At 61.1% G+C, this 54831-nt stretch carries 60 protein-coding genes, 1 tRNA gene and 1 other RNA gene (1 of these 62 only partly in view); 31 read left to right on the plus strand and 31 right to left on the minus strand.

Features of this window, described 5'->3' with window-relative positions; genetic code table 11:
- From recA to Q7S58_RS07340, 4 genes are all read right to left on the minus strand, one after another.
- Positions 1-843, minus strand: an 843-nt coding sequence (recA, locus tag Q7S58_RS07325; protein WP_304822771.1) for a recombinase RecA, incomplete at its 3' end; no start/stop codon positions are given.
- 143 nt (positions 844-986) lie between these two features.
- Positions 987-1631 carry an RNA 2',3'-cyclic phosphodiesterase gene (gene thpR / locus Q7S58_RS07330; RefSeq protein ID WP_304822775.1) on the minus strand — a complete coding sequence of 215 codons (645 nt, stop codon included), beginning with the start codon at positions 1629-1631 and terminating at the stop codon, positions 987-989.
- 5 nt (positions 1632-1636) lie between these two features.
- A complete protein-coding gene (locus Q7S58_RS07335) occupies positions 1637-2233 on the minus strand; it encodes a 2-hydroxychromene-2-carboxylate isomerase (protein ID WP_304822778.1) in 597 nt (198 codons plus the stop codon).
- Between the two features lie 91 nt (positions 2234-2324).
- Positions 2325-3305: a DUF3108 domain-containing protein gene (locus tag Q7S58_RS07340; protein ID WP_304822781.1), complete on the minus strand. Its 981-nt coding sequence runs from the start codon at positions 3303-3305 to the stop codon at positions 2325-2327.
- Positions 3306-3344: 39 nt separating this feature from the next.
- Here Q7S58_RS07340 and Q7S58_RS07345 point away from each other — a divergent pair, with 39 nt between their 5' ends.
- Positions 3345-4133, plus strand: a complete 789-nt coding sequence (locus Q7S58_RS07345) for a HEAT repeat domain-containing protein (RefSeq protein ID WP_304822783.1) — start codon at positions 3345-3347, stop codon at positions 4131-4133.
- A 67-nt stretch (positions 4134-4200) separates the two neighbouring features.
- Here Q7S58_RS07345 and fabG read toward each other — a convergent pair whose 3' ends face one another.
- The 3 genes from fabG to Q7S58_RS07360 all read right to left on the minus strand — a co-directional run bounded on the left by fabG (position 4201) and on the right by Q7S58_RS07360 (position 6037).
- Positions 4201-4947: a 3-oxoacyl-[acyl-carrier-protein] reductase gene (gene fabG / locus Q7S58_RS07350; protein ID WP_304822786.1), complete on the minus strand. Its 747-nt coding sequence runs from the start codon at positions 4945-4947 to the stop codon at positions 4201-4203.
- Between the two features lie 28 nt (positions 4948-4975).
- Positions 4976-5542 carry a hypothetical protein gene (locus Q7S58_RS07355; RefSeq protein WP_304822789.1) on the minus strand — a complete coding sequence of 189 codons (567 nt, stop codon included), beginning with the start codon at positions 5540-5542 and terminating at the stop codon, positions 4976-4978.
- Positions 5543-5644: 102 nt separating this feature from the next.
- Entirely contained in the window at positions 5645-6037 is a 393-nt protein-coding gene (locus tag Q7S58_RS07360; protein ID WP_304822792.1) for an iron-sulfur cluster assembly accessory protein, read from the minus strand.
- 174 nt (positions 6038-6211) lie between these two features.
- Between Q7S58_RS07360 and queG the strand changes: the two genes are divergently transcribed.
- The 5 genes from queG to Q7S58_RS07385 are packed head-to-tail and all read left to right on the plus strand — an operon-like array spanning position 6212 to position 11077.
- Positions 6212-7312, plus strand: a complete 1101-nt coding sequence (gene queG / locus Q7S58_RS07365; protein WP_304822795.1) for a tRNA epoxyqueuosine(34) reductase QueG — start codon at positions 6212-6214, stop codon at positions 7310-7312.
- Between the two features lie 42 nt (positions 7313-7354).
- Positions 7355-8197 carry a SirB1 family protein gene (locus tag Q7S58_RS07370; protein ID WP_304822798.1) on the plus strand — a complete coding sequence of 281 codons (843 nt, stop codon included), beginning with the start codon at positions 7355-7357 and terminating at the stop codon, positions 8195-8197.
- A gap of 18 nt (positions 8198-8215) precedes the next feature.
- On the plus strand, positions 8216-9643 hold the full coding sequence (locus tag Q7S58_RS07375; protein WP_304822801.1) for a LutB/LldF family L-lactate oxidation iron-sulfur protein: 1428 nt from the start codon (positions 8216-8218) through the stop codon (positions 9641-9643).
- Positions 9644-9645: 2 nt separating this feature from the next.
- Positions 9646-10362, plus strand: a complete 717-nt coding sequence (locus Q7S58_RS07380; protein WP_304822804.1) for a lactate utilization protein — start codon at positions 9646-9648, stop codon at positions 10360-10362.
- Positions 10355-11077: a (Fe-S)-binding protein gene (locus tag Q7S58_RS07385; protein WP_304822807.1), complete on the plus strand. Its 723-nt coding sequence runs from the start codon at positions 10355-10357 to the stop codon at positions 11075-11077. The genes Q7S58_RS07380 and Q7S58_RS07385 overlap by 8 nt, the downstream gene beginning before the upstream one ends.
- On the opposite strand, the gene Q7S58_RS07390 is transcribed toward Q7S58_RS07385, so the two are convergent.
- On the minus strand, positions 11074-11235 hold the full coding sequence (locus Q7S58_RS07390; protein WP_304822811.1) for a hypothetical protein: 162 nt from the start codon (positions 11233-11235) through the stop codon (positions 11074-11076). The two genes, Q7S58_RS07385 and Q7S58_RS07390, sit on opposite strands and share 4 nt — an antisense overlap.
- 290 nt (positions 11236-11525) lie before the next feature.
- On the opposite strand from Q7S58_RS07390, the gene Q7S58_RS07395 reads away from it, so the two are divergent.
- The gene (locus Q7S58_RS07395) at positions 11526-11900 is read left to right on the plus strand and encodes a DUF952 domain-containing protein (RefSeq protein ID WP_304822814.1); all 375 of its coding nucleotides are present in this window, start codon (positions 11526-11528) and stop codon (positions 11898-11900) included.
- 5 nt (positions 11901-11905) lie between these two features.
- Here the strand turns inward: Q7S58_RS07395 and Q7S58_RS07400 are convergent, their stop codons facing one another.
- Positions 11906-12508 carry a carboxymuconolactone decarboxylase family protein gene (locus Q7S58_RS07400; protein ID WP_304822817.1) on the minus strand — a complete coding sequence of 201 codons (603 nt, stop codon included), beginning with the start codon at positions 12506-12508 and terminating at the stop codon, positions 11906-11908.
- A 212-nt stretch (positions 12509-12720) separates the two neighbouring features.
- On the opposite strand from Q7S58_RS07400, the gene Q7S58_RS07405 reads away from it, so the two are divergent.
- A tRNA-Val gene (locus Q7S58_RS07405) sits at positions 12721-12798 on the plus strand.
- Positions 12799-13202: 404 nt separating this feature from the next.
- Complete coding sequence (locus Q7S58_RS07410; protein ID WP_304823025.1) at positions 13203-13562, plus strand: nuclear transport factor 2 family protein; 360 nt, start codon at positions 13203-13205, stop codon at positions 13560-13562.
- A 281-nt stretch (positions 13563-13843) separates the two neighbouring features.
- On the opposite strand, the gene Q7S58_RS07415 is transcribed toward Q7S58_RS07410, so the two are convergent.
- The 4 genes from Q7S58_RS07415 to Q7S58_RS07430 are packed head-to-tail and all read right to left on the minus strand — an operon-like array spanning position 13844 to position 17914.
- Positions 13844-14110: a MoaD/ThiS family protein gene (locus tag Q7S58_RS07415; RefSeq protein WP_304822820.1), complete on the minus strand. Its 267-nt coding sequence runs from the start codon at positions 14108-14110 to the stop codon at positions 13844-13846.
- Between the two features lie 55 nt (positions 14111-14165).
- On the minus strand, positions 14166-16454 hold the full coding sequence (locus tag Q7S58_RS07420; protein ID WP_304822823.1) for a xanthine dehydrogenase family protein molybdopterin-binding subunit: 2289 nt from the start codon (positions 16452-16454) through the stop codon (positions 14166-14168).
- A gap of 54 nt (positions 16455-16508) precedes the next feature.
- Positions 16509-17015 carry a (2Fe-2S)-binding protein gene (locus Q7S58_RS07425; protein ID WP_304822826.1) on the minus strand — a complete coding sequence of 169 codons (507 nt, stop codon included), beginning with the start codon at positions 17013-17015 and terminating at the stop codon, positions 16509-16511.
- Positions 17016-17044: 29 nt separating this feature from the next.
- Positions 17045-17914, minus strand: coding sequence for a xanthine dehydrogenase family protein subunit M (locus tag Q7S58_RS07430; RefSeq protein WP_304822830.1), 870 nt, complete (start codon positions 17912-17914; stop codon positions 17045-17047).
- Between the two features lie 151 nt (positions 17915-18065).
- On the opposite strand from Q7S58_RS07430, the gene Q7S58_RS07435 reads away from it, so the two are divergent.
- Complete coding sequence (locus Q7S58_RS07435) at positions 18066-18749, plus strand: HAD family hydrolase (RefSeq protein ID WP_304822832.1); 684 nt, start codon at positions 18066-18068, stop codon at positions 18747-18749.
- A 117-nt stretch (positions 18750-18866) separates the two neighbouring features.
- Here Q7S58_RS07435 and Q7S58_RS07440 read toward each other — a convergent pair whose 3' ends face one another.
- From Q7S58_RS07440 to Q7S58_RS07485, 10 genes are all read right to left on the minus strand, one after another.
- Complete coding sequence (locus Q7S58_RS07440; RefSeq protein ID WP_304822834.1) at positions 18867-19301, minus strand: cytochrome c; 435 nt, start codon at positions 19299-19301, stop codon at positions 18867-18869.
- Entirely contained in the window at positions 19298-19792 is a 495-nt protein-coding gene (locus Q7S58_RS07445) for a cytochrome c (RefSeq protein WP_304822836.1), read from the minus strand. The genes Q7S58_RS07440 and Q7S58_RS07445 overlap by 4 nt, the downstream gene beginning before the upstream one ends.
- Before the next feature lie 4 nt (positions 19793-19796).
- Complete coding sequence (locus Q7S58_RS07450) at positions 19797-20300, minus strand: methylamine dehydrogenase light chain (protein WP_304822839.1); 504 nt, start codon at positions 20298-20300, stop codon at positions 19797-19799.
- Positions 20293-20955, minus strand: coding sequence for a methylamine dehydrogenase accessory protein MauD (gene mauD, locus Q7S58_RS07455; RefSeq protein WP_304822842.1), 663 nt, complete (start codon positions 20953-20955; stop codon positions 20293-20295). The genes Q7S58_RS07450 and mauD overlap by 8 nt, the downstream gene beginning before the upstream one ends.
- On the minus strand, positions 20948-21496 hold the full coding sequence (locus tag Q7S58_RS07460) for a MauE/DoxX family redox-associated membrane protein (protein WP_304822845.1): 549 nt from the start codon (positions 21494-21496) through the stop codon (positions 20948-20950). The genes mauD and Q7S58_RS07460 overlap by 8 nt, the downstream gene beginning before the upstream one ends.
- 25 nt (positions 21497-21521) lie before the next feature.
- On the minus strand, positions 21522-22655 hold the full coding sequence (locus tag Q7S58_RS07465) for an amine dehydrogenase large subunit (protein ID WP_304822848.1): 1134 nt from the start codon (positions 22653-22655) through the stop codon (positions 21522-21524).
- Positions 22656-22785: 130 nt separating this feature from the next.
- On the minus strand, positions 22786-24486 hold the full coding sequence (locus Q7S58_RS07470) for a hypothetical protein (protein ID WP_304822851.1): 1701 nt from the start codon (positions 24484-24486) through the stop codon (positions 22786-22788).
- 29 nt (positions 24487-24515) lie between these two features.
- Positions 24516-24914 carry a DUF2089 domain-containing protein gene (locus Q7S58_RS07475; RefSeq protein ID WP_304822854.1) on the minus strand — a complete coding sequence of 133 codons (399 nt, stop codon included), beginning with the start codon at positions 24912-24914 and terminating at the stop codon, positions 24516-24518.
- A gap of 167 nt (positions 24915-25081) precedes the next feature.
- Entirely contained in the window at positions 25082-26182 is a 1101-nt protein-coding gene (locus Q7S58_RS07480) for an agmatine/peptidylarginine deiminase (protein WP_304822857.1), read from the minus strand.
- An 18-nt stretch (positions 26183-26200) separates the two neighbouring features.
- Positions 26201-27076, minus strand: a complete 876-nt coding sequence (locus Q7S58_RS07485; RefSeq protein ID WP_370655479.1) for a carbon-nitrogen hydrolase — start codon at positions 27074-27076, stop codon at positions 26201-26203.
- A gap of 174 nt (positions 27077-27250) precedes the next feature.
- Between Q7S58_RS07485 and ffs the strand changes: the two genes are divergently transcribed.
- From ffs to Q7S58_RS07515, 7 genes are all read left to right on the plus strand, one after another.
- Positions 27251-27349, plus strand: an RNA gene (gene ffs / locus Q7S58_RS07490) — signal recognition particle sRNA small type.
- Positions 27350-27382: 33 nt separating this feature from the next.
- The gene (gene dnaX, locus Q7S58_RS07495) at positions 27383-29314 is read left to right on the plus strand and encodes a DNA polymerase III subunit gamma/tau (protein ID WP_304822863.1); all 1932 of its coding nucleotides are present in this window, start codon (positions 27383-27385) and stop codon (positions 29312-29314) included.
- A gap of 55 nt (positions 29315-29369) precedes the next feature.
- Positions 29370-29690, plus strand: coding sequence for a YbaB/EbfC family nucleoid-associated protein (locus Q7S58_RS07500; protein ID WP_304823028.1), 321 nt, complete (start codon positions 29370-29372; stop codon positions 29688-29690).
- A gap of 43 nt (positions 29691-29733) precedes the next feature.
- Positions 29734-30357 carry a recombination mediator RecR gene (recR, locus tag Q7S58_RS07505; protein WP_304822866.1) on the plus strand — a complete coding sequence of 208 codons (624 nt, stop codon included), beginning with the start codon at positions 29734-29736 and terminating at the stop codon, positions 30355-30357.
- A 41-nt stretch (positions 30358-30398) separates the two neighbouring features.
- On the plus strand, positions 30399-30614 hold the full coding sequence (locus Q7S58_RS07510; RefSeq protein ID WP_304822870.1) for a type II toxin-antitoxin system HicB family antitoxin: 216 nt from the start codon (positions 30399-30401) through the stop codon (positions 30612-30614).
- Positions 30615-30617: 3 nt separating this feature from the next.
- On the plus strand, positions 30618-30845 hold the full coding sequence (locus Q7S58_RS22115) for a type II toxin-antitoxin system HicA family toxin (RefSeq protein WP_370655478.1): 228 nt from the start codon (positions 30618-30620) through the stop codon (positions 30843-30845).
- A gap of 41 nt (positions 30846-30886) precedes the next feature.
- Positions 30887-31246 (plus strand): cytochrome c, encoded by a 360-nt coding sequence (locus tag Q7S58_RS07515; RefSeq protein ID WP_304822874.1) that lies wholly within the window; start codon positions 30887-30889, stop codon positions 31244-31246.
- Between the two features lie 77 nt (positions 31247-31323).
- Here the strand turns inward: Q7S58_RS07515 and Q7S58_RS07520 are convergent, their stop codons facing one another.
- Complete coding sequence (locus Q7S58_RS07520) at positions 31324-32019, minus strand: urate hydroxylase PuuD (RefSeq protein WP_304822877.1); 696 nt, start codon at positions 32017-32019, stop codon at positions 31324-31326.
- Between the two features lie 372 nt (positions 32020-32391).
- Here Q7S58_RS07520 and Q7S58_RS07525 point away from each other — a divergent pair, with 372 nt between their 5' ends.
- Positions 32392-32973 (plus strand): superoxide dismutase, encoded by a 582-nt coding sequence (locus Q7S58_RS07525; RefSeq protein WP_304822880.1) that lies wholly within the window; start codon positions 32392-32394, stop codon positions 32971-32973.
- A 96-nt stretch (positions 32974-33069) separates the two neighbouring features.
- Entirely contained in the window at positions 33070-33792 is a 723-nt protein-coding gene (locus Q7S58_RS07530) for an SDR family NAD(P)-dependent oxidoreductase (RefSeq protein ID WP_304822881.1), read from the plus strand.
- 18 nt (positions 33793-33810) lie between these two features.
- Here the strand turns inward: Q7S58_RS07530 and Q7S58_RS07535 are convergent, their stop codons facing one another.
- The gene (locus Q7S58_RS07535; protein ID WP_304822884.1) at positions 33811-34623 is read right to left on the minus strand and encodes a triacylglycerol lipase; all 813 of its coding nucleotides are present in this window, start codon (positions 34621-34623) and stop codon (positions 33811-33813) included.
- Positions 34624-34895: 272 nt separating this feature from the next.
- On the opposite strand from Q7S58_RS07535, the gene Q7S58_RS07540 reads away from it, so the two are divergent.
- Positions 34896-35855, plus strand: a complete 960-nt coding sequence (locus tag Q7S58_RS07540) for an LLM class flavin-dependent oxidoreductase (protein ID WP_304822887.1) — start codon at positions 34896-34898, stop codon at positions 35853-35855.
- Positions 35856-36288: 433 nt separating this feature from the next.
- Here Q7S58_RS07540 and Q7S58_RS07545 read toward each other — a convergent pair whose 3' ends face one another.
- The gene (locus tag Q7S58_RS07545) at positions 36289-36723 is read right to left on the minus strand and encodes an Rrf2 family transcriptional regulator (protein WP_304822890.1); all 435 of its coding nucleotides are present in this window, start codon (positions 36721-36723) and stop codon (positions 36289-36291) included.
- A gap of 159 nt (positions 36724-36882) precedes the next feature.
- Here Q7S58_RS07545 and Q7S58_RS07550 point away from each other — a divergent pair, with 159 nt between their 5' ends.
- The 3 genes from Q7S58_RS07550 to Q7S58_RS07560 are packed head-to-tail and all read left to right on the plus strand — an operon-like array spanning position 36883 to position 39862.
- Positions 36883-38502 carry a nitrite/sulfite reductase gene (locus tag Q7S58_RS07550; RefSeq protein WP_304822895.1) on the plus strand — a complete coding sequence of 540 codons (1620 nt, stop codon included), beginning with the start codon at positions 36883-36885 and terminating at the stop codon, positions 38500-38502.
- Positions 38503-38523: 21 nt separating this feature from the next.
- Entirely contained in the window at positions 38524-39366 is an 843-nt protein-coding gene (locus Q7S58_RS07555) for a phosphoadenylyl-sulfate reductase (protein ID WP_304822897.1), read from the plus strand.
- Positions 39367-39370: 4 nt separating this feature from the next.
- The gene (locus Q7S58_RS07560) at positions 39371-39862 is read left to right on the plus strand and encodes a hypothetical protein (protein WP_304822899.1); all 492 of its coding nucleotides are present in this window, start codon (positions 39371-39373) and stop codon (positions 39860-39862) included.
- Between the two features lie 13 nt (positions 39863-39875).
- Here the strand turns inward: Q7S58_RS07560 and asnS are convergent, their stop codons facing one another.
- Entirely contained in the window at positions 39876-41189 is a 1314-nt protein-coding gene (asnS, locus tag Q7S58_RS07565; RefSeq protein WP_370655480.1) for an asparagine--tRNA ligase, read from the minus strand.
- A 142-nt stretch (positions 41190-41331) separates the two neighbouring features.
- Here asnS and Q7S58_RS07570 point away from each other — a divergent pair, with 142 nt between their 5' ends.
- The gene (locus Q7S58_RS07570; protein ID WP_304822903.1) at positions 41332-41919 is read left to right on the plus strand and encodes a CvpA family protein; all 588 of its coding nucleotides are present in this window, start codon (positions 41332-41334) and stop codon (positions 41917-41919) included.
- A gap of 20 nt (positions 41920-41939) precedes the next feature.
- On the opposite strand, the gene trxA is transcribed toward Q7S58_RS07570, so the two are convergent.
- Positions 41940-42275 carry a thioredoxin gene (gene trxA, locus Q7S58_RS07575; RefSeq protein ID WP_304822906.1) on the minus strand — a complete coding sequence of 112 codons (336 nt, stop codon included), beginning with the start codon at positions 42273-42275 and terminating at the stop codon, positions 41940-41942.
- A 208-nt stretch (positions 42276-42483) separates the two neighbouring features.
- Here trxA and Q7S58_RS07580 point away from each other — a divergent pair, with 208 nt between their 5' ends.
- Positions 42484-42660 carry a hypothetical protein gene (locus Q7S58_RS07580; protein WP_304822909.1) on the plus strand — a complete coding sequence of 59 codons (177 nt, stop codon included), beginning with the start codon at positions 42484-42486 and terminating at the stop codon, positions 42658-42660.
- Here the strand turns inward: Q7S58_RS07580 and Q7S58_RS07585 are convergent.
- Positions 42655-44526, minus strand: a complete 1872-nt coding sequence (locus Q7S58_RS07585; protein WP_304822912.1) for an FAD-dependent oxidoreductase — start codon at positions 44524-44526, stop codon at positions 42655-42657. The genes Q7S58_RS07580 and Q7S58_RS07585 overlap by 6 nt on opposite strands.
- Positions 44527-44685: 159 nt before the next feature.
- Here Q7S58_RS07585 and Q7S58_RS07590 point away from each other — a divergent pair, with 159 nt between their 5' ends.
- Entirely contained in the window at positions 44686-45102 is a 417-nt protein-coding gene (locus tag Q7S58_RS07590; RefSeq protein ID WP_304822915.1) for a hypothetical protein, read from the plus strand.
- Here the strand turns inward: Q7S58_RS07590 and Q7S58_RS07595 are convergent.
- Together Q7S58_RS07595 and Q7S58_RS07600 are read right to left on the minus strand one after the other, a co-directional pair.
- Positions 45099-45929, minus strand: coding sequence for a carboxylesterase (locus Q7S58_RS07595; RefSeq protein WP_304822918.1), 831 nt, complete (start codon positions 45927-45929; stop codon positions 45099-45101). The two genes, Q7S58_RS07590 and Q7S58_RS07595, sit on opposite strands and share 4 nt — an antisense overlap.
- A gap of 31 nt (positions 45930-45960) precedes the next feature.
- Entirely contained in the window at positions 45961-47874 is a 1914-nt protein-coding gene (locus tag Q7S58_RS07600) for a peptidylprolyl isomerase (protein ID WP_304822921.1), read from the minus strand.
- Between the two features lie 1510 nt (positions 47875-49384).
- On the opposite strand from Q7S58_RS07600, the gene Q7S58_RS07605 reads away from it, so the two are divergent.
- The 5 genes in view from Q7S58_RS07605 to rodA are tightly spaced (at most 55 nt apart) and all read left to right on the plus strand, a layout consistent with a single transcriptional unit that may run on beyond the window.
- Positions 49385-50425: a rod shape-determining protein gene (locus tag Q7S58_RS07605; protein WP_304822924.1), complete on the plus strand. Its 1041-nt coding sequence runs from the start codon at positions 49385-49387 to the stop codon at positions 50423-50425.
- 55 nt (positions 50426-50480) lie between these two features.
- Positions 50481-51329 carry a rod shape-determining protein MreC gene (mreC, locus tag Q7S58_RS07610; RefSeq protein WP_304822928.1) on the plus strand — a complete coding sequence of 283 codons (849 nt, stop codon included), beginning with the start codon at positions 50481-50483 and terminating at the stop codon, positions 51327-51329.
- Between the two features lie 6 nt (positions 51330-51335).
- Entirely contained in the window at positions 51336-51842 is a 507-nt protein-coding gene (gene mreD / locus Q7S58_RS07615; protein WP_304822931.1) for a rod shape-determining protein MreD, read from the plus strand.
- A 20-nt stretch (positions 51843-51862) separates the two neighbouring features.
- Entirely contained in the window at positions 51863-53752 is a 1890-nt protein-coding gene (gene mrdA / locus Q7S58_RS07620) for a penicillin-binding protein 2 (RefSeq protein WP_304822934.1), read from the plus strand.
- Between the two features lie 14 nt (positions 53753-53766).
- Positions 53767-54831: the 5' portion of a rod shape-determining protein RodA gene (gene rodA / locus Q7S58_RS07625; RefSeq protein WP_304822936.1), read on the plus strand. The gene runs 42 nt beyond the window's last position; the window shows 1065 of its 1107 coding nt (coding positions 1-1065); it begins with the start codon at positions 53767-53769; its stop codon lies off the right edge, out of view.

Here is a 54831-nt window from a genome sequence, read left to right on the forward strand (position 1 = left end):
TTCCAGCCCGACGTCCAGAATGCTCCCCTCTTTGTTGATGCCGTGATTAAAGTAGATGTCGAATTCGGCTTCGGCAAACGGCGGCGCCACCTTGTTCTTCACGACCTTCACCTTGGTGCGCGAGCCGATCACTTCCTGCGCGTTCTTGATGGTGCCGATGCGCCGAATGTCGATGCGGACCGACGCGTAGAACTTGAGCGCGTTGCCGCCGCTGGTGGTTTCCGGATTGCCGAACATCACGCCAATCTTCATGCGGATCTGATTGATGAAGATCACGATGGTGCGCGAGCGCGAAATGACCGAGGTCAGCTTGCGCAGCGCCTGCGACATCAGGCGCGCCTGCAGACCCATCTGCGGCTCGCCCATCTCGCCTTCGATCTCGGCGCGCGGCACCAGCGCCGCGACGGAATCGATCACCAGCACGTCGATCGCGCCCGATTGCACCAGCGTCTCGGTAATCTCGAGCGCCTGCTCGCCGTTATCCGGCTGCGAGATCAGCAGGTCTTCGACCTTGACGCCGAGCTTGCGCGCGTAGGCTGCGTCGAGCGCGTGTTCGGCGTCGATGAAGGCGCAGGTGCCGCCGAGTTTTTGCGCCTCCGCGATGACCTCGAGGGCGAGCGTGGTCTTGCCCGACGATTCCGGGCCGTAGATTTCCACGACGCGTCCACGCGGTAATCCGCCGACTCCGAGCGCTATGTCCAATCCGAGCGAGCCGGTCGATACGACCGCGATGTCGGCCTGAATCGCCTGCTCGCCGAGCTTCATGATCGAGCCCTTGCCGAACTGTTTCTCGATCGTGCTTAGCGCCAGGTCGAGAGCCTTGCTTTTGATCTCTTGAGCCATCGAATCAGCCTTGACAAATTGAGGAATGCTGCACGAATCTTGCCACAAACGCGCGACGATAGCGCTAGGGGCGCCGCGCGGGTGTCCACAGAAAATCGAACTGAACGGTCGCAGCGGTAACGAAAACGACTGGCGGATGCGCGCTAGTCGGTGGACCCATGCTTGCCAAAGAGGTAGGTGGCGAGCGCCTCGTGGCGCGCGGCTTCCTTGCCAGGATGGCTCCGGTAAAGCGTCAGCGACTCGATTCTCGAACTGCCGAATTCGCGATCTTTCATTTCGAGAATTGCCTGGCGCGTTTTTGAAAATCCGCGCAGATTCCGCACCCGTCCGATCGTCAGATGCCCGGTCCAGCGCCGGCTGTCGCGCTCGAATCCGCATTCGACGCTGAGCGCCTCGACGCGCGATGCGAGCGCGCCCAGTTCGGCGCTGTGCAATCCGACCCAAATCGTGCGCGGGCGCTGGAGATTCGGAAACGCACCCACGCCTTCTGCGGCCAGCTCGAACGGATCGGTCTCGAGCGCGAAGTCATGCAGCGCCGCGGTGAGATGCTCGAGGCGATGCGCATCGACCGACGGTCCGAGGAATTTCAGCGTTACGTGCAGGTTTTCGCGCCGGACCCATCGGACGCCGTCGCGCGGGCGGCTTAGCTCCGCGATCGTGGCAGCGACGGAATCCTCGACCTGCGCGCCCATCCGAATCGCGACGAACGCGCGCACCCCGGGATGTCCATGCGACGGAAAGTCGTCGCGAGCGTGTTCGCGCGCATGCCCTTCCGCCCAGTGAACCATCGCCCTTAGCTCGAGAGCGCGTGCTCGACCAGCGGCAATCGATCGTTGCCGAAGAACATCGAGCCCTCGACGAACATCGTGGGCGAGCCGAAGCCGCCGCGCTCGATCAATTCCTCGGTGTTGGCGCGCAGCTTGGCCTTGTATTCCTCGGACCCGATCTTGGCGAAATATTCCTTTTCGTCGAGGCCGACCTGGCGCACGATATCGCGCAGCACGTCGTCCTGGCTGATGTCGCGATTGTCGCCCCAGTAGCTTTCGAACACGCGCCGCGAGTATCTCGAAATGAGATTGTGCTCGTGCGCGACGAACGCGCCGCGCATCGCCTTGACCGAGTTGACCGGGAACACGGTCGGGTTGCCGATCTTGATGCCGTAGAAATTCGCCCAATCGCGAAGATCCTTGGTGTAGTACTTCGCCTTCACCGGCACCGGCTTGGCGCGGCTTTCATAGACCGACGGATTGACGGTGTTAAAGAGACCGCCGACCAGAATCGGCTTCCAGACCAGGTCGGCGCGATGACGATGCGCCACTTCCTCGATCTTGGTGAACGCGAGATAAGTCCAGGGACTGGAGCAATCGTAGAAAAACTCGAGCTTCGCCATCGCGGTTAAACTCCGTCGAGATTCGATGCGTACAGAATTACAGCGCGATGCGGCGCTTGGCCAGCATCGCGCGCTCGAGCACGCGCCGCGATCAGCGTTCGGCGACGGTATTGCGCCCGTCGATCTCGATCAGATCCGCGCGCACGACGCCGATGAACGCCTGCGATTCGATCCTGAGCGGCAGTCGGCGCTTGTCCGCCGAGATCCAGAGCACGGTGCCGTGCGCCTGACTGCGCAGATTGCCGTCGCTCAGATACAGCACGTCGGGCACGATTCGCCACGCGTCGAAGTCGCCGAGCGAGGTGCGAATCCGCTCGCGCTTCTCGACCTCGAAAGAGAAAACGTAGCGTTGGCTGCCGCTGAAAACGTCGAAGGCGTAGCGCTTGCCGACCGCGAATTCCTGCGTCAGAGCCATCATCGCGCCGGACAGCGGACCGTACGGATTCGATGCAATGAATTCCCTGGTCTGTTTGCCCTTGTGATTTTCCTTGAGCAGCGTGACCTTCTGCGCGGGGCGGTCGAAGGTCACGGTGTAGTAATTGAGCCTGCTGTTCTCGTGCTGAACGAGGTACAGCTCAGCGCTTTGCAGTGAATCGACCGCGATATTTTCGCGCATGTAATCGCGCATCCGGTAGAACACGTCGGCAAAGGCGTTGGTCTGAACCCAGATCTCGGGCACCCAGCGCGTCGGGTCCTTTTTCTTTTTGTGGAAGATGATTTTCGCTTGCGCGGCCGGCACCCCGATCCACGACGCCTGATAGACGAGTTGCTCGCCGTCGTGGAAGGGCAGCGGACCGAGCTTGTAGGCAGGCACCTGCGTCTTGATGTCGTCGGGCAGCGCCATCGGCGTCGGCGATGGCTTCGGACTGCGGCGGGCCCGTCGTTGAGCCTTCGCCGCTGGCTCTGCCGCAGGATCGGCAAACAACTGCATCGGAATTGCGATGCCGATCAGCAGGTACAGTGTCGCAATTACCGATAGTCTGAGAATTCGGGCAGTTGCTCGAGGCCGGAGGAAGTGGGTGTTGGATCGAGATGTATCGTGATCGATGCGCTTGCTTGCAATGGATCCCATAATCACCAATAATTTTGGCCGATCGTGGAGGTCGCGTATATGTTGAAGCCAGGATATTTGTTCGCAGTCCTCGCGCTTGGTGGAGCGATTGCCGTGCCACGACTGGCGCTCGCGCAATACGGCGGCCAGGGCATGGGCAGCGCGCTCAGCAACAACGCGATGGTGCATCAAGGCACGATGCGCGCCGGTGTCGATGACATGGCGAGGCGCGCCTCGAAGGAAACGCCCTTCAAAATAATCAAGGACGTCAAGCTCGGCCTCAAGGACGCCGACCCGAATGTGCGCGTCGGCGAGTTGAACAAACTGCGCTGGCTGAAAGACGCCGAAGTGAATGAAATCCTGTTGACGGCGATGTCGGACCCCGATCTCCGGGTGAAGATCAAGGCGATCGATCTGCTCGGCGCGCGCGAAGCCAACGTCGCCGTCCCCGCGATGGACTCGATGCTGTTTCTGCGCTCGACGGAGCCGATCGTAAAGCTGCATCTGATCGCGGCGCTCGGCCGGATCGGCGATGCGCAAGCGACTCTGCCGGTCATGCAGTTTCTGAGCGTCGAGCAGGACGAGCGCGGCCGTGGGACCGCGGTGTTCGCACTCGGCGAGATCGGCAGCGATCAGGCGACGCCGGTACTGACCAAGGTGATCGCGGAAGACAACAGCCCGATGGTGCGGCGGCTCGCGCAGGAAGCGACGCAAAAGATCAGCGGGGAGTTGCCGACCGAGCACAAGAAGGAACTCGCCTCGCAGACCAACAAGGAAATCCAGCCAACCGATCAGAAGCTCGCCAAGATTCGCGAGATGGACAAGAAACTGCAGGATATGGAACGCTAGGCGACTCGCGATAACGTCGCGGCAAAGCCGTGCGGAATCGATCCGCGCGGCTTTTTCTTTGGATGCGCTACATCGCGAGGCCGCCGTCGATCTGGATAACCGCGCCCGTAATGTATGAAGCGGCGTCGCTCAGCAGAAAAGCCGCGAGCGGCGCGACATCCTCGACTTTGCCGAAGCGGCCGAGCGGGATCATCGCGAGCGCCTGATTGCGATTCTCTTCCGGCAGCGCCGCAGTCATGTCGGTCTCGATAAAGCCCAGCGCGAGCGCGTTGACGCGGACATTCAGGCGCCCGACTTCCTTCGCGATCGATTTGGTCAGCCCGATCAGGCCCGCCTTCGAGGCCGAGTAGTTCGCCTGCCCCGGCAGCCCGATAAGTCCGCTGACCGACGTGATATTCAGGATCGATCCGCGCTTCGCCTTCATCATCATGAACACCGTGGCGCGCGCGAAGTTGAACGCCCCCGTCAGATTGACGCGGATTACCTCGTTCCAGTCGTCCTCGGACATCATCACGAAAACCTTATCGCGCGTGAGGCCCGCGTTGTTGACGAGTCCATCGATTTGTCCTAACTCTTTCTTGGTCGCATTGACCATCTCGCGCACGCTCTTCAGATCGCCGACATCTACTTTGTAGGCGAGCGCCTTGACGCCGAGCCCCTCGATTTCGGCCTTCAACTGATCGGCCTGTTGTTCGCTCTTCACGTAGTTGAACGATACGTTGGCGCCCCGCCGCGCAACTTCGATCGCGAGCGCGCGTCCGATTCCGCGCGTCGCACCGGTAATTATGATGCCCTTGCCTTCGAGGTCTTTCACGATGCTCTCCATTGCGCGCCGTTGCCGCTCAAGCCTTCTCGACCGAATCAGCTTCAGCCATTTCGCGCTCCAGTATTGGGCGATATTGATCGATGTAAGACAGGTAATTGTAGCCGAAGTTGCGCTCGAGTTCGGCGTCATACTTGGGCGGCTCTGCGCCCAGGTCCTTCGCGAGCCACGTCACCAGCAACCATTCTTCCGAGCGAGGCGCCTTGCGAAACGCATCGCGCCGAACCATTACTTGCGTCGTGCTCGAGGCGGTAAGCCGCGCGAGCAACGGAATCAATTCGCTTTCGTTGCGAGTCATCTCGTCGCGCGCAAAAAGATTCACCGAATACAGCAGCATCGTGCGGAGACAGGCCGCGACCGTCTCGGGCGTCGCGCGCTCGCGATACGCGGCGAGCGGTCCGCGCGGCGAAAGTGCGTAGGCTATGAAATCGGCGTTGGCGTCGAGCAGCGAGGATATGAACTGGATCGCGCGCGGCGATCCGGATTCAGCGAGATGCGCGCGGATATGCTCGAGTCCCGGCCGCGCGAGCCGCCGCATGAAACGCCGCCGCGCCGGTGAAAGCCAGTAGAGCAATCCGGAAAGCATCGCGGGATCGATTTAACACGTGCGCGCGCGAAAATTGAAATCAGCCAAAAAAGAAAGGGCCACCCCGTTTGGAGCGGCCCGACGATTCGATTTACTGCGCGGCTAGGCGCTGAATGACGACCCGCATCCGCAGGTGCGGCTCGCCCGGGGATTGTCGAAGCGGAAGCCCGCGCCGTGCAAGCCCTCGACGTAGTCGAGCGTCGTGCCGGCGATGTACGGCAGCGAAATCTCATCGACGTAGATGCGCACGCCGTCGAATTCCGCGACGCGGTCGCCTTCCTTCTCGATGTCGAAATTGAGCGAGTATTGAAAGCCCGAGCATCCGCCGCCGGTCACGCCGATCCGCAGTCCGTGCAGCGCGTCTAGCTTCTCGTTCTCGCGCATCTTGCGGACCATGCCGATCGCTTTCGGCGTAAGCTGCACGTTGGGCAGCGAACTGATGTCGATTCGCTCGACCGGCGCGGTTTCGGTGTGTTCGTGTGATTCGTGGGACATGTCGTATCTCTCCATGCGTCCGTGAGGGGCGCTTACCTGCTCAATCTAACCATCGTCGAGCAGCTAAGCTTAGCGCAAAAGTGGAGTCAATGCATCCGCTATTGCCAACTCGATAATACCGCTAAAATGCTAGTGTTTGTCTCGACCGGGCCAATGAATCGTGCAAATCAAACCGTGGTTGAGGCTGCCCATCGGCAGGGTTTCGCGCTGGTCGGATTCGCGCTGCTTCGGCGGCTTGATGAACGAGACGATTTCTACCGTCGATGGCTCCAGGATGGCCGCCACGGTGCGATGGAATACCTCGCGCTCGGCCCCGAGCGCAGGATCGATCCGCGCACACTCGACGCGCGATTCAAATCGATCGTGAGCCTCGCCTATCCGTACGCGCCGCCGCAAACCGCGGCCGCAACCTCGATCGATTGGCGCGCTCAGATGCGCGGGCGAATCGCAGCGTACGCGCTCGGACGCGACTATCACGACTACGTGCTCAACGCGGCGTGCGCCGTCGCGGAAGCGATCGCGGATGCGCGGCCCGGTGCAATCACGCGCGCCTACGTCGATACCGGTCCGGTGTTCGAGCGCGAATGGGCCGCCGCCGCGCGCCTCGGATGGTTCGGCAAGAACACGATGCTGCTGAATCGCGATCAGGGCTCATACTTTTTTCTGGCCGAGATTTTCACCGACGCGGAGTTCGAGCCGTCGCGAGAGCCGTATCGCGAGCATTGCGGGACATGCCGGCGATGCCTCGATCTCTGCCCGACTGGCGCGCTCGCGGACGGCTACGTGATGGAATCGCGGCTCTGCATCTCGTATCAGACGATCGAGAATCGCGGCGCAATCCCGGTTGCTCTGCGGCCCAAGCTCGCTAACTGGATCTTCGGCTGCGACGTCTGCAACGAAGTCTGTCCCTGGAACGGGGATGCGAGTTCAGAGGTTAATTCGAAAGATCTCATTCCGTTTTTGCCCGACTTGCTGGCGCTCGACGAAGGCAGTTTCAGCCGGCGGTTCACCGGCAGCGCGGTCAAACGCGCAAAGCGGCGCGGATTGCTGCGCAACGTCGCAGTCGCGCTCGGCAACACGCGAAATCCCGATGCAGTGTCGGCGCTTGCACGATCGCTCGATTCAGAGAAAGAGCCTCTGGTGCGCGCGCATGCGGCGTGGGCGCTCGGACAAATCGGCGGCGTCGATGCTCGCCGCGTCCTCGAAGCGGCGCGAGCGCGGGAATCCGACGATTCGGTTCTCGCGGAAATCCGGGCGGCGCGCAAAATAATCTGAAGTAACCCGCTTGTCAAAACGGGCGCGCATTGGAAGACTGGAGTGATTGGTGCCAATCCGATGAATGACGCGCGGCGCGAATTCGCGATGCTTGCGGCCCGGGAGCCAGTGCCATTGGCGCGGGGCGCGCTGCTGATCGCGAAGGAGGAATATCCGGACCTCGATGTCGAAGCGTGGCTCGATCAGCTTGCGGCGCTCGCGCGCGAGGCGGAGCCGATCGTGCGCGCGGGCTCGGACACCGTCGAGAAAATCCATCTGCTCTCACACTTCCTGTTCGAGCTGAAGGGATTCGAGGGCAACGCGGAAAATTTCGGCGACCCGCGCAATTCATTTCTCAATAAAGTGATCAAGCGCCGCCTTGGCATTCCGATCACCTTGTCGATCATCTACCTCGAAGTCGGACGCCGCCTCGGAATCAATCTGTACGGCGTGTCGTTCCCGACTCATTTCCTGGTCAAGGCGGTGGACGAACGCGGCGAACTGATTATCGATCCGTTTGCGGGCGGCAAAATTCTCGCGCTCGACGAAATCCGCGCGCGCCTGACGCAGATTTATGGACAACCGGTCGACCTGCATCCCACGATGCTGAAAGCCGTGGGCGCGCGGCATATTCTCACGCGGGTTTTGCGCAATCTCAAAAATATCTACGCCAACGCGTCGGACTGGAATCGCACGCTGGCGGCGCTCGATCGCATCCTGCTGCTCGATCCGCGCGCGCTCGAGGAATTGGTCGAACGCGGTGGTATCTACGAGCGCCTCGAATGCTTCAAGCCGGCGCTCGACGACTACCAGAGTTTTCTTTCGCAGGCGCCGGAGCATCCTGCCGCCGAAACGGCGCGGGAAGCGGTGCTGCGGCTGGTGCGCCAGGTCGCGCTGATCAACTAATCGCATCGACATTCTTTAATGGCCGCATCACCGAAAGGCGACTTCTTCGATTCGAGCAGAGCCGCCGTTCAGGATCGCGAACTGCAGCGCAAGCTCGAGAGCGCCAGCACGCGTCATCTCGATCACTTCGCAATCGTCAAGGCCGAATTCCCGCTGTACGAAGCCGAGAAAGACGCGGCGCATCGAATCAAGACCGACGCGATTGCGCATCTCGACGAGTTGCTGATTCAGCTCACCGACAAGCTGCACGCCAACGGATGCAAGGTGTTCTTCGCCGAGAACGCGGAGCAGGCGCGCAAGTACATCGTCGATCTGGCGAAAGCGAAAGGCGCGACCCGCGTCGTCAAGGGAAAATCGATGACGACCGAAGAGATCGAGCTGAATCCCGCATTCAAGGCGGCGGGAATCGATCCGGTCGAGACTGATCTCGGCGAGTATATCGTGCAGCTTCGCGGCGAAGGTCCGTCGCACATCATCACGCCGGCGATTCATCTGTCGAAAGAAGACATCGGGCATTTATTCACCGAGCAGTTCGGAATTGAATATACCTCCGAGCCCGAAAAACTCACGGCTGAAGCGCGCCAGCGGCTGCGCGCGATTTTTCTCACCGCCGATTTCGGCATCACCGGCGTCAATTTCGCGATCGCGGAGACGGGCACGCTGATCGTCGTCGAGAACGAGGGCAACGGACGTTTGTCGAGTTCGATGCCGGATACGTTCGTCGCGATAATGGGAATCGAAAAAGTGATTCCGCGGCTCGCGGACTTGAGCCACTTTCTGGAAATTCTCGCGCGCACCGCGACCGGACAGAAACTGACCACCTACACCAGTTTCATCTCCGGGCCGCGGCGGGAAGGCGAACTCGATGGTCCGCGCGAGATGCATGTCGTGATTCTCGACAACGGGCGCAGCGCGATGCTCGCCGATCCGGTGTTGCGGGAAGCGCTCAACTGCATCCGCTGCGGCGCGTGTCTGAACGTCTGTCCGATCTATCGCAGAATCGGCGGTCACGCATACAAGTCAGTATATCCGGGACCGATTGGGTCAATAGTCAGTCCAAATCTATTTGGCAGTGCGGCTGGCTATCTGCCGTTCGCCTCGACTCTGTGCGGTGCGTGCAAGGATATTTGTCCTGTGAAGATCAATATTCCGCGCATCCTGCTGCATCTGCGATGGAAGGAAACCGAGGGCGAGCGTCCGCTCAAATGGCCGGCGGCGCTGGAAGGCGCACGGGCGGGGGCGCGGCGATTCGCCGGCATCGCGCGGCATCCGCGGACCATCCGGATGCTCGGGCGGCTGGCCGCGCAGATGCTGAAGCCATTCGCGCACAACGGTTATCTCCGCCGGATGCCATCACCGTTCAGCAACTGGACGAAATACCGAAACTTCCCGCGACCGCATCCGCATAAGCGCCGGCCGGCATCGTCCGAAGTTCGGGAGCCTTGACGTTGGCCGAGGCTCACAAAATACTCGCGACGATCAAGACCGCGCTCGAAGCAGGCGAGAGGCAGCAATATCTCGACCTCGCGAACAATCATGCACCGGTTGTCCCGCCCACGCGGAGGGTGCCGATCGCCGGACCGGAGCATCGCGCGGAATTAGCTACTTCGCTGGCGCGCGAGCTTGAACTCGTCGGCGGCAAATTTGCCGGAATAGTCAGTCCAGCCGAACTGAGTAATCGAATCGTGACGCTGGCGCGCGAGATCGGCGCCAAAGTGATTGCGATTGGCGAGGGCGCCTCGCTCGACATGGACGCGATCGGCGAAGCGCTCGAGCGCGCGGACATCAAGGTAGTGAAAGCAGTTCCCGTCGCCGACTCCGAACGGTTGACAATGCGCGAACAAATAGCGAATGCGGACTTGGGAATCGCCGAGGCCGAGTACGGGATCGCGTCCACGGGCACGCTCGCCGTGATTTCGACCGAAACGCGGCCCGGTTCGCTGACGCTGTTGCCCACGGCGAGCCTGATAATCGTGCAAATCGATCGTGTCGTGCACGATCTTGCTGCGATGCTCGCCGCGCATGGTCCCGCGCGTCTGATCGAGCATCGCCTGACATTGATCACGGGGCCGAGCCGCACGGCTGACATCGAAAAGCGAATCGTGCTGGGAGTCCACGGCCCGAAAGCGCTGCACGTGATCGTGGTGTGGCCGCGCGATGAATGAAGTCCAGTTGTTTTCGACCTGCCTTGCCGAGGAATTTTTTCCGCAGGTCAACGACGCCGCCGCGACCGTGCTCGAACGGCTGCGCGTCAAGGTCATCCCGGTGCGCCGCGCGTTTTGCTGCGGCCAGGTCGCATTCAACGAGGGACTCCGCCAAGAGGCGGTGGGCCTCGCGCGCCGCTTTCTCAAATCTGTCAAGCCGGGCATTCCAATCGTGGCGCCGTCGGGCTCGTGCACCAGTATGCTCAAAATTTTCTATGGCGACTTGCTGGCGAATGAGCCGGCGCTCGCCGAAAAGGCCGCCGCGATTCGTCCGTGGATCTTCGAGTTCTCGCAATTCCTGGTCAACGTACTCAAGGTCAAATACGTCGGCGCGCGATACGAGCGCGCGGTCGCATACCATCCGTCGTGTCATCTGATGCGCGAGCTGAACGTGCGCAGCGAGCCGATGACGCTGCTCAGCGCGGTCAGCGGAATCAAGCTATGCGAGGTGCGCGATCGCGAGGAGTGTTGCGGTTTCGGCGGGATGTTCTCGGTCAAGTTCGCGCATATCTCGGCCGCGATGCTCGGCGACAAGATGGCGCGCATCAAGGACAGCGGCGCGGAAGTCGTGGTGTCGAACGATTGCGGCTGCCTGATGCAAATCGGCGGCGGACTGAATCGCGCGGGCGCCGCGATCGAAACGCGGCATCTCGCGGAGATTTTAGCGGCACGCTAGGACCGCAGCGGAATCGTGGCCAGCGAGTTCGCGATCTTCATCACGCGCTCGTCGAGCCTGGTGAGTTGCTCGGCGACTTCAGAAAGCTTGCGTTCGAGTTCCGTGATGCGCGCGTCGAGGTCCTTGGTGAGAATCCGTTTTGCTCCGCCTGCCGCCATTTCCATCCCCTCCGATACGTCGTGTAGCCCCCAGTTTGATTTCGCGCGGATAGCTCCCGCGATTAGATTAGTACCCCGATAACTCCAGATTGCCAACTATGCCGTCCGGGAGTAGGGCGAGAAAAAATCCGGGATTCTTCGGCCGCGCAGCCTTCGCATCAGAATGACAAACGTCGTGAGGTCCACTCGCCTTACAAAGACTCACAGACGCTCGGGATGACAAGTGGGGAGCATCGTTCGATTGATGCAGTGGGAGCAAATAGATCAGGCGGCGGATTAAACAGGCGGGGATGATTTTTCATATCGTAAAGAGATCGGAGTGGGAAGCGGCGGCGCGAATCGGATCCTATCGCCCGGCGAGCGTCGATGCGGAAGGCTTCATTCATTGCTCGACGCTCGCGCAATTGATCGGCACTGCGAATCGATTTTATCGTGGAGAGAAAGATTTGGTCGTGCTCTGTATCGACGAGAATAGGCTGGCGATGCCGCTGAAGTTCGAAGGTCCATCGATGCCCGATCATGACAAGCTGGATCGTGAAAACGCAGACGAATTGTTCCCGCACATTTATGGAGCGCTGAATCTCGAGGCGGTGACGAGGGTCATCGAGTTGCGGTGTGCCGCCGATGGACGGTTCGCGATGCCCGACGAATTGCGCGAAGCCTAGGCGACCTACTTCGCCGCCGGCGCGGGCACCTCGACCATCCGGGCGGTGGTGTCGTGGTCGTACTCGAGATGCAACGCGCGCACGATCATCCCGTGCATCCGCCAGAGCCCGATCACGTAGAACAATTCCATGATTTGCTCGTCGGGCAGATGGGCCTTGAGCGCGGCGAAGGTGTCGTCTTCGACCAGGTTGCGGCCAACCAGTTCGTCGGTGGCTTGCATCACGGCGCGTTCGACCGGCGTGAACTTGTCGCTGACCGCCCATCCCTTGATGGCGGCGAGTTTTTCCTCGGGCAGCCCGACCATCCGGGCGACCTTCATGTGTTGAGAGTATTCGAACTTCGAGTCGCCGACGATCCCGGTGCGGACGATCGCGAGTTCCCGCAGTCGGGCCGGTAGTTTCCGGCCGGGCTGCATCAGGGCCATCAGCGAGTTACGCGCCTGGAACAGCAAATCGGGCACCAGCGCGAAGGTGGTCCAGTAGTCGCCGGGCGTGCCGGTCGCGGTGCCGGGCTGCGCCACCGGATCGCGATCGCCGAAAAATTGCTTGTAGAGTTCCCTGATTTCGGGCGTCGCTTCCGCGGCTGATACCTGACGTAGTCGTCCCATCGAGCAATCTCCTAAAGTGAATGACGCGCGTTGCGCGAGCATCCGGTTCGAGTCGATGGAACTTTCCCGCAAGTGATCGGCGCGCGTCAAATGAAATCAGGCGGCTGAATTATTCGCGGCGAAAATGACGCCGCCGCGATGCGCGGCTCTCATCTCGCACTCTTGCCAGTGCGGCGCGACGGCGCGATAATTCGAGGCTCGGCTCGATACGTGGACGCATAGCTCAGCCCGGTTAGAGCACTTGCCTCACATGCAAGGGGTCGCAGGTTCAAGTCCTGCTGCGTCCACCACTTTCTCCAACATTCTCAAAGACTCTCCTCAGAATAAGTGACCGGTGCGGTCATCTGCTGTGTCAGTTCTGTGTCAGATCGGCGGGTAGCTGCTTTGCCGAAGAATTTCTGGTTTTAGAATCGAGCAGAACGGCGAAGGCTCAGGGCGCGTTCAAGACTCATCTGCGTATTGATTTTCGAACATTGGGACGCTGCATCGGGTCGCTCACGAGTCGCTTTGCGTCGGCGTGGGGTGGGTGGAGTCTGATGGCTGATGATGGAGCGGTGCGGATGATGGAAAGGACTTTTAGTGATCGAATCGTAGAACTGCGGCGATTGCCCGCGCGCGAGCACGTGCAAGCACTAACCCAACGGAGATCAACTGAGATGAGCATCGAGCAAAACAAAGAGACTGCACTCACTTCCTGAAGAACTTCGAGCATCCCGACGCGAAAGCATACGAGGGCATCCTGACCGACGATTTCGAATTCGAGATGATGGGCCGCTTGCCCGGGATCGAGCCGATGCGGGGCAAAGCCGTCTTCCTGAAATCGATGCCGAATACGCTGAAAGCGATGTTCCCCAAGGGCCTCAACATGACGTTCCAGACCGTGGTCGGAGAAGGGCCGCACGTCGCGATCCAGGCGGCGTCGGACACGGTCTCATCCAACGGCAAGAAGTACGCGAATCGGTATCACTTCTATTTTATGTTCAAGGGCGACAAGCTCGCGCAGGTCCGCGAGTACAACGACGTGAACGACGTCCGCGAAGTTTTCACGAGCTGAAAAAGTCGCTTCCGGCCGCTCCGGAAGCCACTGACCGCTGACTATGTGACGGGCGGCAGTCAGAAAATCGGCTTCGCAGCACGACCGATTGTGCCCAATCAAGCGGCAAAAAGTTCGGGCCGAACAGATTGCTCTGTCCGGCCCTAGCCAACCGGGAAAAGGGGGGCAAACCCCGGCCAGCAACCGTATTCTACGCGACTCGCGTCGAGTTGCAACCAAAATAGAGTAAAAAAAGCTTTAGATCGCTACGAAAATCACTACCGTCACACTGTCGATTATCTTTAGCGCCCGCCGCCTATCGCCGGAATGAAATGAATCTCGCTCGTCGCGCCGACGCTCTCGAGCACCCCGCCGGTCGCCATCTCGCCATCGATTGAAACCGCCACCGACGGCTTGAGCTCGTCGTGTTCCAGCAGATGCTCCACGATCGCCGGGAAGCGCTGACCGAGGTTGCGGATAACCTCGCGAATAGTTCTCCCAGGCACATCGACGCGATCGAGGCCGTCGGTGAACTTGCGCAGCAGGGCGGGAATGATCACTGTCGCCATAGTTTGAAAAAGAAGGGCCGGGCGCGAGGCCCGGCCCGTTCCGAATCGACGTCGCTTAGTCGGCCGCCGCCGAATGATGCGCGCTCGATTGATGCTTCAGGATTGCCTTCAGCACCTTCGGCGGCGACATCGGCGTCTCGAGCATCCGGACGCCCACTGCTCGATAGATCGCGTTGGCCAGCGCCGCAGGCGGCGGTATGATCGACGCTTCGCCCACGCCGCGAACGCCCAGCGGGTGCCCTGGGTTGGCTTCCTCGACGATGCAGGTTTCGATCATCGGCAGGTCGAGGCAGGTCGGCATCCGGTAGTCGAGCAATCCACTGTTACGCAGGATGCCCTTGTCGTCGTAGAAGTACTCTTCGTTGAGGCCCCATCCGAGTCCCTGCGCGGTACCGCCTTGCATCTGGCCTTCGACGTAGCTCGGATGAATTGCCTTGCCCGCATCCTGCGCGATCGTGGCTCGGAGGATCTGCACCTTGCCGGTTTCGGGATCGACTTCGACGTCCACGCAGGTGGTCGCAAAGCCAGGTCCGACGCCGCGTCCGTTGACGCTCGCGCGGCCAGTGATTGGTCCGCCGGTGCGGCTTAAGCGCGGCGCCAGGTCCTTGATCGTCATCGGCGGCACGCCGTTGCCCTTCGCGAAGAACTTGCCATCGCGGAATTCGACTTCCTCGGGCTTCTTCTCCCACACCTTGGATGCGCGATTGATCATTTGTTTGACCGCATCCTGCGCCGCCTCGTAAACGGCCATGCCGGTGGCGAACGTGACGCGGCTGCCGCCGGTTACATCGGTATGCCCGATCGAGTCGGTATCCGCGGTTACTGGACGCACCTCGTTGACTGAAAGTCCGAGCACCTCGGCCGTGATCATCGCCATCGAGGCGCGCGAACCGCCGATATCCGGTGAACCAGTCACGACGCTGGCGGTGCCGTCGGCGTGGATATTCACGGTGGCCGATGAGTTCATCCCGGCGTTGAACCAGAAGCCAGACGCGACGCCGCGGCCGCGATTCTTGCCGGTCAGCTTCGACTTGTAGTGATCGCTATTCTTGATCGCTTCGCAGGTCTGGATAAATCCGATGCGCTTGAACGGAGGTCCGACCGTCTGCAGGTCGCCTTCTTTGACGCCGTTCTGGATGCGGAAATCGATCGGATCGATTCCGCACTTTTCGGCCAGCTCGTCGATCACCGTCTCCGACGCGAACGCGGCGTTGGTCGCGCCCGGCGCGCGATAGGCCGCGGTCTTGGGCCGATTGCAGACTACGTCGTACGCATCGATGAGGAAATTCTCGACCTTGTACGGCGTGATGATACACATCGCGCCCGCGCCGACCGGCGAACCGGGGAACGCGCCCGCCTCGTACGCCATCCAGATTTCAGCCGCAACCAGCTTGCCAGCCTTGGTCGCGCCCATCTTCACCTTGATTTTCGATCCTGAGGTCGGTCCGCTCGCGCGCAGAACCTCGGCCCGCGTCATCACCATCTTCACCGGCGCGCCGGTCTTCTTCGAGAGCAAGACCGACAGCGGCTCGAGATAGACCGTGGTCTTGCCGCCGAAGCCGCCGCCGATTTCAGCGGGCACCACGCGAATCTTGCCGACCGGCATTCCGAGCACCTGGGCGCTCAAGGATCGGACCTCGAAGGGGCCCTGGGTCGAGCAGTAGATCGTCGCGGTGCCGTCCGAACTGTAGATACCGACCGCGTTGTGCGGCTCGATATATCCCTGGTGCACCATCGCGGTCTTGAACTCGCGCTCGACGATGTAATCCGCGCCCTTGAAGGCCTCGGCCACGTCGCCTCGCTTGAACTGGTAGTGCTGCGCGACGTTGGTTTGCTTGTCGCCTTCTTCCTGGTTGCGCAAGCCCTTGTGCAGAATCGTAGCACCCGGCTTCATCGCGTCGTCCACCGTCATCACCGGCGGCAACACTTCGTACTCGACTTCGATCATCCGCACCGCTTCTTCGGCGATGTGGCCGTTGATCGCCGCCACCGCTGCGATCGCATGGCCGTCATACAGCGCGCGGTCGTGCGCCAGGATGTTCAACGAAAGGTGATGCGGATTGATTGCCATCTCGCCGGCTTGCTCGAGCTTGTCGGCGACCGACGGCAAATCCTTGTGCGTCACGATCGCCTTCACGCCAGGCAGCTTGAGCGCCTTGTCGAAATTGATCGACTTGATGATCGCGTGCGCGTGCGGGCTGCGCAGCACCTTGCCGTGCAGCATCCCGGGAAAGGTGTAGTCAGCGCCGTACTTCGCGCGCCCGGTCACTTTGTCTGCGCCGTCGTGCCGAATCGGACGGGTGCCGATTACTTTGTATTTGCCGGTGGTAGTTGATTCCGCCATGGTCAGACCTCTTGTTCGCGTGGTCGTATCTTATGATCGCTCGGAGCGCTGATTCTAGCGCGCCGCCGCAGCTTTGCCGTCGCCGTGAGAACGCAAGTCGGCTGCCGCATCCAATACCGCTTTTACAATCTTGTCGTAACCGGTGCATCGGCAGAGATTCCCCGCCAGCGCATACCGCACGTCCGCCTCGTTGGGCTCCGGATTGCGATCGAGTAGGCCCTTCGCCGCCATCAGAAAGCCCGGCGTGCAGATCCCGCATTGCAGGCTGGCGTGCTCGAGGAACTTACGCTGCAGAGAGTGCAGGGTGCCGGTGGTCGCGAGCCCCTCGACGGTGGTGATGCTGCAGCCTTGCGCCTCGACGCCGAGCATCAGGCACGAATCCACCACGCGCCCGTCGACCATCACGCTGCAGGCGCCGCAATCGCCCGTGAGGCATCCTTCTTTCGCGCCGGTCAGCTCGAGGATATCGCGCAGGCTCTCGAGCAGACTTTGGCGCGGCTCGCAGAGGAACTCGACAGTTTCGCCATTAACCTTAGCTTCTACCAGTGTCTTTTTGGACATTTATCTTGTCGCCGTATTTGATTTTCGAGTTAGTTCTTTTTCGCGCGTTCGGCCGCAATCGCAAGCACCCGCCGCGTCAGCACGCCGGTGATGTGGCGTCGATATTCCGCGGTGCCGCGCATGTCGTCGATCGGCGACGTGCACTCACTCGCCAGCCGGCCGGCTTCCGCGAGGGACGCATCGTCGAGCTTCTTGCCCGCCAGCGATTCCGCCGCTTTGGTCGCGACCAGCGGAGTCGCCGCGACCGCCGCGAGTCCTATGCGCGCCGACTTGATCTTCTCGCCGTCGAACGTCACCGCCGCGCCGACTCCGACCACCGCGATATCCATCTCGTTGCGCGGGATGAAGCGCAGATACGCGTCACTCGAATGCGGCGCGGGCGGGGGAATCAGCAGTTCGACCAGCAATTCGCCGGGCTCGAGCACGGTCCGTCCCGGCGATACCACGAACGACTCGACCGGCACCTCGCGCTCGCCCTTCGCGCCGACGATCCGCGCCTTCGCGCCGAGCGCGATCAGCGACGGCGTCGTATCAGCCGCGGGCGATCCATTGCACAGATTGCCGCCGACCGATGCGCGGTTCTGAATCTGCAAGGATCCGATCAGATGCGCCGCCTCGGTCAATCCGGGGTAGTAGCGATGCATCATCTCGCTCTCGTGAATCTCGATACATTGAACGGCCGCGCCGAGGCGAAGTCCCTTCTTCGGATCGAAGGAGAGACTCCGCAGTTCCTTGATTTTTTTTACATCGACCAGATGCTCGGTGCGGCGAACTCCGGCGCGGAGCTGGATAATGATATCCGTGCCGCCGCAGAACGGGCGCGCTTTCTCGCCGTGCGCCTTCAGGATGCTGACTGCCTGCTCGAGCGTGCTTGGGGCTTCGTAATTTATCGCGTGCAAGGGTGGGAAACCTCCGGGGATCGGGCTTACGTTATACCCGACTTTATTCCTTAGCTAGCCTGTTTAAGGCCTTTCGCGGAAAAGGGCAAGCGCGCGCCGTTGGCATCCGCGGCGTTTAGCGTAATCATCAACCGCGGAGGCGCTCCCCACGATGGCTGATCACGTCGTTTTTCTCTTCGATGTCGACAACACGCTGATCGATAACGATCGCATCATCGCCGACATGATGCGTCATCTCGAGCAGGATATCGGCGCCGCGCCGGCCAAAAAATACTGGGAGTACTTCGAGGAAATCCGCGGCGAGCTCGGCTACGCCGATTACCTCGGCGCGCTGCAGCGCTACCGGATCAATAATCCCCGCGACTTTCACATCGTCTCGGTGTCGCGCTTCCTGATGAATTATCACTTCGCCAACCGGCTCATCCCCGGTTCGCTCGACGTACTCGAACGTTCCCAGCAATTCGGCGAAATCGCGATCCTGTCGGACGGCGACATGGTTTTTCAGCCGCTCAAGGTCGAGCGCTCGGGGCTGGACGACGCCGTCGATGGCAAGGTGATGATCTACATTCATAAGGAGCAGGAACTCGACGACGTCGCGGCGCGGTACCCGGCCGACCACTACGTTCTGATCGACGACAAGATTCGAATTTTGGCGGCGGTGAAGAAAGTCTGGGGCGATCGCGTGACGACCGTGTTCCCGCGCCAGGGACATTACGCGACCGATCTGAAGGAAGTCGCCAAGTATCCAGCCGCCGACGTGATGATCGATCGAATCGATCAGATGCTCGAGTACGATCTCGCCCGCCTGCGCGCCTCCACCGGCAAAGCGCTGTGAGTAGATGGCAGCCGTCGCCTGAGAATGACAACGTGGTGAGCGATCACCCGAGAAAATCTTCACAAACTCTGAGAGCACGCGCGCGCCGACGGATCGCAAGCTCTCGCGCGCGCCGGTCTATTTTTCGGGCGGGCGAATTTTTTGCTCGACCATTTCGCCGACTAGTTCCGCGCGCGCTTTCTTGATGTCCATCAGATGATGCGTGCGAGCCTGCGCGATCTCATCGGCTGTGTACGGCTTGAAATCAGCGGGCAGACGGTCCGTGCTGAACGATTTCAGGATCCAGTTCATCACTGCGGCGGTGTCGGCGTTATTCAGCGCCGACTGCGATACGCCTGGCACCGAGATCAAATACTCGCGGCCACCTTTCACCCGCAGAAAATCGGCCGCGTCGCGCAGCGGCGGCGCGGTGCCGGGAATTCCCTCGCCGTGCGGACGATGGCATCCCCAGCAATTCAGCATATAGAGCTGCTCGGGAGGTTCCGCGAGTGCGAACGTCGGCGCGAGCGCGAGCATCACGACGACGACGATCATCGCGCGCCGGCGCGTCATGGCGCGGCCCCATCGACAGGATGCGCCTTTTTCAGCTCATTCATCAGCGACTCGCGGAGGCGCGGAAGCTCGGTGGACGAATCCGGCGTGGCGCGCGCCTGTTTAACTTCTTCCGCAGCGATCGGCGTGAAGTCCTTCGGCAATTTATCCGCGTTGAATTTGGTCAGCACGTAGTTCAACACGTCGGCGATCTCGGCGTCGGGCAACTGCGCGAACGGCGGCATCAGGCCATTGTAAACGATTCCATCCACATCGACCGGTCCGGTCATGCCGCTGAGCGCAACCTGGATCAGGTACCGGCGTCCTTGCTTGAGCTTCAGGTCGGCGCCGATCGAGTTTGCCAGCGGCGGATACATCCCCGGCACGCCCTCCGCGTTCAGCTGATGACAGATCACGCATCGCGCAATGTAAACGTCGGACTCGGCCGCACGACAGGTTGGCGCGAAGAGAATCAGGATCGCGGGAATCGAAAGTACTGCTCCGAGCCTCAACGCCTCATTTGACTCCGACAATTTCCGCGGTCGAGCAATGATAGACCATCGTCGGCGCGCCGAAGCACCAGATCAGATCGCTGTCGAGTTGCGGACGATAGAGCGGCATCTCGCTGATCGTGTTGGCGCAGAGGCATCGCCCGCACGACGTTTTCCCGCAGCAGTCGCGATAGCTGACGATGTAATCGCGGCCGTCGGACGGATGGCGGCAGGTGCCGACCCACGAAGTTGGCGAGGGAGTCGCGCCGGGCGGGCAATCATGCGAGCCGCCGCCGCAGCAAGTGCATAGAAATCCATCGATGGCGCAATATTTCCAATAGTCACACGTCGTGTCGTCCTCGGGGTTGCCTTTGGTATCTTCGGCGCGCGCGGTGGCGGCGACGCGATCGATTGGCAGCAGCGGCAGCATCGACGCGCCGAGCAGCATCCGGCCGAGGTAACTCAGAAAACTGCGGCGCGAACTGCGCTGCGCGACGGCGCGAGCCAGGTTCTCGAAAATCTTATCCATGATGCTGGTTGCCCTTCTCTCCGTTGGCGATCGCGGCCGCTGGCTCCATAGAATCATGCGGATGCAGATTCTTCAGATACTCCTGAATCGAGCCGATTCCCATCTGCTTCGCCGCCACGATGCTCTCGAGATGCTCGCGCGTATTGACTAATCCTTTGGCCCGCACGATTCCCTCGTGATCGATCAACACTGCATACGGAAGTTTACTCACTCGGTAGGTCATTCCAAGCTCAGACGATAGTACAAATGAGTATTGCCCAAGTTGGTATTTGCGGATGAATCCTTCCTGCTCAGACGGTTCGCCGTCGCTGGTGAAAATCAGATCGAGCCATTGCGATTCGGCGGCGACAACCGACTTGACGATCGGCAGAAGTTTTTTGCAAACCGGGCAGGTCGGCGAGACGAACATCAGGAGGCTGCTCCGCAGGTCGTCGCGCGGCGCGCCGAGAGTGAGCGGTTGATGCGCAAGATCGGTCAACTCGAAGACCGGCGAGCGGTCGCCAACTTTGGGGCCTTTGTCCATCGTGAGCGCGCCCATCGGCGCGATTCGTTCGTGCAGCACGCCGATTTGCCGAATCAACGCGAGCACGACCGCTGACAGCGCCAGCACTGCGATCCACAACACGACATGCGAGATGACGAGCGCGTCATGCATCGGCGATCTCCAGGGCGCGCAGATGCGGCGCGTTGGCAACCAGATAATTCGCCGCCGAGTACAACACCGCGAGAGTCGCTGCGGCAAAAGCAATCGTTGCGATATCGAGCGGCGCGAGCGGTCGCTCCGTAGCAGGCAGCATCACGATCGCGAGCATCGCGATCATTGCGGCATTGCGCGCGGGCAGCCACCAACTCAGTTGTTGCCGAAGCGCCGGCCCGAAGCATCCGCAATCGATATTGCGGCGGCCGCGCAGCAGGTTGATCGCGATCGACGCGGTGAAAACGATCAGCAGCATCGAGAGCAGCATCGCGGCGCTACGATGCGTCGCCGGCAGCATCAAGCCGATTGCGCCGGCGATTTCCGCGATCGGCACTGCGCCTGCGACCAGTCCTGAAATCTGCTCTGGGACGATTCGATAGTTCTCGACTGCGCCGTGAAATTCATTCAAGTCGATCAATTTCATTACGGCCGACGCCACGAAGATCAGCGCGAGCGCCACGGAAATCGTCCAGTCGATTGTCGGATCGATCGCGATCATTGCGATGCCACCATGTCGCGCGAGACTACGGCCCGTACGCGAGGAACGGCGTGCCGAGCTGATTCACGACGCCCAAAAATTTGCCATCCGACGCCGTGTATTCCTCCATCTGCGCTTCTTTTAACGCCAGCGCGTAAACGATCGGGTCTTCGTCCTGGCTTGCGTAGATCGAGTAGGCCGGAGTTTTCAGCGCGATCCGGCTGACACGAGTTTTTTTGGCCGCGTCGAAAACCCAGACTTCGTTCCCCGACTGTTTATGCGTCCATTCACCGCCCTGATGCATCAGCACGAAAATGAGTCCTTTCTTTTCGTTCGCCGCGATCGTCTGCCATCCGCCGGGCCGCCATCCGCTGTCTGTCTCGCCCAGCACCGACCATTCAGGCTCCGCGACCGCCTCCGCGCCCGACAGATCGAGCACGTGAATCGCGCCGTGATACGAATCGAAATACGCTTTGGTTCCGATCACCGCCGGCTGATCGAACACTGGATCCTTATTCGGATCGAAGTAGGGCTTGCCCTGCTTTTTTTCCTTGGCGGCGCCGTTGTCGTCGAGCGTAACGATCATGATCGATCCGTCGGCACACATCGAAGAGAACTGGCGATTGGAGGGCGCGAGCACCTGCACGCATCCGGGCGTATCGATCTCGCCGACGAATTTGCGCGCCTTCAAATCGACCACGCTCACCGACGTGGCGGGCGTCATGTTCGCGACCAGGAGAAAGCGGCCGTCCGGCGTGACGGCGGTAGTGTCGCGCTTCGGCACGATCAGAATTCGCTTGGGCGGAATCTCAACCTCGGCCTGGAAATTGAGCGTTTTCGCATCGAAGATCGTGACGACGTCGGTGCGCGTGCCGCGCCATGCGCGCGAGTAGTAGGTATCGATCATGTACATCTCGCGATGGTCCGGCGAAATTTCGAAGTTGCTCAGGTAGCCGCCGCTCAACTGGCCGAGCATCTTGCGCGTGCTGCCGTCGATGATGTCAAGTTTCGCGACGGTCGTGGTCGGAAAGCCGGCGTCGAGCACGAACACCCATTTCGGCTCCGGCTCGGGCAGAACTTTGGTCGTCATCTCGTCGGGCGGCAATTGCGCGCGCGCGGGCGCGATGAAAGTTGGAATCGCGAGAAACAGCGCCAGCACGATGCTCGATGCTTTAATCATAAGAAGTCGGCCCTTCGGTTGAACCTGCATAATATGCGCGGTCGCGCACGGTCAAGGCAAAGTCCTCGCCGGAAAAAATTGAGGCAGGCGAAATGCTTGCCTCGTGCGAATTGTCCGGCGATCGCGCGGCTCAGCGATGCGCGTCGGTACCGCGCGACACTTCCATCCAGGCCTTGATCAGATCGTCGGCTTCGTCGGGCTCGAGTCGGCCTTCCTTGACCGCGGCGAGGATGTCCATGATCGCGTCTTCGCTCTTTAGTTTCTCAGTCGCGCCGGGCCTCGCCGACGCCGATGCGGATTTTTCTTCGGCCGCTTTGGACGCAGCGGGCGATTTCGGCGATTCGTCCTCGCCGCTCGACCATCGCTCGCGCGCCGCGGTGCGGATCGTATCGCGCATCTCGCGCGCCGCCGCACGGACCCGATCGCGCATCTCGCCCCGCGCCTCGCGCGTACCGCCTCGGACGGCTTGCGAAACCAGTTCGCCGATTTCCTTGCCGAGCCGCGACAATTTTTCGCCTGCGTCGGCGGGTACGGATTTCTCGATCTCGCCGAATGCGCGCTCGACTTCGCGCAGTCCCTGCGACACGCTGCGTTTGACGTCGCGAATGATTCCAGTCGGCAGCGGGCCGGTGTCCGCGACGAATTTGCCCGCCGCGTCCATCACGGTGCGCACGAAAGCGGGAACGTCCTCGCCGATTTCGCGCGCCAACTCTTCGAACGGCGCGCCGAAAGCGCGGCCGAAGCCGCGATCGCCGCGGCCGTGGAAATCACGCTCGCGCGATCCGGCCATCGCGACGATGATGTCGGCGACCTTGGTTTCGATTGTGAGTTTCAAGCGGCCACCCTCGGCGTTTTCAGCACTCGCGATTTCGGGTCCGATCGTCCCGTGCACGTGATTGCGGCCGCGCCATTTGAATTGCGCGTCGTCGATTCCATAGGTGCGGATGCGCCCCCATCCGGACGCCGCGTCGAATTCGATCGACGACTTGTCATCCACATCGACGCTGACTCGCCCGCGGCTTCTGATGCTCCACGATTTGCCCGCGGGATACGGACCGCTCAGATCGATCGCGCCGCCAACTTCTTCGAGCGTGAGTGCGCCGCCGACTTTTCCGATTCGCACATTGCCGCCGACGAATCCGACGCCGACTTCCCCGCCGACGCCATCGACTGCGAGCTTGCCGCCGATTTTGCCGGCCCGGAGCGCGCCGCTCAGACTCTGCGCGCGGAGTTTTCCGCCGACGACGCCGGCTTCGACCTCGGTCGCGGTTTCGACTTCGAGATTTCCACCGACCAGCCGCGAGATGAACGGTCCGCGGAGTTCATTCAGGCGCACGGCGCCGGAGATTTTTTCGATTGCGATTTCGCCCTCGACGCCGCGGCAGTAAAAATCGCCGGCGACGCCCCTCAGACTGATCGAGCGCGAGGATTCCACGTTCAGCGAGCCGCTGATTTTGCGGCCCTCGACGCTGCCGGATTCCTTGAGCGAGAAATTGCCGGCCACCGAGTCGCGAATCGTGACAGCGCCGATTCGCCGCGCGTGAAAATTGCCGCGCACGCGGGTGAGAAACAGCGGCGCCGCGAAATCCGACGCGTCCAGATTGCCCGCGACATCCTCGACGTCGATCGCGACGCCGGGCGGAATCGATATGGTCGCGTTTGAGCGCGTCGAGATCTCGACGACGTTCGCATTGCGGATGATCTCGGGCGCATCACTGGAATCGACTATAACTTTGCCCGATTCGGACGACTCCGCGCCGCGCAGTTTCAAATTTCCATCGACGCGAACCACGCGGATCGATTCGACGCCTTCAAGAATCGTTTCTGCCATGGCTGTTCCTCCCTCAGTGGCGCGCGCAGCTAGTCCTTATCAATGGTGCTTTCGTTCAGCGCGGCCAGCGCTTCCTCGGGCGTGAGTTTGCCCGCCTTCAAATCGGCCAGCACGGTCCGCCGGCGTGGCGCGGCTTGATCGGGGACATCGTCGCTCGCCGCCTTGCCGGGGTAGCCGAGCGAGCGGATCACGTCGTCGAGGCGCGCGCGAACCGTGGGATACGAGATGCCGAGTTCGCGTTCGACTTCGCGGATGATGCCGCGGTTCTTGACGAAGACCTCGACGAAATCGATTTGCGCAGGCGTGAGCTTCAGAAGCGCGGGCATCGCAAAGTCGCCGTCGAGGGTGATCGAGCAGGCGGGGCATCTGAGGCGATTTACCGTGAGGTCGCCGTCGCAAGATGGACATTTAAGGATGATTGGCCGCATTGGTGATATATTGAATCCAGAAATTAAGATTGTCAAGTATTAAATTGATAATCTTAAGTTTTAGGCTTGCGGGGAGCTTTTCCCGTTGAGATCCATCGACTCCGGCAGCCTACGCTCGGGATGACGGAGGATAGCAGCCTCCGCTGGGGAAAATACGTTTGTCTTGCTTAGCTTTTTGGGGGAGCCGGATGCTGCTGGCTCAGGCAATGCACCGAGCCGAGGCCCCATACGAGGTCAGTCGAAGGCACGCCGACGACGCGGCGGCCGGGAAACAATCGCGCGAGCGTCGCGGCGGCGACGCTGTCCTGCTGGCAGTCGAAAGTCGGCATCACGATGCCGCCATTCGCGATGTAGAAATTCGCGTACGAGGCGGGCAGGCGAGTGCCGTCGTAGATGATCGCGGGGGGCATCGGCATCGTCTCGATTTGAAACGGGCGCCCATCCTGATCGGTCATCTGCTTCAGCCGATCGAAGTGTTCGCGCAGCACGCCGTAATTCTCGTCGGCGGGATCATCCTCGAGCACGGTGACGATCGTGTCGGGCGCGACGAAGCGCGCGAGGTCGTCGATATGCCCGTCGGTGTCGTCGCCGGCAATCCCGTCGCCGAGCCACAGCACCTTTGCGACACCGAGATAGGTCTTCAGGAAATCTTCGATCTCGGCGCGGGTCAGTTCCGGATTCCGATTCGGATTGAGCAGGCACGATTCGGTAGTAAGCAACGTGCCCTCGCCGTTGACGTCGATCGAACCGCCTTCGAGGACCATCGGCGCCTCGATCATCTCGAAATTGAAACGCGCTCCGAGCTTTTGCGGCACGACGTCGTCGAGATCGAACGCGCCGTATTTCTGGCCCCATGAATTGAATCGCCAGTCGAGCGCGATTTGATTCGGTCCGGCGCCCGCGTCGTCGACGCGATTTACAAAGATCGGACCGTGATCGCGCGCCCACGAATCATTGGTCGGTATCGCGAAGATTTCGATGCGCCGCAAAATCGCATCACCATTCCGATCGATGCGCCGCGCCGCGTCCGCAATCATCGCGCGCACGCCGCCGATTTCCGACTCATCCTGTACCATCAAACGAATCGCTTCGAAGCTCGCGATCGCGGCGACCATGTGCGCGTAGAGCGGCGGAATCGCGTCGAACTTGCCCGGCCAGGTCTCGACGTTGTGCGGCCAGACGAGGTAGCAGGCAAGATGCGGCGCCCATTCGGGGGGCATCCGGTACGCGCCAAGCGCGCGGCGATGCTCGGCGGGAATTCGATTCACGGCTTCACGGCTGGCGATTCACGAGCGGAATCGGCGCGTGAGATCGTGGTAGGCGTCGATTCGGCGATCGCGCAGGAACGGCCAACTGCGCCGCGTTTCTTCGATTTTTTTAAGATCGCATTCGACCACTAGCGTCTCTTCGTCGCTGCCGCCGGCGCGCGCGATCACCTGTCCGAACGGATCGGCGACGAACGAATCGCCCCAGAATTCGAGCTCGCCCTCGATTCCGACCCGGTTGACCGCCGCGACGAATACGCCGTTGGCGATTGCGTGGCTGCGCTGAATCGTCTCCCATGCATCGCGCTGAACGGGACGGACGCCGGCGGGCTCGCCGTGCCACCATCCGATCGCGGTGGGATAGAAAATAATCTGCGCACCCGCCATCGCGGTCAAACGCGCCGCCTCGGGAAACCACTGATCCCAGCATACGAGCACGCCGACCGAGGCGTGCGCGGTGGGATGCGCGCCAAAATCGAGGTCGCCGGGCGTGAAATAGTATTTTTCGTAGAAGCGCGGATCGTCGGGGATATGCATCTTGCGATAGCGCCCCGCGATCTCGCCGGTCTCGTCGATGACGACCGAAGTGTTGTGATAAACGCCCGCGGCGCGGCGCTCGAACAGCGACGCTATGATCGAAATCTTGCGCGACTTGGCGATTTTGCCGAGCGCTTCGGTCGAGGGTCCGGGAATCGGCTCGGCGAGTTCGAATGCGGCCTGGTCCTCGGTCTGACACGGGTAGTGCGAGCGAAAAAGTTCCTGCGTGCAGACGATTTGAGCGCCGCGCGCGGCGGCTTCCTCGATTTTGGCGATCGCTTTATCGAGATTGAGGTGCGGCTCGGGCGCGCAGCTCATCTGGATTAGCCCGATCGCGACCGTGTCGATCTCCGTCGCCATGTCCAAGTTGATAGCAACCACCGCCGCTTCATGCCACCGCGGGCACGAATCGCGATGAATCGACGCCGATCGCTCGTCCACGCGGGGTTGCATAACTCGCGTCTGTGATATTGTAATGATGCGCGCAAAATCGATCGCGCATGGAGCAACTTTTCGAAGCTGCCTGCCGCTGATAGCCGGGTCCTGCGCAAGGGAAGGCCGCGAACCCCGCCAGGTCCGGAAGGAAGCAACGGCACCGGCTGCAACCCTGTGCCGCAGGGGTGCCTGGCTATCATCCGACGGGCAGCTTCGATCTGATATTTCGCGATGGCCGAGACCCCGACACATCTGGTACTCCCGCGCAAATGGCGGCCCGAGCAATTCTCCGAACTGGTCGGCCAATCGCACGTGACGCGCACGCTCAGCGAGGCGCTTAGGCGTGGGCGAATCGCGCACGCGTTCCTCTTCACCGGGATTCGCGGCGTCGGCAAGACGACTGCGGCGCGCATCCTCGCGCGATGCCTCAACTGCGAGAAGGGTCCGACGCCCGAGCCGTGCGGCGAATGCGCGGCGTGCGTCGAGATTCGCGCGGGCCGCGCGCTCGACGTGAGCGAGATCGACGGCGCCACCTATCGCAAGATCGACGACGCGCGCGCGATCATCGAGAATCTCAGCTACCGGCCCGCGCGCGATCGATTCAAGATTTATATTATCGACGAAGCGCATCAACTGACCGACCAGGCCTTCAACGCGCTGCTGAAAACGCTCGAGGAGCCGCCGCCGCACGTCAAGTTTATTTTGGCGACGACTGAGCCGCAGAAGATGCCCGAGACGATTCTCTCGCGGCTGCAGCGCTACGATTTTCGCCGCATCCCATACGCGACGATTCTCGAGCGGCTGAAGGATCTAGCGCATCGCGAGGAGATCGAGATCGAGGAGTCGGCGCTGAGATTGGTCGCGCGAGAAGCTGGTGGCAGCATGCGCGACGGCGAGCGGATGCTCGAGACAGCGATCGCGACTTCGGCCGGCAAAGTGACGGAGACGGAAGTCGCATCGTCGCTCGGCGTCGCGAGCCGCACCGCGGTGCTCAAGATCACCGACGCGATTCTCGATAAGAACGCCGCCGAAGCGCTGCGCGGTGTGCGCGAACTCGCAAATCGCGGCGCCAACCTCGAATCGCTCGGCCGCGATTTGCTCGAGACGCTCCGAAATCTCGCGATCGCGAAGCTGCCGGCAACTGACTCGCAGAGCGCGCTCGACGACATCCCGGATCACGAAGTCGCGGAATTGAAGCGGCTCGCGGGCCGCGCCAGCGCGCGCGATATCATGCGCCTCTTTCATCTGATGGCCGAATCGCAGGAGCAGCTTATCCGCTCGCCGTATCCGGACCTGCTGCTCGAGATGGCCGTGGTGCGGATGGCGTCGCTGGCGGCGGTGATCGATGCGGATGAGTTGCTGCGCGCGATCGGATCGAGCGGCGCGGCACCGCAGTCGTCGTCGGGCGGAGGCAGCAGCGGAGGATCGCGCGGCGGCGCGCCTCCAGAGCCGCCGGCGAAGGAGCCCGCCTCGGGCACGCGCCGGCTCCGCGTCGAGGGCGAAGTCAAAGCCGACGCGCCGCTCAGAAAGCCGCTGGCGCCTGATAGCGGCGCTCGCGATCTGCCCGAACTGCGCGATTTCATTCGCTCGCGCCGTGCTGCGCTGGCGGGCTTCATGGAGCAGGGCGCGGGTCTCGCGATTGCGGGCAACCTGCTGACGCTGTCTGCGCGCAACGACATCTATATTCGATATCTGAACGACAACAAGTCGGCGATCGCGGATCTCGCGAGCGAACATTTCGGCCGCAAAATCCGCGTCGAGCTTTCGACTGAAGGCCTCGCGTTCGCGGCGTCGAGCGGCACCGGGAATCGCGCGCCGACGACGCCAACTTCGTCGAATGAATCTCCGCGCGAGCCGGAACGTGCGGCGCCCGCTGCGATGCAGGCATCGAAGGCGGCGATCGCACCTGCGCGATCGGCTGAGTCATCGCAGAATCGAATCGACAGGCTGCCGCTCAAAAAAAATAATGGAATCGCGTCCGCGGCCACAAATGCGACCGCGCCGCTGCGCGCGGCGACGCCCGAAGAAAAGCAGGCGGTGCTGACGGATCCGGCGGTGCGGCGAATTTTCGACTCGCTCGACGCGCGCCTGGTCGAGCTCAAAGTACCGACTTCCAACTCGAGCGTGGCCGAAAAAGGCGGCGCCGATATCGATTCAAAGTAGAAGGCGTCGCGGTTCAGGGGACCCGCGGCGGGGAGTGAGATAGATCGTGGCACAAATGGATTTGGCGGCGCTGATGCAACAGGCGCAAGCGCTGCAAGCGAAGATGCAGGAGATGCAGGAAGCGGCGGCGGCCAAGACCGTCGAGGCGCAATCGGGCGGCGGGATGGTGCGGGTGGTGGTGGACGGCACGATGCGCGTGCGCAAAATCGAAATCGATCATGCGATCGTGGCCGCGGGCGACAAATCGATGCTCGAAGATTTGATCCAGGTCGCGGTCAACGACGGAATCGCGCGCGCGCAACAACTGCTCGCCGAGGAGATGGGCAAGCTCGGGCCGCTCGGCAATCTCAAGATTCCCGGTTTCGGCGCCGAATGACGGAGCGCGCAATGACGGAGCCCGCAACTGGGGAGTCCGATTGATGGCGGAGAATCTGAAGCGTCAGGACGGCCTGCCGCCCGCGATGGCGCGACTCGTCAAGGAACTCTCACGCTTGCCGGGTATCGGCGAGAAGACCGCTGCGCGGCTCGCGTTCAATCTGCTGAATCGTCCGCGCGACCAAGTGATCGCGCTCGCGGAGTCGCTGCTCGAAATGAAAGAGCGGATCGGTCTCTGCGCGGAATGCTTCGGGCTGTCGGATCATCCGCGATGCCAAATCTGCGACGATGCGGCGCGCGAGCGCGATGTGATCTGCGTGGTCGAGGGGCCGGCAGACTTGATGGCGATCGAGCGCGCGCGAAGTTTCAACGGCGTCTATCACGTGCTGAACGGCGCGCTCGCGCCGCTCGACGGAATCGGCCCCGACGATGTCAAGATGAAGGAACTGTTCGCGCGCGTCGATCCGCCGGCCGGAATCCGCGAAGTGATCATCGCGACTAACGCGACGGTCGAAGGCGAGGCGACGGCGCTCTATATCGCGCGGATGCTGAAACCGCTCGGCGTGAAGATCACGCGCCTCGCGCGCGGATTGCCGGCGGGCGGCGATCTTGAATACAGCGACTCCGCGACCTTGACCAGCGCGCTCAGCGGCCGCCGCGAACTGTAACCGCGCTACCTGAAATCTCGGCGCGATGCTAATCTAGGTTCGTGATCGAACTACCAATCATTCTGGTCCCTGGCGAGGACGGTTACATCGTCGCCGAGTGCCCGATCATTCCGGGATGCATCAGCCAGGGCCGCAATCGCGAAGAAGCGCTCGACAATATCCGCGAAGCAATCGAGCTCTGCCTGGAGAATCGCGAGAGCGAAGGTTGGGAACTGCCGAGCGACTATGAAGTCGTGCGACTCCCGCTGCACGGCTGAGATGTGCCGCCCGCTGCTGGTTTACCGGTAATTTCAGGAGCAGTTTGCATCACTGCGCTCAAGAAACTTGGCTATCGGCAAGCTCGGCAGAAAGGCAGTCACGTTCGATTGGTTTGCGAAAATCGTGGTCCCGTCACTGTTCCTCTTCACGCGACGCTTGACCGGGGAACTTTACGTGCGATCATTCGCACTGTCGAAATAACGGTCGAGGAATTCACCGCTCTAATCTGATCCCATCAATTCAAATACCCAACGTTCCTAATCCACTTGCGATGAAGAATACGAAAATCGTTGCCAGGGTTGGCGCCGCGATGCTGGCGCCAATTTTCACAGTGGCGATATCCGCCTGCGGCAAGTCCGCGCCGCGCACGCCCGCGATGCAGGGGCGAATCGTTTACATGACCAACTGCGTCGTGTGCCACAACGCCGACCCGAATCTGGCCGGCAGCCAGGGACCGCCGATCGCGGGTTCATCGCGCGAGCTGGTCGAGGATCGCGTGCTTAATCTGCAGTATCCGCCGGGCTACACGCCCAAGCGCACGACCCATGCGATGCGCGCGTTGCCGCAGCTCGCCGGCCAGATCGACAATATCGTCGCGTTCCTCGACGAAGCGGCGAAGCAGAAGAAGTAGCGCGGCAAATTCCTGCGCCGAAAAAAGAGCCGTGGATCTCGTTTCCACGGCTCTCGTCGATTCGCGAAATTTCTGTGCTAGTGGCAGGTCACCCAGATCACGACAATCAAAACCAGCCAGAGGGCCAAGCCTGAGTGAATCGTCCCGGAAATCGAATCAAGCGGCTTCTTGGTCGGGCCTTGCGTGCCGACGAGCGCATTCGCCTCGACGATCGCGAGTATGATCAGCGTAATCACCAGCCACGCCGTGAGGCCGCCCGAGGTCGCCTCGTTGAACAGATTGTAGTGGCTCGCGGCGCCCATAAAGAACAGCATCGGAATTGAGAACAAAGTGTTGGTGCGCGAAGCGAGCGCCGCGCGCCTTCCAGCGGGCGCCGCCGCGGGATTCGCCGCCGCGCCGCCTGCGGTCGCGACCGCGTTGGCGATAATTATTTTCTGATTGGGCCAGATGACGAACCACACGTTGGCCCACATAATAAGTCCCATGAAACCGCCGGTGAAGATCGCGACCGTCCACGGCGTCATCGCGTAGTTGAGGCGCATCGCCCACCACATCAGCAGGTAGAGCAAGCCGAAAATAACCGTGCCCATCGCGCCCCAGCGGAACCACCAGAGCGCGCGCGGCACCAGTTTCTGGATCGCGCCGCTGCGCACCGCCGGATCGGTTTCGCCGAAAAACGGCGTCTGTACCAGGTTGAAATAATAGAGCAAGCCGATCCACGTGATGCCGAAAAGGAAGTGCAGCCATCGGAGCAGCATCAGGGTAAGGTCCATCAATTATCCTCCTCGTCCGTTGTGATCCCCCGCGTAGTACAGCGACTTGTTTTTCACAGCATCGGGGCTTTTGCAACAGCCCGCCGACCAGCAGCACGATAGCGCCTCGATTTGGCGAACTACGCAATAGCCAATGTGACGAGCTACAGAAGTAGCCAATCTGAATAGTCAGTTACGAAGCAGCGAACTCAACTGAGTAATCGCGCGCGGCCACGCCGACCGAAATTTGCTCCGATGCGGAATCGTGCAGTACAATTCTGGTAGGCACTGGCAGCCTGCCGCCGAGCGCAATCAACGACGAATCGCCTGCAGGAAATCAACCCCCATACCGCGTCCGGCATCATTGCCGATGCGAAAGGACGGTCTTTTACTATGGCCTTTGAACTTCCCCCGCTTCCCTACTCGATGGACGCGCTCCAACCTTACATCTCGGCGGAGACGCTCGAATATCATCACGGCAAGCATCACGTGGCCTACGTGAAGAAGGCGAATGAGCTGGTCGCGAAGAGCAAGTTCGCCAACGCCTCGCTCGAGGAGATCCTGAAAACCGCCGAGCCGGGTCCGCTCTTCAATAACGTCGAGCAGCACTACAATCATTCGTTCTACTGGAAGACTCTTGCCCCGAAGGCTGGCGGCGAGCCGAAAGGACCGATCGCCGACGCGATCAAGCAAGCGTTCGGCAGCTTCGCGGCGTTCAAGAAAAAATTCAGCAAGGCGGCCGACGAGCATTTCGGCAGCGGATGGGCCTGGCTGATACGGAACTCGAGCGGCGCACTCGAAGTGGTATCGACGCACGACGCCGGATGCCCGATTCGGCAAGGGCAGACGCCGATCATCACGTGCGACGTGTGGGAGCACGCGTATTACATCGATTATCGCAACGAGCGTCCCAAATACGTCGAAGGATTCTGGAATCTGGTGAACTGGGAATTCGCGAACAAAAATCTGAAATAGACGCGGTGCCGATTTCGCTTTGCGGGACCAATTCTCCGTACTAGAGTCGGCTTGATATCGCGACTCGGAAGTGCGCGACAGAAGGAGAATCCCGCAATGCAGCAGCTCGAAAATCGCGTGGCGATCATCACCGGCGGCACTGGCGCTCTCGGCCGCGCCGTGAGCGAGAACTTTCTGACGGCGGGCGCGCGCGTCGCGATTCCATGGGTCGTCGAAGCGGAAGTGCCGATGCTCGAGGCTCAGCTCGGCAACCGGTTTCCCTCGTCCGCGACCTTCCTCAAGAAGGCCGACGTATGCGACGAGAAACTGTTCGGCGATTTCGCCGCCGAAGTCGAATCGAAGTGGGGCAAGATCGACATTCTCGTGAACCTCGTCGGCGGTTTCTGGGGCGGTTCATCGATCGCTCAGACGAGCATGGCAGAATGGCAGGCGATGTTCGATCTGAACGTCAAGCCGACTTTTATCTGCTGCAAAACGGTCGCGCCGATCATGCAGAAAAACAAGTGGGGCCGAATCGTATCGGTGACCTCGCGCACCGGCCTGCTCGGCGCCGGCGACTACGCCGCGTACGCGGTCGCGAAGGGCGCAATCGCGACGTTTACCGTGTCGCTTGCCGAAGAACTGCTCGCCGACGGCGTGATGGTCAATGCGATCGCGCCTAGCACGATCGACACTGAAGCGAATCGCAAGGCGATGCCCAATGCGAAGCATGAGAAATGGGTGAAGCCCGAGGATATCGCGCGGACGCTCAATTTTCTCTGCTCGGACGATTGCCGCGTGACGTCGGGCGCGATCGTCCCGGTTTACGGCAAGGCCTGAGAAACAGGTCTGCGACGATCAGTGGCCCGGGTCGGGATTCGATACCGCGAGCCGGAGCCGCGGCCGAAGCGGCAATGCGAGGCGAGCGGCTATTACTCGATACACGTCGGCGCTGAACGCCATCCCGACGTGACTGCCGAGCACTTCGACGTTCTCGATCGTCGGCGCGTCGGAGTTATCGACGCAACTTTGCCAATGCACCACGCCATCGGTGCGCGAGTACACCACCGTGGTCGGCACGTCTTTCGGCGAAGTCTCGCTCATTCGCAATCCGCATGAGCACGCTTCGCTGAGGCATCTTTCGGCTTTGCCGCGGATGCGCGCCATCGAACGCGCCACCGCCGCGACCGCGTGATTGGAAGAATCGCGTGGCCATCGGATCGGAGAACCCAGAGTGATCACGCGCTCGACCAGTTGTGGATTGCGATGAGCCAGTTCGCGCGCGTAGATGCCGCCGAGGCTATGCCCAATTACCACGATCGGAGAATCCCACCGATCGGCGGTGCGAGCGAGCCGACTGCTCAGATGTTCGACCGATTCGCGCGGACACTGCGAGTTCGACCAGATCCCGGCAAAAACCGCGCGATGCCCCAGCCAGCGACAAAAATTTGCCATCGGCGCGAGCGTCACGTCACCCGCCATGAAGCCTGGGATCAGCATCACCGTTTTGCTGTTGGCGCGCTCAACGCGCGGCCACGGATAGCTGAGCGCGCCGAGCCAGAATAGCGAAGCCTCGAACGGAAAGCGCAGTTCGCCGAGCGAATCGAGCAAGGAGGGACGCTGTGGTTCTGCTTCCTCTGGATTGTCCGTCATGGCGTATGCTTGTGCCATCGGTGATCTAGCTCAGCAGCTCGCACCGGCAACGACGGGGAGACTATTCGTTCGCGGGGCGAAACCGCAGCCACAATCAACCCATCCACAACCATAACATAACCATTTTGTTGCGAAATCTTCAATCGAAAACTCTGCTATAGAAATGAGCATAACCAGTGCCATGAATATCTGCATATGACCGCCGAACAGGCGCTTGAAATAAGGCGCAAATTGGGCGAAATAACCTGATTGCGAGGTGACCTGTGGAATTCGGTATCCAAATTGCGAATATGCCCCCGGCCAGGTTTCGCGAAATCGCGCAAACCGCCGAGGGCCTCGGCTTCGATCTGATCCTCTTTCCGGATCATATCGTGATGGAAGGTCCGGAGCGGCAGATGGATCCGCACGCGCTCGCTTACGATCATATCGCGGTGGCCGCGGCGCTGATGGAGGCGACCAAAAAAATCCGTATCGGGCACCTCGTGCTGTGCAACCTGTTTCGCCATCCGGCGATCACCGCGCAAAGCCTGATGACGCTGGATCACTTAAGCAATGGCCGATTGATCGCAGGCCTCGGCACCGGATGGACTGAGACGGAATTCAGGATGACGGGAATCAGCTTCCCGCCGATCGCGGAGCGGCTCCGGATGCTCGACGAAGCGCTGACCTGTATCCGCTCACTGTGGAGTAACGAGCAGACCAATTTCGACGGCGAGTTCTATCATCTGAAGGACGCGATCCTGTGGCCCAAGCCGATCCAGAAGCCGTATCCGCCGATTCTGCTCGGCGGCGGCGGCAAGGGATTGCTGCGAATCGCGGCTAAGCATGCCGATATCGTGAATATCATCTCGGAAGCGGGCAAAATGGGGCACATCTCGCTCGAGTACATCCGCAAGATGACCACCGACGCCTTTCGCGAGAAGGCCGATTTCGTGCGCGCCGAAGCGAAGAAACATGGCCGCAATCCCGCCGCGATCCGCTTGAGCAATGCTATCTTCGCGCCGACGGTCACCGAGACTCGCGAAGAAGGCCGTCAGGCTGCCGAGATGATGGCGCAGATGTTCGGAATGAGCGTTGATGCGGTCAGGCAATCGCCGCTCGCGCTGATCGGTACGCCCGACGAATGCGTCGTCGAGTTGAAGCGCCGCGCCAAGGAATGGGACGTGACGCAATTCATCTTTTCGGGTCCGATCGGCCAGGATGAAAAGGGGCTCCGCCGGCTCCGCGAAGATATCCTGGCGCACGTGTAGCAAGGGAAGCGCGAAAAGAAAAGAGGGGAGAAATCTGCGAAACCCCTCACGGGTTTCGCGCTTCCTGGGGCGATAATATGCGCGCTCCGCGCTGATAATAGCATCCTGAAAAGCGCGGCAGCGATGACGAGTCTCGCTCCCCCCGCAGCGCGCGATCGCCCGGGTAGAGCGGGCGTCCCTGCCCGCCGCTGATTGCCGGCGCCGATGCAATCGCACAATATCTACGCCGCATCGCTTGCCCCGACGCATGCATTCCGCGTCAATGCTCCGCCAGCATCGCCGCCACGCAATTCGGAGGCGGGCAGGGACGCCCGCCCTACCCACTTTTGAGCGAAGGCTGCCGGAGTCGAAGGATCCCTTGCGCTCCTTTCTGTCATTCCCGCGCGATGGCTGCCGCGCGAGGAATCCCGGATCTTTTGCGGATATCGTGCGATTAAATGTTGAACGACAGCGCGTGCTTGCGCTTGTCGGCGAGCGATTGCAGCGTCGCCGTGCGCAGGATCGAATTGACCGTATCGCGCACCTCGCGCCACACGTCGCGCATCGCGCACGCTTGCTCGCGCGGGCAGTTCGCCGAGTTTTCCTCGAGGCATTCGACCGGGACGTAGTCGCCCTCGACGATCTCGACCACGTCGGCCATCGTGATTCGCGACGGCGGCTTGGCGAGCATGTAGCCGCCGCTCGGTCCCTTCTGGCTGGCGACCAGGCCGCCGCGTTTAAGCTCGATCAAGAGCCGCCGCAAGTAGTTCTCCGGGATGTCCTGGGTCTCGGCGATCTCCTCGACCCGGATCGGGATGTTCGATGGATACCGCTCCGCCAGATGCAGCAAAGCCTTCAGGGAATAATCAACGCCGACGCCGAATTTCATCTTTGATCCAACGCCTTTGTAGCATATCGTCCGAATAGATGGAATAGACGACCGACTTTGTCATCTAATTAATTGACTAAGTTACTCACACTAGTTATGTTTTACCTACTCGCGCCCATCAAAGAGGTGCAAGCAAGCATCCTGTAGAGGAACGCTGTAGTGCCGAGGAAAGAACCACAATCCTGGGAAATGGTCTTGAAGCGCAACTCGGTCGAGCGCCTCAAGCACGAACTGTTTCCCACCGAACTCGCCGGCCAATGGAATCGCCTGGCCGAGACCTCGTACGAGAAGCTGCCCGAGGAAGATATCGTGCGTCTGCAGTGGTTCGGCATGTACCACGACAAGCCGAAGATCGGCACCTTCATGATGCGCGTGAAAATTCCGAGCGGCATCCTGAGCGCCGACGGGCTCCGCGCGATCGGCGAGATTTCCGAGACCTACGGACGCGACCAGGGCGAGCTCACGACGCGCCAGAACTTCCAGCTTCATTACATCACGCTCGATAAATTTCCCGAGATTCTCGAGCGCCTGAAGCGCGTCGGGCTCACCACGATGGGCGGCTGCGGCGACGTGGTGCGCAATATCACCGGATGTCCCGTCGCGGGCGTCGATCACGACGAGCTGTTTGACGTGACGCCGCTGATCGCAGAGGCGGCCGGCTTCTTTTACGGCAATCGCGAGTACTCGGATTTGCCGCGCAAGCACAAGATTACGATCGCGGCGTGCCGCTATCACTGCAATGCGCCGGAAATTAATTGCGTCGCGCTGATCGGGATGGTCCGCGACGGCCGCGAAGGATTCGCAGTGCGGGTCGGCGGCGGGCAATCCTCGACGCCGCGCCTCGCACGACATCTTGGCGTGTTCATCACGCGCGAACAGGCGATGCCCGTGATGCGCGCGATCATCGACGTGTGGAAAGGCACCACCGAGTACCGCATCTCGCGGGTCAAGGCGCGCCTCAAGTTCATGATCGACGATTACGGCCCCGCGGAGTTCCGCAAGCTGGTCGAGGCGCGGCTCGGTTACGCGCTCGAGGATCTCGCCGAGACGCCGCTTCCTGACGATGAAAGCGATCACATGGGAATCAGCGCGCAGAAGCAGGACGGCCGCCACTACGCGGGCTTTCCGGTGTACCTAGGCCTGATGAGCGGGCGTCAGATGCGCGCGATCGCAGACCTGGTCGGATCGTTCGGCGGCGATATCCGGCTCACGCGCCGGCAGAATTTCATCATCACGGGAATCCCGACAGCGCAACTCGACGACGTGATCGCAAAGGTCGGCGAGATCGGATTTCCACTCAGCGCGAACGGCCTCTATGCGTCATCGATCGGATGCATCGGCGATCCGCATTGCAACTACGCGGTGACGCCGACCAAGACCAAGCTCGCGACGATTATCGAGCGCCTGGTGGCCGAGTTTGGCGAACAGGTCGGCGGCCTGAAGCTCAATCTCGACGGATGCCCGCATGCGTGCGCGCAGCATTGGACCGGCGATATCGGGCTGCAGGGCACCACCGGACGCGGGCCGAACGGCGAGCCACTCGAGGCCTTCGATATCATCCTGCGCGGCGGACTCGGCAGGGACGCGGCAATCGGCAAGCCGGTGCTGCGCCGCGTGCCGTCCGCGATGGTCGAAGATCAGGTGACCCGCCTCTTCGGCGCATACCTCGAACGACGACAAGCGGGCGAGTCCTTCACGCGCTTTTGCGTGCGGACCTCCGACGCGGAATTGACCTCAATCGCAAACGGCAACGCAATCGGCGCTGACGCCGCCGCCTGAACCTCCTCTGAGGACTGTCTGATGGCTCTGCAAATCGAATTGGACGAACAGGTCGAAACTCCCAAGCTCAGCCTGATCATGGATGAACTCGAGGCGGGTGAAGCCGCCGTCGAGCTCGACGACCGGGACCCGCAAGCAGTCATCGCGTGGGCGATCGATCGCTTCGGCAGCGAGCTCGCGATCTGCTCGAGCTTCCAGGCCGAGGGCTGCCTGCTGATCGACATGGCGTGGCGAATCGATCCGAAGATTCGCGTCTTCACGATCGATACCGGCCGCCAGCCGCAAGAGACTTACGACTTGATCGACAAGGTGCGCGATCGCTACGGGATCAATACCGAAATTTTCCTGCCGGAAACGAAAGTGGTCGAGCAGATGGTCACCAAGCACGGCAACAACCTCTTCTACCGCGACGTCAATCTGCGCCTGCTGTGCTGCCAGGTGCGCAAGGTGCTGCCGCTCCGCCGCGCGCTGATGAACTACAGCGCCTGGATGACGGGGCTGCGCCGCGATCAGTGGGCGACCCGCTCGAACATCCGCAAGATCGAGATCGATCACGATCACGGCGGAATCGTGAAGCTCGCGCCGCTAGCCGACTGGACCGAAGACGAAGTGTGGGACTACATCCGCGCCAACGACGTTCCCTACAACGCGCTCTACGACAAGGGCTACAAGTCGATCGGATGCGGTCCATGCACGCGCTCGGTCGGCGAGGGCCAGGACGCGCGCGCCGGCCGCTGGTGGTGGGAAACCGGCGCGCCGAAGGAATGCGGGATGCATTGCGCGATCGAGACCGGCGGCTTCGAGCATGAGTTGGCGGCACTGCTCGGGCGCAACGGCAACGGGCATTCGAACGGAGGCGTTTAGAACGATGTCGAGCGACGACGAACCCAAAACGGGTGAGCCGATAACGCTCGACACTCTGCAGCACGATCTCCTGGTTCCGCAAATCCAGGCATTCCTCGAAGCGACCAATGACCCGCAGGCGCGCGAAGTCTATGGCGCGCTCGCGGCGGCGATCGATCGCCTCGAAGTACCTCCAGAGCTCGCGGCGCGGCTCGGCGCGATCGTCGAAGTCGCCCTGACCAGCGGGCGTATCCGCAAACTCTTCGGCCCCGGCGCGGAACTATCGCTGAGCGCGCTCTTCATGAAGACGCCGCGCGGCCGCGAGATCGCGCAATCGCTCGGCGAACTGAACAGGGCGCTCGCGACGCTGAAGGATCAGACAGTCGAGCAGATTACGGCGTCGCAGCGGAGTCCCGGCGCCTACGCGCTGACGCTCAAGACTAGCGGATGCCAGCTCGTGATTCGCTTCGAGCAAGCCGGCGTGCGCATCGAAAGCCTGGAAGTCGATCTGGGCTAGCGATTTTGATCCGCTACGGTTCGAGGCGCTCCATCAGGCGCGGGAACGGAATCGTCTCGCGGATGTGATGGCTCCCGCAGAGCCATCCGGTGACCCGCTCGATGCCCATCCCGAAGCCCGCGTGCGGCACCGAGCCGTAGCGGCGCAAATCGAGGTACCATTCGAACGGTTCGAGCGGCAGATCGTGCGCGAGAATTTTGCTCCGCAACGTTTCGTAATCGTCCTCGCGCTGTCCGCCGCCGATAATTTCGCCGTGACCCTCCGGCGCGAGCATATCGACGCATAGCGCGACCTCCGGCCGCGCCGGATCCTGCTTCATGTAGAATGCTTTGCAGACCGTCGGGTATCGATGCACCATCACAGGGCGATCGAACTCCTCCGACAGCAGGGTTTCTTCATCGCCGCCGAAATCGTCGCCCCAATTGACGGCTGCGCCTTTGCGCTTCAGCCGCTCGATCGCCTCGTCATAACTGATGCGCGGATACGGCAACTCGGCGGATTTCTCGAGCTTCGAAGTATCGCGCTCAAGCGTCTTCAGCTCCGCCGATCTGCGCTCGAGCACGCGGCCGACGATGTACGCGACGAACTCTTCTGCGAGCTTCATGTCGCCGTCGAGATCGCAGTACGCGACCTCCGGCTCGACCATCCAGAATTCCGTGAGATGCCGCCGCGTCTTGGATTTCTCCGCGCGAAAGGTCGGCCCGAAGCAGTACACCTTGCCGAATGCGAGCGCGCCCGCTTCGACATAGAGTTGCCCGCTCTGTGTGAGATACGCCTTGCGATCGCCGAAGTAATCGACCTCGAACAGATTGGTCGTGCCTTCGCATGAAGTTGGCGTCAGGATCGGCGAGTCGAACAGCACGAAGCCGCGCTCGTCGAAGAAATCGCGGCATGCCGACGCGATCTCGCTGCGAATCCGCAATATCGCATGCTGGCGCGACGAGCGCACCCACAGATGCCGGTTGTCGAGCAGGAACGCGACGCCGTGATCCTTCGGCGTGATCGGATAGTCAGTCGAAGGCGCTACAATCGCGATCGATTTGAGCGTCAGTTCGTAGCCGCCGGGCGCGCGCTTGTCGGCCCGCACGACGCCGCTTACTTCGAGCGAAGTTTCCTGGCCCATGTGATCGGCGGCGGTGAAACTCTCCGCGCCGATATCGCCGATCGAGGCGACGCACTGGCAGATCCCGGTCCCGTCGCGGACCTGCAGGAAATGTATTTTGCCGCTCGAGCGCTTGTTGTTCAGCCAGCCCTTCAGCGTGACTTCATTGCCTTCGTGGCGCGCGAGGTCTTCGACATAAACGTGATTGGAAGCTGGGGCATCCATGCGCCACATTTAAGCATATCGGCGCGCGAACTGGAGAGCCGTTCGTCGCTTGCAGGGAACGGCTGCGGTAGGATCGCCGCGAAGGGAGATAGTTCAGCGTGCTGGCATCGGTGAGAGAATTTGCGGGACGGACTACGTCGCGATGAACGCGCTTGATTACGCGATCATCGCGATCGTCGTGATCGGGGCGTTGCACGGACTCAGGCGCGGCGCGATCAGGATGGTCACCACGGCGGTGGCGTTGGTCGCCGCGCTGAATTTCGCGTCGTTGTACTATGCACAGGCGGGCGAACTCGCCGGCGCGCAGCTAGGCGTCAGTCAGGCCGCGGGCGCGGTCATCGGATGGATCGCGGTGTTCCTGTTGATTTTCATCGCGGTCGGAATCATCGGCGCCGCGATCGTTCGCGTGATCCATTTCGTGCATCTCGGCTTCCTCGATCGGCTCGGCGGAGCGTTACTCGGCGCCGGGATCGCGACCCTGCTGACGGGAGTCGCGGTGATGCTGATGTCGGCGATGGCGCCGGACAACACCCCGCTGATTCGCGATTCCCGCTTGGCGCCGCCGCTGATGGCCTATACCGAGAAGATCGACGGATTCATCCCGCAGGAAGCGAAGCAGACCTATCAGCGCAATCGCGACGACTTGAAGAAATATTGGGACCAGAATGCGACGAAGGGCGCAGGCGTTGCGCTGTTTCCAGACGCGTCGCCTTCGCCCTCCAGCAATTAACGATTATATAGCGTGCTCGATTACGCGGTGATCGCGCTATCGACTGCCTTTACCAGCGTGCCCCGCGGCACCGCGCCGATAATCTGTTCCTTGACCTGACCACCCTTGATGATGAGCAGGTTCGGGATTCCGCGCACGCCGTATTGTGCCGGCGTCGCCGGGTTGTCGTCCACGTTGATCTTGACGATCTTCAGGCGGCCCGAATACTCGCCGGCGAGGTCGTCGAGGATTGGAGCGATCGCGCGGCACGGGCCGCACCACGGCGCCCAGAAATCGACCAGGACCGGAGTATCGGACTTGAGAACTTCGTTCTCGAAGCTGCCATCAGTAACATGCACGATTTTGTCGCTCGCCATGAATTATTCTCCTGTAGTTGCACACTGCAACATAAGTACGGTCGGCTATCCAGTCAAGGCAGCCTGAGCTGTGAACGTGCGGCGCTGCTGACAACATTGTATCTCAATCGCGCGGCTATCGCTTCACGATCGTTACGGCGGCGCCGTAGGCCCCGATCGCTTGACCGCGATGCGCTTTCCACTTCGCTGCATAAGCATGCCGGCGCCGATGCTCAATGACGTATTGCCCGACTTGCTCGAAGAGATGGCTTATCTGCTGAAGCAGCAGGGCGCGGACCCGCTCGAGCCCAAGCTGCGCGCGCTTCGAATCGAGTCGGTATGCGATTGCGGTGACGAGAATTGCGCGAGCTTCGCGACCGCGCCCTTGTCCGCGTCAAACTCATAGCTTCGTGAAGCCGTCCGCGCTCCATTGTTCCGAGCCAACTCCATTATGGACGAAGAACAGCCCGTCCGGATCGTATTTTCTTTTGATTTCAGCGAGGCGAGGGTGGTTGCTGCCCCAGTACGCTTGCTGCCATCCCTTCTCGAAGTAATTGCTCTCGCTCACATACGCTCCCGCGTCCGGCACGAGGGCACGAAGCTGACTCATGCATCGATCAACGCGCTCCGCGGCTTTGCGGCCTGCCGCAACCGATGGTTCATGCCCGGGAATTCCCGGATATGCGGGTCGTTGGCCGTCGGCTACGATCGCGAGAGCGAAGGCGGTCAGCACTGCCGGATTCATCGCGGTGTCCTTCGCCCCGGCGATCGCATCGGGCGGCGCTCCGGCCAGTCCCTTATTGAAGTGCAGTTCGACACCTGAATAGCGAGAGCTTGCAAAAAACGCGTCAGCGAGACGCTGCTGCGCGTCATTCTCGAGCAGCGAAGCCGGCAACCACAGCGACTCGAAACCCCAAATGAACCATCCGACCTGCCCGCCGTCTCCCTTCCACCACGCGTTATTGGGTCCAGCGCCAGGCCGATGGTCGAACTCGAAAACCGGCTGCCGCATCAAGTGTACGAGGGCATAGTCAAACAACGCGGTTAGGGCATCTCGATTGGGGAAAGCCAGCTCAGCCCAGTGCTCTTTCCACCATTGCACGTCCCACCAGCGCCGCGCCGGTATGCTTCCGATAACCACCCGCCCTTGAATCGAATATTCGTGCGGCGAACGCGCCACCCAGTCCAGAAACGGCTGCCAGACTTTTTTCGCCTGCCCCGCGTCCAACCCTTGAGAGACCATGCTGATAACGAGCGTGTTGTCGGGGTTAACGTGGGCCTGCTCTCCCCAATGGTCGTTGAAGAGATTCTCCCGATAGAAGCTCACGAACTCGCGGATAAGGCGGCGATAGGCGTCATCCGACGCCGCTTTGATCGTGAAGTTGGCGGTGCCGAAGAACTCGGGGAGATCGTGAACGCGCACTGTCACCTTACTCACCACCCCAAAGCTCCCGCCTCCTCCGCCTTTCAACGCCCAGAACAGATCGGGGTTAGTGCATGCATTCGCGAGGCGAATCTGGCCGTCGGCAGTGACCACTTCGGCTTCGAGCAAACTTCCTGCGGCGGAGCCGTAGTGCTTCGAGTAACTTCCAAAGCCACCACTTTGAATCAGACCCGCCACGCCTACCGTCGTGCATCCGCCACCCTGAACGTATTTTCCACCCTTGGTCGTAACCGCGTCGTATGCCTGAATCCCGATCGTTCCGGCGCCGAGCGTCACCGCCGGTTGCGGCTGTTGAGTATGCTCGCATCCTTGCGGAACAAATCCGGTATGCACCACGATATCGTTCATGTGCCGGGTCCAAATCAGAAGCGAATCAGGCGCATTGGACGTGCCCTGATAGCTGTGGCCGCCGCCCCTGACCACCAGGCGCAAGTCATTTTCGCGGGCAAACTTCACGGCCTCGGCGATGTCATGGGCATTTCTTGTCGCGACTGCGTAAACGCTTGGTCTGGTGGCCCATGCGTCCACCCATCCCAAGGTCTGCGTGAGCCCGGGCTGATCGCCGATGTAATATGGATTTTTCAGGTTCTCCGAAAGAAGCTTGGCTGCAGCGCCCGCTGGATCGGTTTTGAATACCGAAAGGGGAAAGTTTACAGGAATCAAATTTCCGCCGACTGCATCATCGAGTTGCTTCCACGCCGGCTGCGATGGCCACGTGGCGTCGGAAGGACGGCGCCGGCGGAAATTCGTACTCGCCGAGAGGCGGCGCGGCAAAATCGGCAGGAGCGCCGCCGATCCGATTGCTTTCAAGAATGCTCTTCTGTTCATTAACCCTTTTTCCCGAAAGCTCAATTTTCCTCACGAGGAATATCCGCTCCCCGGCTCAACTGCCGTGGCGTATCACGAGACCTGCGCGGGTGCCGGAATCGCGCTTATGAGCCGTCCGACGGCTGTTCACTGATCAGGATTTTGTCGAGTTCCTCGCTCATGCGTCGGACGATAGCCATCCGCCAGGTGGTGCGCTATCGCTTGACCGCGATGCGCTTTCCACTACGCTGCATAGTCATGCCGGCGCCGATGCTTAACGACGTATTGCCCGACTTGCTCGAAGAGATGGCTTACCTGCTGAAGCAGCAGGGCGCGGACCCGCTCGAGCCCAAGCTGCGCGCGCTTCGAATCGAGTCGGTATGCGATTGCGGCGACGAGAATTGCGCGAGCTTCGCGACCGCGCCCGAGGTCAAAGTTGCGAACTATGTCGAGCTGCAATCGATCGAAGGCCAGGTGATTATCGATCTGAACGCGGCCGACGAGATTTGCTTTATCGAGGTGCTCGGCCGGCCCGATATCAAGTACCTGCTCGAGGAGTACTACGACGCGCAGAGCCCCGGCGGCTCGAACAGCTAGCCGACTGCGCGCGCCGCGGGGACGGCGCGGAATCGATCGACGAACTCGATCACTTCGCTCGCCACGCGCTCCTTTTCGCTGTCCACCGTGATCACGTGATAGCTCTCGTCGAGCACGATCGCACGCTTCTCGGCGCTGCCGAGATGCTTCATCGCGAAGTTCACGTTTTTGCGTTGCGGACAGGTGTGATCGCGCCGCGCATGAATCACCAACGCCGGCTGCGTGATATGCGCGAGCCGCGGCCGGACCAGCGCCGATAGTTCGAGCAGCTTGAGCGGCGCGTTCAGCGGCATCAGCGCGCATTGCGGATGAATCCCGCGCGCGCCGGCGTCATGAATGTCCGAGCCCGACGAATTGTAGAGGTAGAGCTTGTCCGCGACGGTACCGAGCATCCGCACCGCTTTGAGCATGGTCGTCGTCGCGGGTGGCAGAAAGAACGCCGGCGCGAGCATCACGAGTCCGGCGACGGCCTCGCGCTGATCGGCGGCAAGCCGTGCGGCGAGCAGCGCGCCCATCGAGAGGCCGACGGCCACGTTGGGATCGCCGTATCGGCGAAGTTCCTCGAATCCCTGCACGACGCTTTCGTACCAGTTCTCGTGCCCGACCTGGCCGAGCGCTTCGGGCGCCTCCGCGTGCCCCGCGAGTCTAACCCCGTGCACGCGAGCGCCGCGCGCCGCGATCCGCTCGCCGAGCGCGCGCATCTCGTAGGGCGTGCCGGTCAAGCCGTGAACCAGCAGGACGCTGACGCCTTCGCCGGGGAAGAAAAACTCGTCGGTGTTGACGCCCGGATGCTCGGGCGATGGAGGTTCGTCGGAAGAAGAACTCATCCTTGTGGAAATCCGCGCGGGCGCGTCCCCTCTACATCGATTGCTCAGATGATCCGAGCTGTTCGCTATCGATTTTAATCTTTGCCTGGTCCTTCAGATGATCGAGAAACTGCGTCCACGCCTGCGCGCGCCGCTGATCGAGAAATTCCTGCGTGAACGATTTCTGCGCGGACTTCCATTGCTCGTCGGTCGGCTCGGTGCGCGATGCGACCTCGAAAATATACGAATTGCCGCGATTTTCCATCACACGATCGATCACGCCGGGAATCGTCGGCAGCACGCCGGCGGCGTCGGTGACCTCCGGGAACTGCCCGATACCGGGAATCGAGTGCTCGGTGCGCGGAAATGGATCGACGGTTTTGATCGCGAGCTTGTTGTCGGTCGCGGCCTTGTCGAAGGCGGCCAGAGTCTTGATCGTCGCGATAATCTTCTGCGCCTGGTTGTGCGCGTCCGCGATCGCGGTCGCGCGAATGAGCGCATCGCGGACCTGCGCTTCGATTTCTTTGAGCGGCGGAATCCGCGACGGTCGCTTCTCGAGCAGCTTAATTAAGTACGGCGCGCCTTTCACCGGCACCGCGCGCACCTCGCCGACTTCGAGCTTGAATGCGGCCGGCCCGAGTTCGTGATCCTGCTCGGCGCCGATGATTCGATCGTTCGCAGCGAAGAGCGGCGTCTCGACCGCCTCGATACCGCGCTTCTTGGCGAGGTCCGGCAGGCTCGCGCCGCCAAGCGCCGCGGTGAGATCTGAATCGAGCGCCTCACGCCCAAGCTTCGCGCCGGCCTGCGTGCGCAACGCGTCGATCACTTTCGGCCGCGCCTCGGCGATCGTATCGGTATGCGCCGGCTTCGATTCGTCGAGCTTGACGACGTGATAGCCGAAGCGCGTCTCGACGAACACGATCTGCCCGGGCTTCATCGCAAACACCGCGTCCTCGAATGGCTTGATCATCTGGCCGCGGCCGAAGGTGCCGAGATCGCCGCCTTCGATCTTGGTCGAGTGATCTTCGGAATACTTCGCCGCCAGCTTTTTGAAATCGCCGCCCGCCTGCGCCTGCTTGAGGACATCCATCGCGGCGAGTTTGGCTTTTGCTTTCTCGGCCTCGGTCGCGCCCTCGGCCACCTCGATCAGGATGTGCCGCGCGTGGACCTGGTCGGGATGAGTGAACTGCGTCTTCAGATTGCGCTTGTAGTAATCGTCGACGTCCTTGTCGCTCGGCGCGTAAGTCGCGGCGAGCACCAGCGGCGCGTAGTGGATGAAGATGATCCGGGCGCGCGCGGGTTCGCGAAACTGCTCGATATTCTTCTTGTAGTAGTCGGCAATCTGCTGCTCGGTCGGCGCAATCTTCGCGGTGAAATCCGCGAACGGAATCTCGAAATAGCGGAGCCCGATTTTCTCGTTCTTAAGATTAAAGGCGTGGCGCACCTCGTCGTCGCTGACCTGGATGCCGGCTTCGATCATGTTGCGCAGCGTCTCCTGGAGCATCACGACGCGTTCGCTCGCTTCGTATTCGTGCGGGAACAGATTGTTCGAGCGGAGCACCTCTTGATAGGTGTCGAGATCAAACTGGCCGTCGCGCTGAAACGACTTGGTGGTCGCGATTTTCTGCTGCAGGGCTTCGTTGGTGATCGAGAGCCCGAGATGGCGCGCCTGTTCCGTTATCAGTTGGCGCTCGATTAACTGGTCGAGCGCGGCCTGGCGCAGATTGATGCTCTTTAAGACGGCGGGCGCGTCGGCGCCGTACATCTGGCCGAGCGTGTCGCGCAGCCGGCTGGCCTCGCGATCGACCTGATCCGAGAGAATCCGCTGGCCGTTGACGTTGGCGACCGGTTTGACCTGGGCGAAAAAGCCGGAGCCGATTCCCCAGAACGCGAAGATCACCGCGAGACCGCCGAGCACGATCCGGGTTCCCCACGAATAGGCGTGCCGGCGCATTACTTCTAACATTGAGGCATCATACCTTCTGCGCTTTTCGATGCGCAATTGCGCTATCAGATGCCGTTCACGCGACGGTCGGGGCCCGCCTCGTGGCCGCAGCGGTTATCAAAGCGGCGCGAAGACGGAAACGATGCGCACGCCTAGAATTAGAAGTAACATCGCGCTTATCAGTACAATCAAAGAATTCGAGGGTCGAGTCGACTATCACGGAGCGGAATTAAAGTCCAAAACTCGGAGACTCCATTCTTCGTTGCGCGAGATTTGTATCACGCAGGTACAGAGGGGACGGTCTTGGACCGAAAGCCACGAGCATAGGAATCGGGTCTTTTTGGTTAGAGCGCGTGACAACGGAACAACTAAACCGTGTCCGGGTATTCCGCCAATAACTTCATAGTGCGTCAAGAGTTCTGAAGTGCATCCTGCGACGAGGTCGGGAATCGAGAGTAGATCCTCAAGTTGCCGATCTTTGTCCGAGGTCGCCGTAGCAATTCGAAGGTCTCCCAAGTTGTGGGTCAGATAGTGAGACGCGATATTCGCAAGAAACTGCACCGTGTCTTTGTGATGGTTCAAATCGGCGACTATGTCGTCATGGTCGGTCGTCCAGAGGATGTGCTGCCCCGGACCTGAGAGTCCAGCCAAGAGAATCGATAAAAAGTGCACGATCCGCATGACACGTTCGAAAGAATTCCGATGTCCAGAGGGCTTCAGTGACAAATCCGTCACTTTTGGGGTTGGGCGTCCGATCTTTGCCAAAGAGACTTTTTATTGAGCGATGAATTGCGAAGGTAACGCAGATGCCTCGGAGATCCCCTGCTGCGCCTAGGTAAGAGTAGAGAGCGGCTCGGCGTCGACTATCGTTAAGAGATTTGAAGCTCATACGGCGCTTGCCAATCGAGAGACGCGATCTGAGTTCTAGACGTGTTCTCTCCCATGCGTCCCAAGAGCGAGGGTCGACGATCAAAAATGATATGACCTGATACCGACTGCCTTTGTGATCCCCGGAATAATCAGAGAACACCAGAAGGTTGGGGGCATCGGTCAGGGAGGGTAAACGTCCGAAGCGTTCGTCCCATTGGCGAATGAGATCGCTAATAGAGGTTGCGAGACCAAAGCCTTCTACACTTTTCCACATTGGGATTTGATCTCGACCTTACCACAGACAGGCCGAGGACCGGCTTTGCGCAAACAGGATCGCTGAGCGAACTCGGCGCAACTTTAAGCAGGTGGTGCTGTTCATCCCATTTATTTTTCCATCAGGGCGGAGCCCGCATCCTGTCGCATCGGGAAGCCCGAAACCTGCGGGAGGTTTCGGAAAATCTCCTATTCGCCCCTCCAATTGCAGCCGATTGCTTGCCTGTTCGCGGCGCTGCTGTTAGCGTAGCGGGCGGCAGTCGAAACGGGCCCGCGCCCTGAATCTCGACGGATTGTTTTGCCATCAGGCACTGACTGGTAGGTGGATTTCGGGCCACGTTAGCGCGGGCAGAATTAAGGCCTGAATCGGGCTGGTAGAGGGAAAGCGGTGGTCCTCAATTCGATTTTCGGCTGGTTTTCAAACGATCTCGCGATCGATCTCGGCACGGCCAACACTCTTATCTACGTCAAGGGCGAAGGAATCGTCTGCAACGAGCCGTCGGTGGTGGCGGTGCAGAAGGATTCGCGCGGATCGCGCCGGGTGCTGGCGATCGGCTCCGAGGCGAAGAAGATGCTCGGGCGCACGCCCGGCTCGATCGTGGCCATTCGTCCGCTCAAAGACGGCGTGATCGCCGATTTTGAAATCACGGAGAACATGCTCCGTTATTTCATCCAGAAGGTTCACACCGGCAAGACCTTGGTGCGTCCGCGGCCGCGAATCGTGATCTGCGTGCCGTTCGGGATCACGGCGGTCGAAAAGCGGGCGGTGCGCGAATCGGCCGAATCGGCAGGGGCGCGCGAAGTGTACCTGATCGAGGAGCCGATGGCGGCGGCGATCGGCGCGGGCCTGCCGATCACGGAACCGGTCGGCAACATGATCGTCGATATCGGCGGCGGCACGACCGAGGTGGCGGTGATATCGCTGGCGGGCGTGGTCTTTTCGCGATCGGTGCGAGTCGCGGGCGACAAGATGGATGAAGCGATCATCCAGCATATCAAGCGCAAGTATAATTTGCTGATCGGCGAGCGAACGGCGGAACTGATCAAGATAACGATCGGATCGGCGTACCCCGGCAATGAGATCCAGACGATGGAAATCAAGGGACGCGATCTGGTCGCCGGCGTGCCGAAGATAATCGAAATTACCGACGAGGAAATCCGCGAGGCGCTGATGGAACCGGTGCGCCAGGTGGTCGAGTCGGTGCGAATCGCGCTCGAGCGAACGCCGCCGGAACTGGCCTCGGACATCGTCGATAAGGGAATCGTGCTGGCGGGTGGCGGTGCGCTGCTGCGCAATCTCGACGTGCTGCTGCGCGAAGAGACCGGGTTGCCGGTGACGCTGGCCGACGATCCGCTGACTGCGGTCGTGATGGGTGCGGGGAAGGTGCTGGATGAACTGTCGCTGTTGCGCGACGTGACCGTCGAGTGATCGCTCCGGCAATTTTTCCCCCTTAACTGACGCCGGGATTTCGAGCTGAATTGAAGTGAGAGGCAGCTTTCTCTGGCGCAACCGTGTGCTGCTGACGGCCGGGATGCTCCTGCTGTTATCGGCCCATCTCATTTCGACCGGAGTGCATCCGGGCGACTTGGCATCGCGTCCGCAATCGATTTTTCTCGAGATGCTGCGGCCGATCGACGGCGCGCTGGCGCGCATCTCCGGCGGCGCCCAATCAATCGTAAACAGCTATCTCGAGCTGGTTCACGTGCGCGAAGACAATCAGCGCCTGCGCGCGGAGCTGGCGAAAGTGACGAACGATCGCGCGCGGCTGGCTGAGCTCGAAGTCGAGAATCAGCATCTCGGCGAGTTGGTCGAACTGCGCGACGTGCTGGGGCTCAAAGGCGTCGCCGCCAACGTGATCGGCAGCGATGCGATCGGACTGTCGCACACATTGATTCTGAGTTCCGGCACGAGCGACGGCCTGCACGCCGGGATGGCGGTACTGTCGAACCAGGGCGTCGTCGGCAAGATAATCGCGACCAGTCCCCACGCTTCGCGCGTGCTGTTGATCGACGATCACAACTCCGCCCTCGACGGCTTCGATCAACGCTCGCGCACGCGCGGAATCGTCGCCGGACTGGTCGATGACGGCCTGATTCTGAAGTACGTCGATCGCTCGCAGGATCTGCGCGCCGGCGATACGATCGTCACCTCGGGACTCGACGGGATTTTTCCGCGCGGGCTGCTCGTCGGCACCGTCAAAAGCGTGCATCGCGAAGGTCCCGGATTGTTCCTCAGTATCGGGATTACGCCCGGGGTTGATTTTCGGAGTCTTGAACAGGTGCTGGTGGTGACGCAGCAGCCGCCGCATCTCGAAGAAAAAACCAAGGGCTGACCGGCGTTGCGGCTAATCCTGCTGTTCGCGGTATTCGCACTGCTGGGATTGGCGCTGGAGACCGCGAATTTTCATCTCATCTCGTTTCGGCCACTGCTGCCCAATCTCATCGTGATTCTCGCGGTGGACCTCGGCTTTCGGCATCACAGTATCACCGCGGCGCTGACGGCATTTTCGATCGGCTACGCGACCGACGCGTTCGCCGGCTCGCATCCGGGCCTGAACGCATTTATGATCACGCTGATATACGTGGTGTGCTACGAAATCTCGAGCCGCTTGCTGGTGACCAACGCGTTCGTCGGCGCGACGGTGGTGTTCTTCGGCGTGATCCTGACCGCGCTCGGCGCGATCGCGATTAGCGCTGGTATCGAGGCGGTCGGGCAAAGCGGCGGTATCATGCCGACGCTGATGCTCCAGGCGGGAATCTCGGCGATACTCGCGCCGTTCATGTTTTCAATTCTGGCCCGATGCAAACGCGCGATAGGATTGTCTGTCGCGCCCGCGCGTGAATAGATATAAGCGGAAATTCATAAGTGGCGAAGTTCCACAGCTCAAGAAATAATCAACCGGTTCCCAAGCTGGACCCGCGAATCGCGGCGCTCACGGCGCTGATGCTCGCGGTGTTCGGCTTCGTCGGCATCCGGCTCTACTATCTGCAGGTGCTGCATCATGCCGATGCGATCGAACTAGCCGATCGCAACCGCATCCGCATCCGCCGGGTGCCTGCGCCGCGCGGCCTGGTCTTCGATCGCAATCATCGGCCGCTGGTCGATACCAAGCCATCGTTCGACGCGATGTTCGTGCCGGAGGATTCGGACAATCTCTCCGAGACGATCGAGAAGCTCGCCAAATATACCGGCACTGACTACGCCGCCGAGCGAATCGCCGCGGCAGAAGAGGAAGGCCGCCCGCCATACGAACCGGTCAAGGTCGCGGAACGACTCGATTGGCCGCAAGTCGTCGCGCTCGAGGCGCATCAGCTTGAACTGCCGGGCGTGAGCCTCGAAATAACTCCGGGCCGCCACTATCTGTACGGCCAGATGGCGGCGCATCTGCTGGGCTACGTCGGCGAAGTCACCAAAAACGACCTGATTCAAAAAGCCAGCTATCATATGGGCGACGAGATCGGAAAATTTGGTCTCGAACGCGTCTGGGAGGGCTTTCTGCGCGGCGACGCGGGTGGCCAGGAAATCGAGGTCGATGCGGTCGGGCGGCGCCTTCGCGTGCTCAAGGAAATTCCCGACAAGCCCGGCGAAAGCGTCGTGCTCACGATCGATCTGAACTTGCAGCAGGCGGCCGAGCAGGCGATGGCGGGCAAGAATGGCGCGTTCGTCGCGATCGATCCCAACAACGGCGACGTGCTCGCGATGGTATCGCATCCGGCATTCGACCCCGACGTCTTCAGCGGCAGTATCAAGGCGTCGGCGTGGCACGAATTGATCACCGACCCGAATCATCCGCTGCAAAATCGTGTGACGCAGGGAATTTATCCGCCCGGTTCGACCTTCAAGATCGTCGATGCGCTCGCGGGACTCGAAGAGGCCACGCTTACACCCGGCACCGCATATCATTGCCCGGGCGGACTCTGGTTCGGCGGGCGCATTTATCACTGCTGGCGGCATCAGGGACACGGCACGGTGGCGCTGCACGACGCGATCGTGCGCTCATGCGACGTCTATTTTTACAATGTCGGTCAAAAGCTCGGCGTCGATCGAATCGCGAAATGGGCCAATCAGCTCGGCCTCGGCATCAAAAGCGGCATCGAACTGGATAACGTGAAGCCGGGCATGATTCCGTCGGCGGCGTGGAAGCAGAAGCGCTATCACGAGCGCTGGTATCCGGCGGAGACGCTGTCCGTCGCGATCGGCCAGGGTTACGTCGCGACGACTCCGCTGCAGATGGCGCAAGTAGCCGCGCAGGTGGCGAACGGGGGCACCCGCTATCGGCCTCAGTTCGTGAAGTTTGTCGAGGGACTCGATGGCGGGATCGCGAAGGCGTATCCGCCGATCATCGAGAATCAAATAAAGATCGAGCCTGAAGCGCTCGAAGTGCTCAAAAGCGCGATGGCGGACGTCGTCAACGGGCCGGGCGGAACCGCGCACAAAGCCCATCTCGACGACGTGACCGTATGCGGCAAAACCGGCACGGCGCAGGTCGTCGGCGGCAACGCCCCGGTCGGCGAGAGCGAAGGCGGCGACGACAAGACGCCCGATAAATACAAGGATCACGCATGGTTCATCGCGTTCGCGCCGAAGGAACACGCGCAGATTGCGGTGGCGTGCATAATCGAGCACGGCGGTCACGGCGGCAGTGTCTCCGCGCCGATCGTGCACGACGTGATGCAGCGTTTCTTCCAGCTTTATCCACCGAAACCGCAGCCGGAAATCGCGCGCGTGCTCGAACAGAGCGCGCCGCCCGAGTGAGGTAGCAGGCCCTGATGGCGGGCCCCGATCGCAGATTCATCCTGCACTTCGACTGGACGATTTTCCTGCTGACACTCACGCTCGCCGGCGTCGGGCTCATCAGCGTCGTCAGCGCTTCGTATGCGGGACCGCATCGAGCGATCGATCCGCTGGTGGTGCGGCAATTGATCTGGATCGCGGCCGGCACGCTCGCGATGCTGATCACCGTTTTCCTCGACTATCGCGCGTTTCAAACCTACGCGTACCCGTTCTACATCATGGTGGTGATCCTGCTGATCGTGGTGCTCGGGATGGGCCACGCGACCGGCGGTTCGAAGCGATGGATCAACCTCGGCTTGTTCAAGCTCGAGCCGTCGGAGCTGGCGAAAATCGCGGTGGTGTTCGTGCTGGTGCGCTATCTGCGCGAGGAGCCGCCGAAAGGTGGATGGCGGCTCCGCCAGATGATCATTCCATTCATCCTGCTTGGCATCCCCGCGGGCCTGGTGCTCAAGCAGCCCGACCTCGGCACCGGACTGACGCTGATCCTGATCACGGTGACGCTGATTTTCGTCAGCGGGCTCAACTGGCGCACGATGGCGATACTGGCGGTAGCTGCGATGCTCGCGGCGCCGCTGAGTTGGCATTATCTGAAACCGTACCAGCGCCAGCGACTGGTCACGTTCATCAATCCGCAGGCCGATCCGCTCGGCTCCGGCTATCACATTATCCAGTCGGAAATTGCGATTGGAGCGGGCGGATCGTTCGGCAAGGGCTTTCTAAATGGCACGCAGGCGCGCCTGAATTTCCTGCCCGAGCAACACACCGATTTTATCTTCGCAGTGTTTGCCGAGGAGTTCGGACTCGCCGGCTCGCTCATCCTGCTTGCGCTCTATGCGAGCCTGATCGCGCGCGGCGCATGGATTGCGCGGCACGCACGCGATCGGTTCGGCGCGCTGCTCGCGATCGGCGTCACGGCGATCGTATTCTGGCAGGTCGCGATCAACATCGGCATGGCGACCGGGATGCTGCCGGTGGTGGGAATCACGCTGCCGCTGGTGAGTTACGGCGGCTCGTCGCTGATCGCGATGATGGCGGCGATC

Origin of the sequence: Candidatus Binatus sp., from assembly GCF_030646925.1 — a bacterium.
GTDB lineage: Bacteria > Desulfobacterota > Binatia > Binatales > Binataceae > Binatus.

What these genes read in the sequence shown, in the direction of transcription:
- thpR (WP_304822775.1), bottom strand. Translation starts at nt 1,631, where the DNA reads ATGGTTCACTGGGCGGAAGGGCATGCGCGCGAACACGCTCGCGACGAC.
- Q7S58_RS07335 (WP_304822778.1), bottom strand. Translation starts at nt 2,233, where the DNA reads ATGGCGAAGCTCGAGTTTTTCTACGATTGCTCCAGTCCCTGGACTTAT.
- Q7S58_RS07340 (WP_304822781.1), bottom strand. Translation starts at nt 3,305, where the DNA reads ATGGGATCCATTGCAAGCAAGCGCATCGATCACGATACATCTCGATCC.
- Q7S58_RS07345 (WP_304822783.1), top strand. Translation starts at nt 3,345, where the DNA reads ATGTTGAAGCCAGGATATTTGTTCGCAGTCCTCGCGCTTGGTGGAGCG.
- Q7S58_RS07355 (WP_304822789.1), bottom strand. Translation starts at nt 5,542, where the DNA reads ATGCTTTCCGGATTGCTCTACTGGCTTTCACCGGCGCGGCGGCGTTTC.
- Q7S58_RS07360 (WP_304822792.1), bottom strand. Translation starts at nt 6,037, where the DNA reads ATGTCCCACGAATCACACGAACACACCGAAACCGCGCCGGTCGAGCGA.
- Q7S58_RS07375 (WP_304822801.1), top strand. Translation starts at nt 8,216, where the DNA reads ATGGCCGCATCACCGAAAGGCGACTTCTTCGATTCGAGCAGAGCCGCC.
- Q7S58_RS07385 (WP_304822807.1), top strand. Translation starts at nt 10,355, where the DNA reads ATGAATGAAGTCCAGTTGTTTTCGACCTGCCTTGCCGAGGAATTTTTT.
- Q7S58_RS07390 (WP_304822811.1), bottom strand. Translation starts at nt 11,235, where the DNA reads ATGGCGGCAGGCGGAGCAAAACGGATTCTCACCAAGGACCTCGACGCG.
- Q7S58_RS07395 (WP_304822814.1), top strand. Translation starts at nt 11,526, where the DNA reads ATGATTTTTCATATCGTAAAGAGATCGGAGTGGGAAGCGGCGGCGCGA.
- Q7S58_RS07400 (WP_304822817.1), bottom strand. Translation starts at nt 12,508, where the DNA reads ATGGGACGACTACGTCAGGTATCAGCCGCGGAAGCGACGCCCGAAATC.
- Q7S58_RS07415 (WP_304822820.1), bottom strand. Translation starts at nt 14,110, where the DNA reads ATGGCGACAGTGATCATTCCCGCCCTGCTGCGCAAGTTCACCGACGGC.
- Q7S58_RS07420 (WP_304822823.1), bottom strand. Translation starts at nt 16,454, where the DNA reads ATGGCGGAATCAACTACCACCGGCAAATACAAAGTAATCGGCACCCGT.
- Q7S58_RS07425 (WP_304822826.1), bottom strand. Translation starts at nt 17,015, where the DNA reads ATGTCCAAAAAGACACTGGTAGAAGCTAAGGTTAATGGCGAAACTGTC.
- Q7S58_RS07435 (WP_304822832.1), top strand. Translation starts at nt 18,066, where the DNA reads ATGGCTGATCACGTCGTTTTTCTCTTCGATGTCGACAACACGCTGATC.
- Q7S58_RS07440 (WP_304822834.1), bottom strand. Translation starts at nt 19,301, where the DNA reads ATGACGCGCCGGCGCGCGATGATCGTCGTCGTCGTGATGCTCGCGCTC.
- Q7S58_RS07450 (WP_304822839.1), bottom strand. Translation starts at nt 20,300, where the DNA reads ATGGATAAGATTTTCGAGAACCTGGCTCGCGCCGTCGCGCAGCGCAGT.
- mauD (WP_304822842.1), bottom strand. Translation starts at nt 20,955, where the DNA reads ATGCATGACGCGCTCGTCATCTCGCATGTCGTGTTGTGGATCGCAGTG.
- Q7S58_RS07460 (WP_304822845.1), bottom strand. Translation starts at nt 21,496, where the DNA reads ATGATCGCGATCGATCCGACAATCGACTGGACGATTTCCGTGGCGCTC.
- Q7S58_RS07465 (WP_304822848.1), bottom strand. Translation starts at nt 22,655, where the DNA reads ATGATTAAAGCATCGAGCATCGTGCTGGCGCTGTTTCTCGCGATTCCA.
- Q7S58_RS07470 (WP_304822851.1), bottom strand. Translation starts at nt 24,486, where the DNA reads ATGGCAGAAACGATTCTTGAAGGCGTCGAATCGATCCGCGTGGTTCGC.
- Q7S58_RS07475 (WP_304822854.1), bottom strand. Translation starts at nt 24,914, where the DNA reads ATGCGGCCAATCATCCTTAAATGTCCATCTTGCGACGGCGACCTCACG.
- Q7S58_RS07485 (WP_370655479.1), bottom strand. Translation starts at nt 27,076, where the DNA reads ATGGCGACGGAGATCGACACGGTCGCGATCGGGCTAATCCAGATGAGC.
- dnaX (WP_304822863.1), top strand. Translation starts at nt 27,383, where the DNA reads ATGGCCGAGACCCCGACACATCTGGTACTCCCGCGCAAATGGCGGCCC.
- Q7S58_RS07500 (WP_304823028.1), top strand. Translation starts at nt 29,370, where the DNA reads ATGGATTTGGCGGCGCTGATGCAACAGGCGCAAGCGCTGCAAGCGAAG.
- recR (WP_304822866.1), top strand. Translation starts at nt 29,734, where the DNA reads ATGGCGGAGAATCTGAAGCGTCAGGACGGCCTGCCGCCCGCGATGGCG.
- Q7S58_RS07515 (WP_304822874.1), top strand. Translation starts at nt 30,887, where the DNA reads ATGAAGAATACGAAAATCGTTGCCAGGGTTGGCGCCGCGATGCTGGCG.
- Q7S58_RS07520 (WP_304822877.1), bottom strand. Translation starts at nt 32,019, where the DNA reads ATGGACCTTACCCTGATGCTGCTCCGATGGCTGCACTTCCTTTTCGGC.
- Q7S58_RS07525 (WP_304822880.1), top strand. Translation starts at nt 32,392, where the DNA reads ATGGCCTTTGAACTTCCCCCGCTTCCCTACTCGATGGACGCGCTCCAA.
- Q7S58_RS07530 (WP_304822881.1), top strand. Translation starts at nt 33,070, where the DNA reads ATGCAGCAGCTCGAAAATCGCGTGGCGATCATCACCGGCGGCACTGGC.
- Q7S58_RS07535 (WP_304822884.1), bottom strand. Translation starts at nt 34,623, where the DNA reads ATGGCACAAGCATACGCCATGACGGACAATCCAGAGGAAGCAGAACCA.
- Q7S58_RS07540 (WP_304822887.1), top strand. Translation starts at nt 34,896, where the DNA reads ATGCCCCCGGCCAGGTTTCGCGAAATCGCGCAAACCGCCGAGGGCCTC.
- Q7S58_RS07545 (WP_304822890.1), bottom strand. Translation starts at nt 36,723, where the DNA reads ATGAAATTCGGCGTCGGCGTTGATTATTCCCTGAAGGCTTTGCTGCAT.
- Q7S58_RS07555 (WP_304822897.1), top strand. Translation starts at nt 38,524, where the DNA reads ATGGCTCTGCAAATCGAATTGGACGAACAGGTCGAAACTCCCAAGCTC.
- Q7S58_RS07560 (WP_304822899.1), top strand. Translation starts at nt 39,371, where the DNA reads ATGTCGAGCGACGACGAACCCAAAACGGGTGAGCCGATAACGCTCGAC.
- asnS (WP_370655480.1), bottom strand. Translation starts at nt 41,189, where the DNA reads ATGGATGCCCCAGCTTCCAATCACGTTTATGTCGAAGACCTCGCGCGC.
- Q7S58_RS07570 (WP_304822903.1), top strand. Translation starts at nt 41,332, where the DNA reads ATGAACGCGCTTGATTACGCGATCATCGCGATCGTCGTGATCGGGGCG.
- trxA (WP_304822906.1), bottom strand. Translation starts at nt 42,275, where the DNA reads ATGGCGAGCGACAAAATCGTGCATGTTACTGATGGCAGCTTCGAGAAC.
- Q7S58_RS07580 (WP_304822909.1), top strand. Translation starts at nt 42,484, where the DNA reads ATGCTCAATGACGTATTGCCCGACTTGCTCGAAGAGATGGCTTATCTG.
- Q7S58_RS07585 (WP_304822912.1), bottom strand. Translation starts at nt 44,526, where the DNA reads ATGAACAGAAGAGCATTCTTGAAAGCAATCGGATCGGCGGCGCTCCTG.
- Q7S58_RS07590 (WP_304822915.1), top strand. Translation starts at nt 44,686, where the DNA reads ATGCGTCGGACGATAGCCATCCGCCAGGTGGTGCGCTATCGCTTGACC.
- Q7S58_RS07595 (WP_304822918.1), bottom strand. Translation starts at nt 45,929, where the DNA reads ATGAGTTCTTCTTCCGACGAACCTCCATCGCCCGAGCATCCGGGCGTC.
- Q7S58_RS07600 (WP_304822921.1), bottom strand. Translation starts at nt 47,874, where the DNA reads ATGTTAGAAGTAATGCGCCGGCACGCCTATTCGTGGGGAACCCGGATC.